The sequence below is a fragment of the Limimaricola soesokkakensis genome (genome assembly GCF_900172345.1).
Classification (GTDB): domain Bacteria; phylum Pseudomonadota; class Alphaproteobacteria; order Rhodobacterales; family Rhodobacteraceae; genus Limimaricola; species Limimaricola soesokkakensis.
The window spans coordinates 1-44,247 of record NZ_FWFY01000014.1 but is presented as its reverse complement, the minus strand read 5'-3'; the positions used below and the strand labels follow the sequence as shown (position 1 = coordinate 44,247).

General features: G+C 68.2%; 35 protein-coding genes, 1 pseudogene and 1 riboswitch. Of the genes and pseudogenes, 12 read left to right on the top strand and 24 right to left on the bottom strand.

The window, feature by feature from the left end:
• Window positions 1-227: pseudogene (locus LOS8367_RS16900) on the top strand (DUF1217 domain-containing protein); the annotation flags it as partial.
• Between the two features lie 73 nt (window positions 228-300).
• Here LOS8367_RS16900 and LOS8367_RS16895 read toward each other — a convergent pair.
• From LOS8367_RS16895 to fliF, 5 genes are read right to left on the bottom strand one after another with little or no spacing between them, the layout of a single operon-like run.
• Window positions 301-1,374, bottom strand: a complete 1,074-nt coding sequence (locus LOS8367_RS16895) for a flagellar motor switch protein FliG (RefSeq protein ID WP_242665631.1) — start codon at window positions 1,372-1,374, stop codon at window positions 301-303.
• Between the two features lie 11 nt (window positions 1,375-1,385).
• The gene (fliP, locus tag LOS8367_RS16890) at window positions 1,386-2,192 is read right to left on the bottom strand and encodes a flagellar type III secretion system pore protein FliP (protein WP_085897718.1); all 807 of its coding nucleotides are present in this window, start codon (window positions 2,190-2,192) and stop codon (window positions 1,386-1,388) included.
• An 8-nt stretch (window positions 2,193-2,200) separates the two neighbouring features.
• A complete protein-coding gene (locus LOS8367_RS16885; protein WP_106535126.1) occupies window positions 2,201-2,560 on the bottom strand; it encodes a FliM/FliN family flagellar motor switch protein in 360 nt (119 codons plus the stop codon).
• Window positions 2,557-3,207, bottom strand: a complete 651-nt coding sequence (locus LOS8367_RS16880) for a FliH/SctL family protein (protein ID WP_085897717.1) — start codon at window positions 3,205-3,207, stop codon at window positions 2,557-2,559. Before LOS8367_RS16880 ends, LOS8367_RS16885 begins: the two co-directional genes overlap by 4 nt.
• A gap of 1 nt (window position 3,208) precedes the next feature.
• Complete coding sequence (fliF, locus tag LOS8367_RS16875; protein WP_085897716.1) at window positions 3,209-4,927, bottom strand: flagellar basal-body MS-ring/collar protein FliF; 1,719 nt, start codon at window positions 4,925-4,927, stop codon at window positions 3,209-3,211.
• Window positions 4,928-5,068: 141 nt separating this feature from the next.
• Here fliF and LOS8367_RS16870 point away from each other — a divergent pair, with 141 nt between their 5' ends.
• From LOS8367_RS16870 to LOS8367_RS16855, 4 genes are read left to right on the top strand one after another with little or no spacing between them, the layout of a single operon-like run.
• Complete coding sequence (locus LOS8367_RS16870; protein ID WP_085897715.1) at window positions 5,069-5,632, top strand: flagellar basal body-associated FliL family protein; 564 nt, start codon at window positions 5,069-5,071, stop codon at window positions 5,630-5,632.
• 13 nt (window positions 5,633-5,645) lie between these two features.
• Entirely contained in the window at window positions 5,646-6,599 is a 954-nt protein-coding gene (locus tag LOS8367_RS16865; protein ID WP_085897714.1) for a flagellar motor switch protein FliM, read from the top strand.
• On the top strand, window positions 6,583-6,966 hold the full coding sequence (locus tag LOS8367_RS16860; RefSeq protein ID WP_085897713.1) for a hypothetical protein: 384 nt from the start codon (window positions 6,583-6,585) through the stop codon (window positions 6,964-6,966). The genes LOS8367_RS16865 and LOS8367_RS16860 overlap by 17 nt, the downstream gene beginning before the upstream one ends.
• A complete protein-coding gene (locus tag LOS8367_RS16855; RefSeq protein ID WP_085897712.1) occupies window positions 6,963-7,631 on the top strand; it encodes a MotE family protein in 669 nt (222 codons plus the stop codon). Before LOS8367_RS16860 ends, LOS8367_RS16855 begins: the two co-directional genes overlap by 4 nt.
• A gap of 29 nt (window positions 7,632-7,660) precedes the next feature.
• Here LOS8367_RS16855 and flhB read toward each other — a convergent pair whose 3' ends face one another.
• The 8 genes from flhB to flgB are packed head-to-tail and all read right to left on the bottom strand — an operon-like array spanning window position 7,661 to window position 13,946.
• Window positions 7,661-8,782 carry a flagellar biosynthesis protein FlhB gene (flhB, locus tag LOS8367_RS16850; RefSeq protein WP_085897711.1) on the bottom strand — a complete coding sequence of 374 codons (1,122 nt, stop codon included), beginning with the start codon at window positions 8,780-8,782 and terminating at the stop codon, window positions 7,661-7,663.
• Between the two features lie 10 nt (window positions 8,783-8,792).
• Window positions 8,793-9,548 carry a flagellar biosynthetic protein FliR gene (locus LOS8367_RS16845; protein WP_085897710.1) on the bottom strand — a complete coding sequence of 252 codons (756 nt, stop codon included), beginning with the start codon at window positions 9,546-9,548 and terminating at the stop codon, window positions 8,793-8,795.
• Between the two features lie 3 nt (window positions 9,549-9,551).
• A complete protein-coding gene (gene flhA / locus LOS8367_RS16840) occupies window positions 9,552-11,651 on the bottom strand; it encodes a flagellar biosynthesis protein FlhA (RefSeq protein ID WP_085897709.1) in 2,100 nt (699 codons plus the stop codon).
• A 7-nt stretch (window positions 11,652-11,658) separates the two neighbouring features.
• Window positions 11,659-12,486 (bottom strand): lytic transglycosylase domain-containing protein, encoded by an 828-nt coding sequence (locus LOS8367_RS16835; protein WP_242665630.1) that lies wholly within the window; start codon window positions 12,484-12,486, stop codon window positions 11,659-11,661.
• Complete coding sequence (locus LOS8367_RS16830; protein ID WP_085897708.1) at window positions 12,483-12,752, bottom strand: flagellar biosynthetic protein FliQ; 270 nt, start codon at window positions 12,750-12,752, stop codon at window positions 12,483-12,485. Before LOS8367_RS16830 ends, LOS8367_RS16835 begins: the two co-directional genes overlap by 4 nt.
• Before the next feature lie 40 nt (window positions 12,753-12,792).
• Complete coding sequence (gene fliE / locus LOS8367_RS16825; RefSeq protein ID WP_085897707.1) at window positions 12,793-13,116, bottom strand: flagellar hook-basal body complex protein FliE; 324 nt, start codon at window positions 13,114-13,116, stop codon at window positions 12,793-12,795.
• A gap of 9 nt (window positions 13,117-13,125) precedes the next feature.
• The gene (flgC, locus tag LOS8367_RS16820) at window positions 13,126-13,536 is read right to left on the bottom strand and encodes a flagellar basal body rod protein FlgC (RefSeq protein WP_085897706.1); all 411 of its coding nucleotides are present in this window, start codon (window positions 13,534-13,536) and stop codon (window positions 13,126-13,128) included.
• Between the two features lie 17 nt (window positions 13,537-13,553).
• The gene (flgB, locus tag LOS8367_RS16815) at window positions 13,554-13,946 is read right to left on the bottom strand and encodes a flagellar basal body rod protein FlgB (protein ID WP_085897705.1); all 393 of its coding nucleotides are present in this window, start codon (window positions 13,944-13,946) and stop codon (window positions 13,554-13,556) included.
• Between the two features lie 67 nt (window positions 13,947-14,013).
• Between flgB and fliI the strand changes: the two genes are divergently transcribed.
• On the top strand, window positions 14,014-15,408 hold the full coding sequence (gene fliI / locus LOS8367_RS16810; protein WP_085897722.1) for a flagellar protein export ATPase FliI: 1,395 nt from the start codon (window positions 14,014-14,016) through the stop codon (window positions 15,406-15,408).
• A gap of 91 nt (window positions 15,409-15,499) precedes the next feature.
• Window positions 15,500-16,753, top strand: a complete 1,254-nt coding sequence (locus LOS8367_RS16805) for an Hsp70 family protein (protein ID WP_085897704.1) — start codon at window positions 15,500-15,502, stop codon at window positions 16,751-16,753.
• A 102-nt stretch (window positions 16,754-16,855) separates the two neighbouring features.
• On the opposite strand, the gene LOS8367_RS16800 is transcribed toward LOS8367_RS16805, so the two are convergent.
• From LOS8367_RS16800 to LOS8367_RS16780, 5 genes are all read right to left on the bottom strand, one after another.
• Window positions 16,856-17,836, bottom strand: coding sequence for a branched-chain amino acid ABC transporter permease (locus LOS8367_RS16800; protein WP_106535125.1), 981 nt, complete (start codon window positions 17,834-17,836; stop codon window positions 16,856-16,858).
• Window positions 17,836-18,723: a branched-chain amino acid ABC transporter permease gene (locus LOS8367_RS16795; RefSeq protein WP_085897703.1), complete on the bottom strand. Its 888-nt coding sequence runs from the start codon at window positions 18,721-18,723 to the stop codon at window positions 17,836-17,838. The genes LOS8367_RS16800 and LOS8367_RS16795 overlap by 1 nt, the downstream gene beginning before the upstream one ends.
• 75 nt (window positions 18,724-18,798) lie before the next feature.
• Entirely contained in the window at window positions 18,799-20,001 is a 1,203-nt protein-coding gene (locus tag LOS8367_RS16790; RefSeq protein WP_085897702.1) for an ABC transporter substrate-binding protein, read from the bottom strand.
• Window positions 20,002-20,047: 46 nt separating this feature from the next.
• Window positions 20,048-20,791, bottom strand: coding sequence for an ABC transporter ATP-binding protein (locus tag LOS8367_RS16785; RefSeq protein WP_085897701.1), 744 nt, complete (start codon window positions 20,789-20,791; stop codon window positions 20,048-20,050).
• The gene (locus LOS8367_RS16780; RefSeq protein ID WP_085897700.1) at window positions 20,784-21,533 is read right to left on the bottom strand and encodes an ABC transporter ATP-binding protein; all 750 of its coding nucleotides are present in this window, start codon (window positions 21,531-21,533) and stop codon (window positions 20,784-20,786) included. Before LOS8367_RS16780 ends, LOS8367_RS16785 begins: the two co-directional genes overlap by 8 nt.
• Window positions 21,534-21,843: 310 nt before the next feature.
• On the opposite strand from LOS8367_RS16780, the gene LOS8367_RS16775 reads away from it, so the two are divergent.
• A complete protein-coding gene (locus LOS8367_RS16775; protein ID WP_085897699.1) occupies window positions 21,844-22,416 on the top strand; it encodes a TRAP transporter small permease subunit in 573 nt (190 codons plus the stop codon).
• A gap of 1 nt (window position 22,417) precedes the next feature.
• Window positions 22,418-23,803, top strand: a complete 1,386-nt coding sequence (locus tag LOS8367_RS16770) for a TRAP transporter large permease (protein WP_085897698.1) — start codon at window positions 22,418-22,420, stop codon at window positions 23,801-23,803.
• An 80-nt stretch (window positions 23,804-23,883) separates the two neighbouring features.
• Here LOS8367_RS16770 and LOS8367_RS16765 read toward each other — a convergent pair whose 3' ends face one another.
• Complete coding sequence (locus LOS8367_RS16765; protein ID WP_085897697.1) at window positions 23,884-24,969, bottom strand: TRAP transporter substrate-binding protein; 1,086 nt, start codon at window positions 24,967-24,969, stop codon at window positions 23,884-23,886.
• Between the two features lie 196 nt (window positions 24,970-25,165).
• Here LOS8367_RS16765 and proA point away from each other — a divergent pair, with 196 nt between their 5' ends.
• Window positions 25,166-30,316 carry an anti-phage protein ProA gene (gene proA / locus LOS8367_RS16760; RefSeq protein ID WP_085897696.1) on the top strand — a complete coding sequence of 1,717 codons (5,151 nt, stop codon included), beginning with the start codon at window positions 25,166-25,168 and terminating at the stop codon, window positions 30,314-30,316.
• 179 nt (window positions 30,317-30,495) lie between these two features.
• Entirely contained in the window at window positions 30,496-31,470 is a 975-nt protein-coding gene (locus LOS8367_RS16755) for a DMT family transporter (protein ID WP_085897720.1), read from the top strand.
• A gap of 111 nt (window positions 31,471-31,581) precedes the next feature.
• Here LOS8367_RS16755 and thiC read toward each other — a convergent pair whose 3' ends face one another.
• From thiC to LOS8367_RS16730, 5 genes are all read right to left on the bottom strand, one after another.
• Window positions 31,582-33,393 (bottom strand): phosphomethylpyrimidine synthase ThiC, encoded by a 1,812-nt coding sequence (gene thiC / locus LOS8367_RS16750; protein WP_085897695.1) that lies wholly within the window; start codon window positions 33,391-33,393, stop codon window positions 31,582-31,584.
• Between the two features lie 81 nt (window positions 33,394-33,474).
• Window positions 33,475-33,612: riboswitch (TPP riboswitch) on the bottom strand.
• A 29-nt stretch (window positions 33,613-33,641) separates the two neighbouring features.
• Window positions 33,642-35,456 carry a 4-alpha-glucanotransferase gene (gene malQ / locus LOS8367_RS16745; RefSeq protein ID WP_085897694.1) on the bottom strand — a complete coding sequence of 605 codons (1,815 nt, stop codon included), beginning with the start codon at window positions 35,454-35,456 and terminating at the stop codon, window positions 33,642-33,644.
• Between the two features lie 71 nt (window positions 35,457-35,527).
• On the bottom strand, window positions 35,528-37,750 hold the full coding sequence (glgB, locus tag LOS8367_RS16740; protein ID WP_085897693.1) for a 1,4-alpha-glucan branching protein GlgB: 2,223 nt from the start codon (window positions 37,748-37,750) through the stop codon (window positions 35,528-35,530).
• Window positions 37,747-41,028 carry a maltose alpha-D-glucosyltransferase gene (gene treS / locus LOS8367_RS16735; protein WP_085897692.1) on the bottom strand — a complete coding sequence of 1,094 codons (3,282 nt, stop codon included), beginning with the start codon at window positions 41,026-41,028 and terminating at the stop codon, window positions 37,747-37,749. Before treS ends, glgB begins: the two co-directional genes overlap by 4 nt.
• Window positions 41,028-42,998: an alpha-1,4-glucan--maltose-1-phosphate maltosyltransferase gene (locus LOS8367_RS16730; RefSeq protein WP_242665632.1), complete on the bottom strand. Its 1,971-nt coding sequence runs from the start codon at window positions 42,996-42,998 to the stop codon at window positions 41,028-41,030. Before LOS8367_RS16730 ends, treS begins: the two co-directional genes overlap by 1 nt.
• A 400-nt stretch (window positions 42,999-43,398) precedes the next feature.
• Between LOS8367_RS16730 and LOS8367_RS16725 the strand changes: the two genes are divergently transcribed.
• Entirely contained in the window at window positions 43,399-43,974 is a 576-nt protein-coding gene (locus LOS8367_RS16725; RefSeq protein WP_085897690.1) for a L,D-transpeptidase, read from the top strand.
• Window positions 43,975-44,247: the final 273 nt, after the last annotated feature.

Sequence of the window (44,247 nt, the reverse complement as noted above, 5' to 3'; positions counted from 1 at the left end):
TGTTCAAGGCGAAGTTCGACCTCACCAAGCTCAAGGACCCGGACGAGCTTGCGAAGCTCGAGCGGACCTATGTCGCGATCTCTGACACGAAGTCCGGCGTCAACAGCTCGACCAACGCGGCGCTTGCCCTGATGAACGCCGCCGTCAGCGCCGGGGCGGGGGGGCAGTTCACGCCGATCACCCTCGACATCTCGATCATCACTTCGATGCCGCGCTCGACCTACTAGGCCGGGCGCGCCGGGGCACGGCCTTCGGATAGGAACCAGCAGGGCCGGAGCGATCGGCTCCGGCCCTGTGTCGTCATTCGAGGATGTCCTCTTCCTCGTCGGCTGCGCTCGGCAGCTCGATCGTGCCTTCTTCGGCAAGCTGACGGGTGTAGTCGACGATCATCGTCTGCGCCGCGCGGGCGTCGCGGCCGCGAACCGGTCCCATCGTGTTCATCTCGTCGAGCAGCATGTCGCGCGCCCGCGCGGTCAGCGCGTCGAGGAAATGCTCGCGCATCTCCTTGGAGGCGCCGCGCAGCGCGAGCGGCAGCGTGTTACCGGTCAGGCCGCGCATCACCCGCGCGAGGCTCTGCGCGTCGAGCCGGATGAGGTCTTCGAAGGTGAACATCTTGGCCATGATGCCGTCGAGCGCGCCGGGCTTGCGGGCGTCGATCGCCTGCTGCAGCCCCTCGAACACGTCGCGGTCGAGCTTGTTGAACAGATCCGCCATGCGCTGTTCCATCTCGACGCCGCTCGACTGGCCGCCGGCCGAGAGCATATCGGTCTGCAGCGTTTCTTCGATCTGCGCCATCATCTTGGGCGGCACCGCCTCCATGCGGATCATCCGCTCGACCACCTCGCGCATCATCTCCTCGCCCAGAAGCGGCAGCACCTTGGCGGCGACCTCGGTGTCGACGTTGGACAGGATCGCCGCGGCGGTCTGCTCGTGCTCGCCGCGCAAATAGGTGGCGATGACGCTCTCGTTCATCGCCGAGAAGCGGGTCCAGAGGTCGCGCTCCTTCATCGGGCCGCGGATGTCGCGCAGGATCGCCTCGACCTGTTCCTCGGGCAGGAAGGCGCGCAGCATCGCCTCGGCGGTGGCCAGCGAGCCGACCACGCCGCCGCCGGTATCGACGCCTTCGGAGAACTCGGTCAGCACCCGCTCGACCAGCTCGGCCTGCACCACGCCGAGCCGCGCCACCGCGCGGGTGATCTTGGCGATGTCCTCTGGCGCCAGCTTGCGCATCAACTCCGAGCCGCGCTCCTCGCCGAGGCAGAGAAACAGGATCGCCGCCTTCTCCGCACCGCGCAGACGGCGCAGCGGCGGGGTGGGGGGCGTCGCCGCGGCGCGGACCGGGCTGGGCTCGTTGCGCGCGGGCGCGGGGGTCATCGCGTTCATCCTCATCCTCCGGCCAGTGGCACGTAGCTTTCCATCAGGCTGCCCGCCAGCATGTACCAGCCGTCGATCAGCACGAAGAAGATCACCTTGAACGGCAAGGAGATCAACACGGGCGGCAGCATCATCATGCCCGCGCTCATCAGCACCGAGGCGACGATCAGGTCGATCGCCACGAAGGGCAGGTAGATCAGGAACCCGATCGAGAAGGCGCGGCGCAGCTCCGAGATCATGAAGGCCGGGATCAGCGAGCGCCAGGACGTCGCCTCGGCGGTCTCGGGCAGCGGCTCGGGCTCGGCGCCGTCGGCTCGCGCCGCCAGCCCCTGGAACAGCTCGATGTCACGCGGCCGGGTGTTGGCGAACATGAAGGCGCGGAACGGGTCGCCGATCCGCGCGATCGCCTGCTCCTCGGTGATCGCGTTGTTCATCAGCGGCTGCAGCCCGCCCTCCCAGGCATCCTCGAACACCGGCTGCATGACGAAGAAGGTCATGAACAGCGCCATCGAGGACAGCACCATGTTGGGCGGCGTCTGGTTCAGCCCCAAGGCCGAGCGCAGGATCGAGAACACGATCACGAAGCGGGTGAAGCTCGTCATGATCATCAACAGCCCCGGCGCGATCGATAGCACCGTCATCAGCGCCACGAGCTGGATGATCCGTCCCGAGAGGGAGGCGCGCTCGTCAGAGCCCGGCGCCGCGTCCGAGAAAACGTCGCCCAGCGCGTCGAGCACGCCCGCCCCGTCCTGCGCCAGCGCGGGCCAGGCCGCGAGCGCAAGGGCGCCAGTGGCGAAAAGGAGGAGGCTGCGGTTCATGGCTGTGCTCAGTCGCCCGAGACGTAGTCCTTGACGATCTCGGTCAGCGAGACGCCGATCCGCGCATCGCCCAGCTTCACGAGGTCGCCACGCGCCACGAGGCGGTCGTTGATCACCACCTCGACCGGTTCGCCGATCCGCTTGTCGAGCTCGATCACCGAGCCGCGCCCGAATTTCAGAAGCTGCGCGATTGGCAGCCGGGCATGGCCCAGCACAATCTGTACGTCGAGACCGACATTGAGCATCGCCTCGATGTTGCGCCCGCCCTTCGGGGCCTGGGCCTCGGGGGCGTCGTCGAACAGGGCGGCGGCATCGTCCTCGATCTCGGGAAACTCGGCGCCGGTGGTCTTGCTAGGGGTCTCCGTCACGTGCGGTCCTCCGCTTGGGGGTGGGGGCGGGCGCTGGCCCGCAATGTGTTTAGGATCGCGTCGCAGATCTGCGCGAAGCTGTAGTCGAGATTGCCGCCCTCCCAGAAGACGCGGGCGTCGCCGGGAACGAGTTCGGGATCAATGGTGACGTGGGAGCGCGCGCCGAGGTTCCGATCGGCGATCAGCGCCTCGACCTCGCGTTGCAAGTCTTGCGAGCCCGGGGGCAGGGTGATGTCCAGCCGCGCCGCGCCGAGCCCGAGCCTGAGACCGCGCCGGATCTGCGCCAGGGCGCGGCGATGGGCATGGGCCTCGAGGATCTCGGGCAGGACGGTCGCGGCAGTGGTGGCCGCGTAGTCGAGCAGTTGCGCCTCGAGCGCGGCGCGGTGCCGCGCCTCCTGCGCCATGATCTCGCCCAGCCGCCCGGCGATCCGTTCCAGCGCCACAGAGCGGGCCACGTCTTCAGCGGCGCGCGCCTCGGCCTCGGCCTCGGCGCGGCCCTCGGCGCGGCCTTGCGCCAGCGCCTCGTCGCGGGCGGCGGCAACGGCGGCGAGTAGCTCGTCATCGGTATGGCGCGCTTGCGCCTCGCGTCGCGCCAGCTGGCGTTCCTGCGCGATTTCATGGTCGAAATCCCGTTCGAAGATCGACATCTCAGGCCTCCTCGGCCAGCCAGCCCTGAACCACCTTCAGGGAGGCCTCGGGCTCGTTCTCGACCATTTCGCCGACCGAGATGAGGCGACGCTTGCCGATCTTGCCCTCGACCGAGGCGAGCGACACCATCTCGTCGCCCTCCCAGGTCGCGATCTGCTGCTCGTAGGGCAGCACGGCCTGTTGTCCCGGTCCCGTCGCGCCGATCATCCCAGGCTGGCCAAGTTCCGAGCCGGGTGCCGCCGCGGTGCCGGGCAGGCGCGGGGCCCCGGCCCCGGCCGGGCCGCCCTCGTAGCCAAGCTGGCCCGCGCCTTCGGCCCCGGCGAGCGCCAGGCCCGGCGCCATCTCGGGCAGCACGCGGCGCAGCATCGGTCGCAGCCCGAAGGCCAGCACCGCCGCGACCAGCGCCAAGGCGAAGGTGCCGCGCAGGATTGCGCCGAAATTCTGGGCGATGGTCTGGCCCAACGTCAGCCCGATGGGTGCGCCGACATCCATCGAGTAATCCATGAAGCGCAGGCTATCGACCGAGACCAGATCGCCGCGCGCCTCGTCATAGCCCACCGCCGAGCGCACCAGCGCCGCGAGCCGCTCCAGCTCCTCGGGGCTGCGCTCCTCGTAGACCGTCTCGCCATTCGCGGCGACGTTGTAGATGCCGTTGACCAGCACCGCGACCGAGATCCGCTCCACCGAACCAGGCTCGCGTACCGTCTCGCTCTGGGTCGAGCCGATCTCGTAATTGACGATCTCGTCGGTGCGGGTCGAGGTCGAGGCGGACTGCTCGCCATTCACGTCGCCGCCCAGTTCGGGGGGCAGGTTGTTGCCGACGCCGACTTCCTGCTGTGTGCCTTCGCGGTCCTGGTTTTCCTCTTGGCGGGTCTCGGTCGAGCGCACCACCTGCTGATCGGGGTTGAAGCTCTGTTCGCGGATCACCTGACGCTCGGTCGAGAGGTCGACATTGACCTGCACCCGGGCGTTGCCGGCGCCGACGCGGGCGGTCAGCATCTCGGTGATCGAGCGCTGCAGCCGCTCTTGCATCGAGGCTCCCGCCGCCTGCACGCCGGCGTCGCCCTCGGTCTCTTCCGACAGGATCGTCTCGCCGCTGGCCGAGAGCACGGTGACGCGCGAGGCGGCGAGATCGGGCACCGCCGAGGCCACCAGCGCTCGGATCGCGAGACCCTGACGGCGCGAGATCGAGGAGGTGGCACGGCCGCGCACGATCACCGAGGCCGAAGGCTCGGGCCGGGTGCGCGAGAAAGCCTCGCGCTCGGGCAGCACGAGGTGCACGCGGGCCGCGTCGATGCCGTCGATGGTCTGGATCGAACGGGCAAGTTCCCCTTCGAGCGCGCGCAGCCGGCTCACCTGCTGCATGAAGCTGTTCATGCCGAGACCGGAGGATTGGTCGAAGATCTCCCAGCCGGCGCCGCCCTCGCCGGGCAGACCGTCCTCGGCCAGCGCCATGCGCGCCCGCGCCACGTCGTCCTGCGGTACCGACACGATGGTGCCGCCGCCCGACAACTCCACGTCGAAGCCGTCCTGCTCCAGCGCCGAGACCACCCGACCGGCCGTGGCGAGTGAGAGATCCGAGTAGAGCGGCGCGAAGTTCGGGGCCAGCACGAGGTTCAACCCGACCAGCAGCGCCAGCACGAGACCGATGCCGGTTGCGCCCAAGGCGATGAGCCGAGGCCGTCCGAGGGCCGCGAGGTTGTCGATGATGGATTGCACGCAAAGCCTCGCCGATACGGGTCTTTGTGTCGAAACTATCCTCAAAACATTCCATGGAACAAGTATAGTCATGGATAAGTTCTTGCCTGTTGGGTCCGAAAACCACATATTGTCCATGTTCCGACAATGGCGGGAACCAACATGTCCGAAGCGAATGCCAAGTTGGCCGGCAAGGCAAGCGGCGCGCGGCCCGGTCGGCTGCGCCTGATATTGCTCGTGTTTCTCTCCGTGCTCGCCTTGGGCGGCGGATTGATCGCGGCGGTCGGCCCGGCACGAATCCTCGAACTGGCCGGATTGGGCGGCGATGCGGCCGAGACCGAGACGATCTCGGATCCGGCGGAGCCCGCGGCCGAGGAGGTGCGCGCGGCGCTGGCGGCCGATCCGGCGCATATGGCGCTGCCCTTCGAGGAGATCATCGTCAACATTACCGCCACCACCGCCTCGGGCCGCCAGACCAGCCGTTTCCTCAAGCTCGACCTCGCGCTGATCTACGATTCGACCGCGCCGGACGCGGCGCGGCTGCCGGAGCGGCAGATTTATATGCGCGACAGTTTTCAGGACTACCTGCGCACGCTGGACGAGCGCGACCTGCGCGGCAGCCTTGGCCTGTCGGAGCTGAAGTCCGAACTGCTGCGCCGTGCCCGCGCGGTCTCGGGTGGCGAGGCGCCGCGCGAGATCCTCGTCTCGGACATGATCGTCCAGTGAAAGGGGAGATCGCATGAGCCAGCGCACGCTGCGTGAACCCGAGGGCGGCCTGAAAGAGGGCACCATCGAGGAGCAGATCATCCAGATGGCGTCGCTCAGCTACGAGCGGCTGCCATTGCTGGAGGCGATCTTCGAGCGCTACGCCCTCGGCTTGGGCGGGGCCTTCAAGAGCTTTGCGGCGATGCCTGCCGAGGTGACGCTGCTCTCCTTCGAATACATGCCCTGCGCCGATGCGCTCGACGGGATCGCCGCGCCGGCCCTAACCGCGGTGGCGCGGGCCGAGCCTTGGGACGGGCGGCTGGCGGTCGCGTTGTCGCCGGAGTTGTTGTTCTCGACCCTCGAGATCATGCTGGGTGGCCGCAGCGGCGACGGGCGGCCGTGGACGCCGCGCAGCTTCACCGCCATCGAAAAGCGATTCGGCCAGAAGCTGGCCGAGCTGGTGCTGGCGGATCTTGAGGCCGCCTTCGAGCCGGTGGGCCCGGTGAAGTTCAGGCACGACCACCTCGAAAGCCGCCCCTCGAACGCGGTGCTGGCGCCGCCGATCGCCCCGGCGGTGCGGATCGCGTTGCAGGTCAGCCTCGAGGGGCGCGGCGGCGTCTTTCACATCGTCATTCCCGACACGACGCTGCAGACGGTACGGCCATTGCTGTCGCAGAGTTTTCCGGGCGGCGACCTCGGCGTCGAAAGCGGCTGGCGCGAGGCGCTGAGCCGCTCGATCGAGGGCTCCGAGGCGCGGCTGACGGCGACGCTGCACGAGGTGCGGCTCGGCCTGCGCGAGGTTCTGGACTGGAAACCGGGCGACATCATTGACCTCGGCATCGACATGGATCACGAGGCCACCGTATCGTGCAACGGTCTGGCGCTGTTCCGCGCCGCGATGGGCCGGCGCAAGAACGGCTCGGTGGCGCTGCGCGTCACCCAGGAGCTTGCGGACGAGAAGGAGCGCGACGATGGCGATGCTGATTGACGCTGTGATCCTGCTGATGCTGGCTGGCGTGCTGTGCTATGCGATCATGGTGGATCGCCGGGTGCGCCTGCTGATGGAGACGCTGCGCGAACTGCAGCCGATGATCACTGCCTATTCGGCGGCGGTCGACCGCTCCGAGGAAACGGTGCGCGACCTCGCGGGGGCCGCGCGCGATCTGGGTGAGGCCGAGGCCCGCCCGGCCAAGGCGCCGCTTTCCGCAAGCCGCGAGAAGATCCCGGCGCGGTCCGGCGACAAGGCGGCGCGGGCCGCGCGCGCCCGCGCGCAGGCGGCGGGCGTCACCCGCGTGACCGGCAAGACCGAGCTGGTGCAGGGCTTCTTCGACAGCGTGCGCGAGCGCGATCAATGATCACACCGCGCCCGTTCCAGATGGTGGTCGGCGCGCTGGCGCTGGCCGGTGTCGCCAAGGCGTCGCTGCTGATCGGTGGCGTCGGTATGCATGCCGGGCCCGACGCGGCGCCGCAGCCATCGCGGCCCGGCCTCTTCGTCAGCGCGGCCAACGCCGCCGCCGGCGATCCGGCCCCAGAGCCCGCGCCGGAACCGGCGCCGGCCCCGGCCGAGACCGTGATCCCGCAAAGCTGCGCCGCCCCCGAAGAGGTGCTCTCGGCCATCGCCACCGAGCGCGGCCTGCTCGACGAGCAGCGCGCGGCGCTGAACGACCGCGCTTCCGAGATCGCGCTGGCCGAGGAGACGCTGGCGATTGAGACGGCGCGGCTCGAGGAGTTGCGCGGCGAGCTGGAAGGGCTGCTGACCAAGATCGACGAGGCGCGGCAGGCCGATGTGGAGCGTCTCGTGGCGCTCTACGTGAACATGAAGCCGCGCGAGGCGGCGACGATCATGAACGATCTCGACATCGAGGTGGCGGTGACCGTGCTCGGCGCGATGCCCGAGCGCGACGCCGCGCCGGTCCTGGCCGCGATGAACGTGGTGCGTGCGCAGGCGATCTCGATGATCATCCTCGAACGATCCAAGCTGCCCGGCGATCAGCGGCTGAACGGTATCCGGCTGCAATAGTCCGGGGGCGGCGCGCGGGGTTTCTTGCTTCAGTCCTCTTCGCGCAGCCGCGACCCTTCCGGCGGGGCGCGGCGGATCTTGCGGCGCAGATCCATGATGTAGCCGATGATCTCGGCCACCGCCTGCCAGTGCTCGGTCGGGATCGCCTCGTCCACTTCGACCACTTCGTGCAGCGCCCGGGCGAGGGGGCGGTTCTCGACAACGGTCACGTCGTTCTCGCGCGCGATCCGGCGGATCTGCGCCGCGATCAGGTCCGTGCCCTTGGCGACGCAGACCGGCGCCGGATCGACCCCGGGCGTGTAGCGCAACGCCACCGCGTAATGGGTCGGGTTGGTCAGCACCACGGTCGCCTTTGGCACGGCGATGGCGATGCGCTGCTGCGCCCGCTTGCGGCGGATCTGGGCGCGCTTGCCCTTGATGTGCGGATCGCCCTCGCTGTCCTTGTGCTCGTCGCGGATCTCCTTGAGGCTCATCCGCTGCTTGCGGATGTAGTCCATCCGCTTCCAGATGATGTCGATCAGCGCCACCACGGCCAGAAAGGCGGTCGCGCCCACCAGCATCCGCACGATCGCGCCGCGCGCATGCGGCAGCAGCGTTTCGGGGGCGAAGCCCGGCGCCTCCCAGATGCCCATCACGGAGTTCTTGACCGCGAACCCCGCGATGATCGTCACCACCGCGACCTTGAGGATGTTCTTGCCGAACTCGACGAAGGCGTCGGCAGAGAACAGCCGCTTGAAGCCCGACAGCGGGTTGAGCTTCGACAGCTTGGGCTTGATCCGCTCCAGCGCCACCACGGTCTGGCCCTGGATCAGCACGCCGAACAACGCCGCCAGCACCATGACGAGCACCACCGGCGCCAGCGTGCCCGCCACCGCGCCCACGAGGTGCTGCGCCACGCCGCTGACGTCGCGCAGCCCGGCCGAGCCGACGCCGACCTCCATGCCGCCGGCCGAGGCCAGAAGCCCCGACAGATCCCCCGCGAGACGCGGCAGCAGCTCCGGCAGCACGTAGAGCGACAGGACGAGCAGGGAGAAGGCGCTCATCATGTTGCCGGTTTCCTTGGAGGAGGGGACGTCGCCCTTCTGCCGCGCCTTGCGCAGCTTCTGCTCCGTTGGCTCCTCGGTCTTGCTGCTCTTGTCTTCCTCCGACATCGCGCCCCCTTTAGAAGCTGAAGCCCGTGAGCCAGTCGGCGAGGGCCTGCATCATCGCCGATAGCATGGGGGGACCGGCGAAGACGAGGCCCGCGAGCCCGCCCGCGATCAGCAGCGGCGCCGCCACGAAGAACACCGGCAGGCTCGGCATCACCCGGTTGGCGAGGCCCATGCCGAGATTGAGCACCAGCGACAGCACGTAGAACGGCGCCGCGAGCGACACGCCGAGATAGAAGCTGCGCGCCACCGCGCGCACCGTCTGCTGCGCCAGGTCGCCCAGCATCAGCCGCCCCGGCGGGAACAGCACGTAGCTGTCGATCAGTGCGGTGATCATGACGTGGTGCAACTCGGTGACGAAGATCAGCACCACGCCGGCCATCAGCAGCAGCCCCGACAATAGGGTCGAGCCCTCGAAGCTGCCCTGGCTTGGCGCGAAGGCGTTCGACAGTCCCGCCACCATGCCGAGCTGGTAGCCCGCGAATGAAAGCGCCGAGAACAGGATCCGCGCGGTGGTGCCGATCCACAGGCCGATCGTGATCTCGGTGGCAAAGATCGCCAGAAGCGCCACGGGAGCGGCCTGTGCCGCCCCTTCGATCGGCGCCAGCGGCGACAGCGACACGCTCAGCGCGAGGGCAAAGAGCAGCCGGTGCCGAGCCGGGATCGACTGCTCGCCGAAGCCCGGCAGGAACATCAGCGCCGTGCCCAGCCGGGCAAAGACCAGACCGGCGGCGAGGGCCTGCGCGACGAGGAGTTCGCCGAGATCCAAGCCTCAGCCGCCGATGGTGGCGACGGTGCGCAGCGCCGCCTTGCGATGCACCTCGTTATGCGAGATCACCTGGGTCATCGGGCTCACCCGCTCCAGCATCGAGCGCACGAAGCCGCGCACTTCGGGGCTGACCATCAGCGCCGGCCATTCGTCGGCCTGCGCGAAGCGCTGGATCTCCTTGCGCGCCTCGAGCACGAATTCCTGCACCCGCTGCGGCGACATCAGGAAATTGCGCTCCTCGCCGTTCATCCGCACCGCGCCGTTGAACTCGGTCTCCCAAGCCGAGGACATGGTGATCACCGGCACGAAGCCCTGCGCGTCGGTCAGCGCGTGGCAGATCTGGTTCGACAGGCGCCGGCGCACATGCTCGGTGATCAGCGTCACCGAGGAGGTGGTGCGTCCGGCCTCGGCGATCGCCTCGACGATCAGCGGCAGGTTGCGGATCGAGATCCGCTCCAGCAGCAGCGCCTGCAGCACGTGCTGCACGAGGATCGTCGGGCTGGTGCCTGAAATCTCGCCGGCGAGTTTCTGGTAGGGACGGGGCAGCCCCTCGATCAGCTGCTGCACCGCGCCATAGGTCAGCAGCTCGGGCATGTGCTGCTTGATCACCTCGGTCAGATGCGTGGTGATGACGCTTTCGGGGTCCACCACGGTGCAGCCCGCCGCCTCGGCCTGATCGGCCAGGGCCTGGTCGACCCATACCACCTCGAGCCCGAAGGTCGGGTCCTTGGTGCGCGGACCCGGCAGCTCGATCGCGGCTTCGGCGGGGTTGATCACCATCATCCCGGTGGCGCGGATCTGCGCGGTGGCGGCGGCCACGCCCTGCACGGTGATCGCGTAGCTGTCCGAGGCCAGCGCCGGGTCGTCCTTGATCCGCACCGACGGCAGCACGAAGCCGAACTCGCGCGCGAAGAGATGGCGCAGGCTCTTGATCTTGCCGGGCAGGGCGGCGTCGGGCCGGTTGATCAGCGGCACCAGTGCGCCGCCCAGATCGAGCCGCAGATCGTCGAGCTTCAGCGTCTCCTGCACGTCGTCCTCGGGGGTCTTGGCCTCGGCCTGTTCGCCCTCGATCGCCTGGGCCGCCTCGCGCAGCACCCGCGCCTTGGCCTCGCGGTCCATGACGTAGCCCAGCCCCGCCATCATCGACGCCAGGATCACGAAGACCGGTAGCGGAAAGCCCGGCAGCAGGCCGATGCCGCACAAGAGCCCCGCGGCCATGTAGAGCGCCTTGGGAAACTTGCCGAGCTGGCCCAGCACCGCCTCGTTGGCCGCGCCTTCGGTGCCGCCCTTGGTGACGATGAGACCGGCGGCGAGCGAGACGATGAGCGCGGGGATCTGGCTCACCAACCCGTCGCCGATGGTCAGGGTGGTATAGACATTGGCGGCCTCGCCGATCGGCAGCCCGTGCTGGACCACCCCGATGAGGATGCCGCCGACGATGTTGATCATGGTGATGATCAGGCCCGCCACCGCGTCGCCGCGCACGAATTTCGAGGCGCCGTCCATCGCCCCGAAAAAGCCGCTCTCGTCCTCGAGCTCCTTGCGCCTCGTCTTGGCCTGCGCTTCGTCGATCAGCCCCGCGCCCAGATCGGCGTCGATCGCCATCTGCTTGCCCGGCATCGCGTCGAGCGAGAAGCGCGCCGCGACCTCGGCAATCCGGGTGGAGCCCTTGGAGATGACGATGAAGTTGATCACGACGAGGATCGCGAAGATCACGATGCCGATCACGAAGCTGCCCGCGACGATGAAGCGCGAAAAGCCCTCGATCACCCCGCCAGCGGCGCCCGGCCCGGTATGGCCCTGACTCAGGATCAGCCGAGTCGAGGCGACGTTGAGCGACAGCCGCAGCATGGTGACCACCAGCAGAAGCGTCGGGAAGCTGTTGAACTCTAACGGCTTGGGAATCCACAGCGCGACCATGAGGATCAGTGCCGAGAGCGCCAGCGAGATCGCGAGCCCCAGATCGAGCAGCACCGAGGGCAGCGGCACGAACAGCACCGCCAGCACCGCCGTGACGCCGAGCGCGAAGCCCACGTCGCGGTTGGCGAGGCCGAGGGCCAGCATGCGGGAGGGCGGCTTGGCGCCGGTGGGTTTGCTGCTCATGCGCGCCTCACGAGGATGGCCGGTCTTGGCCGATCATCGGCCGCAGCGGTGCGTTGCTGTAGATCCCGAAGCGGGCGCCATCACCGGCGCCGCCGGCAATGCTGCCCGCAGACCAGCCGCGTCGGCCCGGCTGCGCGATGGCGCCGGCGCTTTGCGGGGTGGGGGTCGGGCGGGCGGCGGCGCCGCCGCGTCCCTGACCCGGGGCGGCGAGATCGCGGAAGCCGGAGATACGTTCGTTGGCGACCTCGATATTGCGGCGCAGCGACGCGAGATAGATCTGCTGCGCCTCGGGCGTGCGCGAGTGATAGGCCCCGGCGGCGGCAGTCCAGTCGCCGAACTCCTCGTAGAGCCCGCGCAGGAAACGCGCCGCGTATTCGACGTTGCGCGCCGGATCGAAGCCCTCGGCGACGCCGTCGAAGGCCTTCGGGTGCCAGCGCAGGTTGATCTGCATGCAGCCGACATCGATGCTCTCAACGCCGGCGGCGCGGCGCGCGGAGATCCAGCCCAGCGCCGCCTCGCGATTGTCGAACAGGCGGCCTTCGCCTGCGGCGTTCACCGCCCATGGCCAGATCGTCAGCTGGCCGCCACGGGTCACCCCGGCCTCCTGGATGCCGATGGCTAGCAGCAGGTTGCCGGGGATCCGGTGGCGCAGCTGCGCGCGCAGGATCTCGGCGACGCAGACGCCGTGTTCGAGCGGCGCGCCGCGCGGCGCGGCCCCCGCGGTCGAGCCGTCGCGCAGCGCGTCGCTGCCGCGGTAGAAATCGCCCCAGCCGGCGAGACCGGGCCGCGGCATCAGGGCCGCGACGAGCGCGAGGGCGAGCCCGAGACGCCTCACGCGCCACCGCTCGCGATCAGGTCGAAGACCCGGTCCGACAGCTTGGTCAGCGTCGTGTAGATGAAGGGGGTGGCGGCGAGGAGGCCGAGGAAGATCGCCGCGATCTTCGGCACGAAGGTCAGCGTCATTTCCTGGATCTGGGTCAGCGCCTGGAAGAAGGCGATGGCGAGGCCGACCCCCAGCGCCAATGCCAGGATCGGCCCCGAGCCGATCAGCACCGCGAGGATCGTCTCCGACAGGATGTCGTATGTATCGCTCTCGGTCATCGCCGGTGCCCCCGCGCGCGTGGTCTGTCCGGTGCCGCTTTTAGATCGGCATCCGTAGCACTTCCTGATAGGCCTCGACCACCTTGTCGCGCATCGAGATCATGACCTTGACGGTGCTCTCGAGCTCGAGCGTCGCCTCGACCACGCGCTGCGCGCCGACCTCGCCGGTCAGGCCCTTCTGCGCCACGGCCTCGGATTCCCGCACGTTCTTCACCGCCTTCGAGGCCGCTTCGCTCAGGACGTCGGCAAAACTCTCGCCCTTGGCCGGCGCCTCGGCGGCAGCCGGGCTTGAAGTCAGCTCCTGCGAGGAGCGGTAGGCGCCGCGAATATTCGTGGTGGAAAGGATCGAGGAGAATTCGGTCATCGGTCAGCCCTATCGCAGGAGGTCGATCATCTGGTTGCGCATGTCGCGCCCGGCTTCGAACATGTTCATGTTCGCCTCGTAGCTACGCGACGCCTCGCGCATGTTGCTCATTTCGAGGATCGGGTTGACGTTGGGCATCTTGACCATGCCCTTGTCGTCGGCGGCCGGATGCGCGGGATCGTGCACCAGCGAGAAGGGGCTGTCGTCGCGGCCGATCTGCTCGACCTTGACCATCGAGGCGCCGATCGCGCGGTCGACCAGCTCTTCGAAGGCCAGGGTCTTGCGGCGATACGGGTCGGCGCCGGGCGTGCTGCCGGTCGAATCCGCGTTGGCGACGTTCTCGGCGACGACCTTGAGCCGTTCGCCCTGCGCCCGCATGCCGCTGGCGGCGATGGCGCTGATCGAGGAAAGCGGGTCCATGACGGTCTCCTAAAGGGTCAGCGCAGGCCGGTGGCGGACATGGTGAGCAATTCGTGGCCCTTGCGATAGAGCTGGGTGGCGAGGCGGTAGCTCTCGCTGATCTCCGAGGCCTTTACCGTCTGCTGCTCCAGCACCACCGAGTTGCCATCGATCGAACGTTCCCACGCGACCGGGTCGTCGATGACCCGGGTCGTCTCGTGGCGGCCGCCCGAAGAGGTGATGTGGCGCGGATCGGTGGTGGCGATACCCGCCTGCCGGCCGGCCAGCAGCGCCTCGAAACCCGACACTTCCTTGGCCCGAAAGCCCGGGGTGTTGGCGTTGGCGATGTTCTCGGAAACCACCTTTTGCCGCGCCGCGAGCCAGTCGAGGCGCTTCGAGGCAAGAGCAAAGAAGGACATTCCGTCGAGCATTTGCGTTTCCTTTCCGGTCGATCATGGATAGCATGTATAAATCGGCATGACTACCGGAGTGATTTTCATGCAGACCGCATTTTCGGAACTGACGTCGCAACTGCGCAACGCTCCGGAGGCGCGCATCACCGGCGAGGTGCGCGCGGTGCTGGGCCTGTCGCTCACGGTGAGCGGGCTGGAACGCGCGGTCGGGATCGGCGGGCGCTGCACGGTGCATGGCGCCCGCGGCCCGGTGCTGGGCGAGGTCGTCGGCATCGACGCCCGCGGCACGCATCTGCTGCCCTTCGGCTCATGGGCCGGCGTCGTGGTGGGCGACCGGGTGGAACACAGCCCGCGCGGCGACCTGCTGCGGCCCGATACCTCGTGGATCGGCCGTGTGGTCAATGCGCTGGGCGAACCGCTGGACGGGCGCGGCCCGCTGATGGAGGGCGAGGCGGCGCGGCAGGTGCGGGCCGGCCCTCCGGCGGCATTCGCGCGGCGCCGCGTCGGGGCGCGGCTCGACACCGGCATCAAGACACTCGATGTCTTCGTGCCGCTGTGCCGAGGCCAGCGCATGGGGGTCTTCGCGGGTTCGGGCGTCGGCAAATCGACCCTGATGGCGATGCTGGCGCGCGGCGCGCAGGCCGACGTGATCGTCGTGGGTCTCGTCGGCGAGCGCGGCCGCGAGGTGCAGGATTTCATCCAGGAGGATCTCGGCCCCGAGGGCATGGCGCGTTCCGTCATGGTGGTCTCAACCGGCGACGAGCCGCCCCTGATGCGCCGCCAGGCGGCCTGGACCGCAACGGCGGTGGCCGAGCATTTCCGCGACCAGGGGTTGCAGGTGCTGCTGCTCTTGGACAGCGTCACCCGCTTCGCCATGGCGCAGCGCGAGATCGGACTGGCGGCGGGCGAGCCGCCGACCGCCAAGGGCTACCCGCCCACGGTCTTCGCCGAGTTGCCGCAGCTCTTGGAGCGTTCGGGTCCCGGTGCGGAGGGGCAGGGCGACATCACCGGGCTCTACACCGTGCTGGTCGATGGCGACGACATGAACGAGCCGGTTGCCGACGCCGTGCGCGGTGTGCTCGACGGCCATGTCGTGCTCGACCGGTCCATCGCCGAGCAGGGGCGGTTCCCCGCCGTGAACATCCAGAAGAGCATTTCCCGAATGCTGCCGGGCTGCCATTCGGCTGCGGAATACGCGGTGCTGCAGGCGGCGCGGCGCAGCCTCGCGCGGCATGCCGATATGGAGGAGCTGATCCGGATCGGCGCCTACAAGCAGGGCTCCGACGAGGAGGTCGACGCCGCGATCCGCTTTGCCGGCCCGGCCGACGGCTTCCTGAGCCAGCGCAAGGGTGAGGCGATGGTGGCCGATGAGAGCTTTGCCGAGATCTACCGCATGTTGAGCGAGGCCGGGATCAACGTGGCGCTGCCGAAGGCGCCGCAACCGCCGGCGCCATTGCGCCGGGTCGGACAGGCGGGCTGAGCCGCCTCGGGGCTTTCGCCGCGCCCGTCTTGCCGCTAGACGGGTCCGCTCGACAACGGCCCGGCGGGCCGATCAAGGCGGAGACATTCTCATGACCCCCGTGGCCTGCGGCATCGATTTCGGCACCTCCAACTCCACCATGGGGCTCGGCGCTGCGCGCGGGGCGCGGCTGATCGCGCTCGAGGGTGACGAGGTGACGCTGCCCAGCGCCGTGTTCTGGGAGGTGGACGACCCGGCGCCGATCTTCGGCCGCGCCGCGATCTCGGCCTATGTGACGGGCGAGGAGGGGCGTCTGCTGCGCGGTCTCAAGAGCACGCTGGGCTCCTCGCTCATCACCGAGCGCACCGCGATCGGCCGTCGCTCGGTGAGCTTCGTCGAGATCCTCGGCCGGTACTTCGGCCACCTGCGCGCTCGGCTCGACGCGGTCGCGCCGGGGGTGGAGCGCGCGGTGCTGGGCCGGCCCGTGCATTTCGTCGATGACGACGCGGCGGGCGACCGCGCGGCGCAGGACGCGCTGGAGGAGATCGCGCGCGGCGCGGGCTTCTCCGAGGTCGGCTTTCAATACGAGCCGATCGCGGCGGCGCTGGATTACGAAAGCGGCACCGCGCAGGAGGAACTGGTCCTCATCGTCGACATCGGCGGCGGCACCTCGGATTTCTCGGTGGTGCGCGTCGGCCCCGACCGGATGGAACGGCCGGATCGCGCGGATGACATCCTCGCCAATGACGGCATCCGCGTCGGCGGCACCGATCTCGACCGGCTGCTGAGCCTCGCGAGCGCGATGCCGTATCTCGGCCTCGGCAGCCCGATCCGCGGCGGCAAGGGAGACATGCCGCGTCACTACTACGTGGATTTCGCCACGTGGCATCGCATCAATCGGCTCTACGCGGCGCGGGCCCTGTCGGATCTCAAGGCGCTGTCCCGGGAGGCGGATGCCTCCGAACTCGTGGACCGGATGGTCCGCGCGGTCGAGGATCGGCGCGGCCATGCGCTCGCCATGGCGGTCGAGGGGGTGAAGCTCGACCTGTCGGAGGCCGAGGCCGCGCGGCTGGAGTTGAAGCCGCTCGTGGGCGGTCCGAACCCGGTGGTGACGCGCACGGGTTTCGAGGAGGCGATCGCCATGCCGCTGCGCCGGATCGGCGAGCGGATCGGCGCGGTACTGTCACAGGCCGGCGTCGGACCGCAGGCGATCGGAACGGTGTTCATGACCGGCGGTTCCTCGCGGCTGCCAGTACTGCGGTCGCTAGTGGCCGCGCATCTGCCCGAGGCGCGGATCGCCACGGGGGACATGCTGGGCTCGGTCGGCACCGGTCTTGCATTGGAGGCCGGTCGCCGCTTCGCCTGAGGCAACTTTGTTCCTAAAATACGCATGAACGACCTGTCCACCGACGCCACGAAAAAGGCCCGAGCGATCCGCCCGGGCCTTTGTCTTTTCAGTGGCGGTCCCTCAGAGCGGCCGCTTGAGCCATTTCGACAGCACGCCGATGATGCCTTCGCGGAACAGAAGCACGCCGAGCACGAAGATCACGCCCTGGATCACCGTGACCCATGCCCCCATCGAGGCGAGGTAGTTCTGCATCGTCACCACGATGGTTGCGCCGAGGATCGGCCCGAACACCGTGCCGACGCCGCCCAGCAGCGTCATCAGCACCACCTCGCCCGACATCGACCAATGCACGTCGGTGAGCGAGGCAAGTTGGAACACCTGGCTCTTGGTCGCGCCCGCGAGCCCGGCAAAGCTGGCCGAGAGCACGAAGACCATGAGCTTGTAGCGGTTGACCCGGTAGCCCAGCGAGATCGCGCGCGGTTCGTTCTCGCGGATCGCCTTGAGCACCTGCCCAAAGGGCGAATGCACGATGCGGTAGAGAAACAGGATGCCGCCGAAGGTGATGGCGAGCACGAGGTAGTAGAGCGCCTCGTTGCTGTTGACCGAGAACAGGCCGAACAACTCGCCGCGCGGCACCGACTGGATCCCGTCCTCGCCGCCGGTGAAATCGGCCTGCAGCGCGAAGAAATAGACCATCTGCGCGAAGGCCAGCGTCACCATGGCGAAGTAGATGCCCTGCCGGCGGATCGCCAGCGCGCCGATCGCGAGGCCCAGCAGGCCCGCCGCCAGCGTGCCGACAAGGATCGACGCCTCGGGCGTCCAGCCCCAGACCTTGGAGGCATGCGCCGCCACGTAGGAAGCACCGCCGAAATAGGCGGCATGGCCGAAGGACAAAAGCCCGCCGAAGCCCAGGAGCAGGTTGAAGGCCGCCGCGAAGAGCGCGAAGCACATCACCTTCATCGCGAAGACCGGGTAGACCAGCATCGGCAGGATGGCGAGCAGCACGAAGAGCACCGCGAATATCGCCTTGTGCAGCATCGGCATGCCGGCGGTGGCGGGGCGGCGCTCGTTCACCGGGGCCTGGATATCGCTCACGCTCATCAGTTGTTCCTCCCGAACAGGCCCTCGGGCTTGATCATCAGCACGATGGCCATGATCACGAAGATCACCACGGCGGAGCCCGCCGGGTAGAACACCTTGGTGAGACCCTCGACGATGCCGAGGCCGAAGCCGGTGACGATGGCGCCCATGATCGAGCCCATGCCGCCGATCACCACGACCGCGAAGACGACGATGATCAGGTCGGCGCCCATGTTCGGGTTGACCGAGTAGATCGGCGCCGCGAGCACGCCGGCGAAGCCCGCCAGCGCCACGCCGAAGCCGTAGGTCAGCATGATCATCAGGGGCACGTTGATGCCGAAGGCGCCGACGAGGGTCGGGTTCTCGGTCGCGGCGCGCAGATAGGCGCCGAGCCGGGTCTTCTCGATCACGAACCAGGTGCCGAAGCAGACCACGACCGAGGCCACCACGACCCAGCCACGGTAGTTGGGCAGGAACATGAAGCCGAGATTCTGGCCGCCGGAGAGCTGCGACGGGATCTGGTAGGGCAGGCCGGAGATGCCGTAGTAGTTGCGAAACAGCCCCTGAATGATCAGCGCGACGCCGAAGGTCAGCAGCAGGCCGTAGAGATGGTCGAGGTGGTAGAGCCGCCGGAGCGCCAGCTTCTCCAGCACGATGCCGGTCGCGCCGACGATCACCGGGGCGAGGAGCAGCGCCCACCAGTAATTGATGCCGAGATATTCGAGCAGCATCCATGCGACGAAGGCGCCGAGCATGTACTGTGCGCCATGGCTGAAATTGATGATGTTGAGGAGGCCGAAGATCACCGCGAGGCCGAGCGACAGGACCGCGTAGAACGACCCGTTGATCAGCCCGAGCAGGAGCTGCCCCATCAGAACCTGCGGCGGTATGCCTAGGAGTTCGAACATGCCTGTCCCGTTGTTTTGAGTGGCCCCTTGGGGCGGAGGTGGGCGCGCCGCGTCACGCGGCGCGCCCGGTCAGGATCAGCTTTCGTTGGCAAAGGCGCAGCCCGAGCCTTCCATCGGCAGGAAGGCTTCCTCGCCGGGGATGGTCGAGACGTGCTTGTAGAGGTCCCACTCGCCGGTCGATTCATCCGGCGTCTTCACCTCGTAGAGGTGCATGTCGTGGATCACGCGGCCGTCCTTGCGCACGTAGCCCTCGCCGAAGAGCGGATCGTCGAACTCGTTGGCCTTCATCCACTCGGCCACCACGTCGCCATCGGTCGAACCGGTGGCCTCGACGGCGCGCAGGTAGTGCATGGTGCCCGAATAGACGCCGGCATGGACCATGGTCGGCTTCGAGCCGAACTTCTCTTCGAAGCGGGCAGACCACTCGCGGGTCTCGTCGTCATGATCCCAGTAGAACGCCTCGGTGAGCACCAGCCCCTGTGCGGTCTGCGCGCCGAGCGCATGCACGTCGGTGATGAACATCAGCAGCGCCGCGAGCGACTGCCCGGACTGGGTGATGCCGAACTCGGAGGCCTGCTTGATCGCGTTGACGGTGTCGCCGCCGGCATTGGCGAGGCCGATCACGTCCGCGCCAGAGGCCTGGGCCTGCAGCAGGAAGGACGAGAAGTCGGTGGCCGGGAAGGGATGGCGGACCGAGCCCACGATCTCCCCGCCGGATTCCTCGACGATCTTCATCGTCTCTTCCTCGAGCGAATGGCCGAAGGCGTAGTCGGCAGTGAGGAAGAACCACTTCTTGTCGCCCGCCTCGGTCACGGCGCCACCGGTGCCCTTGGCCAGCGCCGCGGTGTCATAGGTCCAGTGGATCGTGGTCGGCTGGCACTGCTCGCCGGTGAGCTGGGTCGAGCCGGCGCCGCTGTCGATCAGGATCTTGTTGGCCTGGGCGGTGATGTCGGCCACCGCGAGCGCGGTCGAGGAGGTCGGCACGTCGAGGATCGCGTCGACGCCGTCCTGGTCGTACCACTGGCGCGCGATGTTCGAGGCGATGTCCGGCTTGTTCTGGTGATCGGCCGAGATCACCTCGACGTCGAGCCCCTTCGAGGCGGCGTCGAAATCCTCGACCGCCATGCGCGCCGCGACGACCGAGCCTTCGCCCGAAAGGTCGGCATAGACGCCGGAGCGGTCGTTCAGCACGCCCAGCGTCACCTCGATGTTGTCCTGCGCCATGGCGGGCAGGCCGAAGGACGCGACGGTCAGCGCTCCGAGAATGGTTTTCTTCATGTTTTCCTCCCAGTGGACGGCGCTTTTCATGCGCCTTGTGAAGCCATCAGACGCCCAGATAGGCGTGCAGCTTGTCGATGTTGGCGTCGAGTTCGGCGTTGGGGATCATGTCCACCACCCGGCCCTGATCGACGACATAGTGGCGGTCCGCGACCGAGGCCGCGAAGCGGAAGTTCTGCTCGACCAGCACGATGGTGAAGCCCTCCTTCTTCAGCTCGCGGATCGTCGCGCCGATCTGCTGGACGATCACCGGGGCGAGCCCCTCGGTCGGCTCGTCGAGCAGCAGCAGCTTGGCGCCGGTGCGCAGGATCCGGGCGATGGCGAGCATCTGCTGCTCGCCCCCCGACAGCTTGGTGCCCTGGCTGCGCTTGCGCTCCAGAAGGTTCGGGAACAGCTGGTAGATCCGCTCGACCGAGAGACCGCCCTCGGCGATCTTCGGCGGCAGCATCAGGTTCTCCTCGACATTGAGCGACGAGAAGATGCCGCGCTCTTCGGGGCACAGCGCGATGCCGAGCTTGGCGATGTGGCGCGGCTCGAGCCCGATCGTCTCGGTGCCGCGCATCGTCACCGAGCCGGTGCGCTTCGACAGGATCCCCATGATCGCCTTGAGCGTCGAGGTCTTGCCGGCGCCGTTGCGGCCCAGAAGCGTCACCACCTCGCCTTCGCGCACCTCGAAATCGATGCCGTGCAGCACGTGGCTTTCGCCGTACCAGCCCTGCAGCCCTTCGACCTTCAGGAGCGCGTCGCCGGTGGCGGCGGGGCGGTGGGTCATCGTGGCGGCCTCAGTCATGTCCGGCTCCGATATAAGCGTCGATCACGTCGGGCGATTTCGACACGGTGGCGTAATCGCCCTCGGCAAGGATTTCACCGCGCGCCAAAACCGTAATCTTGTCAGACAGATCCGCGACGACCTTAAGGTTGTGCTCGACCATCAGGATGGTGCGGTTCGCGGCGATGCGCTTGATCAGCGCCGAGGTGCGTTCCACGTCTTCCTGGCCCATGCCGGCCATCGGTTCGTCCAGGAGCAGCATCGCGGGATCGAGCGCCAACGTCGTCGCGATCTCCAGCGCACGCTTGCGGCCATAGGACAGCTCGCCCGCGCGGGTATCGGTGAACTCCGACAGCCCGACCGCATCGATATGTTCGCGCGCCTCGTCGTCGAACTGGGTCAGCCCACGCTCCGAGCGCCAGAAGTCATAGCTGTCGCCGCGCTTGCGCTGCAGAGCCACGCGCACGTTCTGCAGGACGCTGAGATCCGGGAACACGGCCGAGATCTGGAAGCTGCGCACCATGCCGAGCCGGGCGATGTCGGCGGGGGCCATCTTGGTGATGTCGCGCCCGTCATAGGTGATCGTGCCGCGCGTCGGCTGCAGGAACTTGGTCAGCAGGTTGAAGCAGGTCGTCTTGCCCGCCCCGTTGGGACCGATCAGCGCGTGGATCGAGCCTCGCTCGACGGCCAGATCGACCTTGTTGACGGCGATGAAGCCCTTGAATTCCTTGGTGAGCCCTTCGGCCTTCAGAACAGCGTCCATCAGCAACCGCCCCGCGATTGCGGCCCGGCGAGCGTGATCAGCATCACGGCCTTCCTCCCCTTTTTCTTCCGCCTCAATGTCCTCCGGGCGGTTTGACTGGAGGCTAGGCAGCGGGTGGCAGAGCTGTCAACTGGGGGCCGCGCCATTTCGCTGCATACGCAAGGTTAATTCGCCGCCATGCAGAAAATTGCTGCCCGATGCCAAGCGAGTGGGCGTTTTTTCTGATGCCGCGCCGCATCCGAGCGTTGCTTGAAGCGGTCCCGACATGCCATGAGAACGCGGATTGACATGTCCCATGAGGGAGGGAGAGATGCGCGCGCTCGCGGCGGTGGTTACCGCCATATCGGCCTTGAACCGGATCATCGGTCAGGTCTTCTCCTGGCTGGCGCTGGGGATCGTGGTGGTCTGCTTCACCGTAGTGGTGCAGCGCTACGTCTTCGCGATCAGCTACGTCTGGATGCAGGACCTCTATATCTGGCTCAACGGAGCGATGTTCACCGCCGTGGCCGGTTTCGCGCTCTTGCGCGACGACCATGTCCGGGTCGACATCTTCTACAGGCCCGCGCCGATCCCGCGAAAGGCGCTGATCGACCTGATCGGCGTGGCGGTGTTCCTGCTGCCCTTCTGCGTGGTCGTTTTGGTCTACGGCATGCCCTTCGTGCAGCGCAGCTGGAGCTATTACGAGGCCTCGGCCAATGTCGGCGGCATGCCGGGGCTGTTCATCCTCAAGAGCTTCATCATCGGCTTCGCGGTGCTCGTTGGCCTTCAGGGCCTCGCCTTGGCGGGCCGCGCGATCCTGACGCTCGCGGGGCGCGACGGGCTGCTGCCCGAGCGCTTGCGCTATTCCCTCAAGACCGACCACCTGACCGAGGCCGCCGAATAACATGGATCTAGTGCTCATCGGAGAGATCCTCTCGGGTCTCATGTTCTTCGGCATCATCGGCTTTTTGATGCTGGGCTTTCCCGTCGCCTTCACGCTCGCAGGCGTATCGCTGATGTTCGGCCTCGTCGGCTGGGCGATCGGCGTGTTCGACCCCTCGAACTTCGGCAGCCTGCCGAGCCGCTATATCGGCTTCATGACCAGCGAGGTGCTGGTCGCGGTGCCGCTGTTCATCTTCATGGGGGTGATGCTGGAGCGGTCGCGCATCGCCGAGCAGCTGCTGCTCACCATGTCGAAGCTGTTCGGCAATCTGCGCGGCGGTCTCGGCCTGTCGGTGGTGATCGTCGGCGCGATGCTCGCGGCCTCGACCGGCGTGGTCGGCGCCACTGTGGTCACCATGGGTCTGATCTCGCTGCCAGCGATGCTGCGCGCGGGCTACGACCCCAAGCTCGCCACGGGGGTGATCTGCTCCTCGGGGACGCTGGGCCAGATCATCCCGCCCTCGACGGTGCTGATCTTCATGGGCGACATGCTCTCGGGCATTAACTCCCAGGTCCAGATGGAGAAGGGCAACTTCGCGCCCACCCCGGTCTCGGTCGGGGATCTCTTCGCGGGCGCGCTGCTGCCGGGGGTGCTGCTGGTCGGGCTCTATTCGCTGTGGATCATCTTCAAGGCGATCACCGATCCCGAAAGCTGTCCCGCGACGCCGGTGCCGGCCGAGGAAAAGCGCGGCCTGTTCAAGGAGGTGCTGGTCGCGCTGCTGCCGCCGCTCCTGTTGATCATGGCGGTGCTGGGCTCGATCCTGGGCGGCGTGGCCACACCCACCGAGGCGGCCTCGGTCGGCGCGGTCGGTGCGATCATCCTCGCGGCGCTGCGCTGGCGGCTGAGCCCGCGCATCTTGCACGAGACGGTGGTGGCGACGGCGACGATCACCTCGATGGTGTTCATCATCCTGTTCGGTGCCTCGGTCTTCTCGATCGTGTTCCGGCTGATGGGCGGCGACAATCTCGTGCACGAGTTCCTGTCGAACCTGCCCGGCGGCGCCGTGGCGGCTGTGATCGTGGTGATGGCGATCATGTTCGTGCTGGGCTTCATCCTCGACACCTTCGAGATCATCTTCATCGTGATCCCGATCACCGCGCCGATCCTGCTGGCGCTCGACATCGACCCGATCTGGCTCGGCGTGCTGGTGGGGATGAACCTGCAGACCTCGTTCCTGACGCCGCCCTTCGGCTTTGCGCTGTTCTACTTGCGTGGCGTGGCGCCCGACAGCCTGCCGACCTCGGCGATCTATCGCGGCATCATCCCCTTCGTGCTGCTTCAGGTGATCGGGATCGCGCTGCTCTTCGCCTTCCCGCAGATCGTGACTTGGCTGCCGACCGTGTTGTAACAACTGCGGATCGCGCCAAACGGAACGAAAAAGCCCGGATCTTTCGATCCGGGCTTTCTCGTTCTGCGAGGAGGTCGAGATCACATCTCGAAATACTGCTCGCGGGCGCGGATGAAGTTGGCGTCCGCGGTCTGCGCCTTGGTGCGCAGGAGCTTGAGCGACTCGATGAAGCTCTCGGTGGTGCGCTTGGTCAGGTCGTCGCCGCTGTCGCGCAGCTCGCCCAGAACCTCCTTGGCGGCGCCGGCCGCGGCCTCGAGCACTTCCTCGGGGAACTGCTTCACCTGGACGCCATGCTCGTTCATCAGCGTGTTGAGCGCGCGCGGGTCGTTGGCCGCGAAATCCGAGGCCACCATGTCGTACTCGGCCTGCGACACGTCACGGATGATCGCCTGCAGGTCCTCGGGCAGCTCGGAGTACTTCGCCTTGTCGACCACCAGCTCGGTGGCGAGGCCCGGCTCCACGAAGGAGGGGAAGTAGTAGTTCTTGGCGACCTGATGGAAGCCCAGCGCGAGGTCGTTGTAGGGGCCCACGAACTCGGCCGCGTCGAGGGCACCCGACTGCAGCGCCTGGAAGATCTCGCCCGCGGCCATGTTGGTCGCGGTGACGCCCAGCTTTTCCCAGACACGGCCACCGAGGCCCGGGGTGCGGAAGCGCAGACCCTTGAGGCTGTCGAGACCGGTGACCTCGTCGCGGAACCAGCCGCCGGCCTGGGTGCCGGTGTTGCCCGACAGGAAGCCCTTCACGCCGAACTGGTCATAGACCTCGTCCCACAACTCCTGACCGCCCATGTGACGCATCCAGCCGGCAAGCTCGGTCGAGGTCATGCCGTAGGGCACGCCGGTGAAGAAGTTCAGCGCCGAGGACTTGTTCTGCCAGTAATAGGCGGCCGAATGCGACATCTCGGCGGTGCCGTCGATCACCGCGTCGAGCGATTGCAGCGGCGGCACCAGCTCGCCGGCCGAGTAGACCTGGATCGTCAGCCGGCCGCCCGAGGCGGCGGTGATCCGGTCCGCGAGGCGCTGGGCGCCGACGCCGAGGCCCGGAAAGTTCTTGGGCCAGGTGGTGACCATGCGCCAGGTGATGTTGCCCTGCGCCACGGCGGGTGCGGCCAGTGCGGCGGCGCCGGCACCCAGACCGGCCTTGGTGATGAACGAACGACGATCCACGCGTCTCTCCCTGCTGTCTCTCACGTCCCGCGCCCCTCCCGGATGCGGGCCCTCGCGCGAGATAAATCGATGCGTGGGGTCCTTGTCCAGCCTTTCGCTTCCCCGATGCATCGGCGGTGCGCTGCCGGATCGGGGCGAGGCTGTTGACGGCAAAGGGCAAATGGATTCATGTCCGCCGAAGCGCAGGAGAGAACGGATGACGAACCCCAAGATGCAGCTTCCGACCGTTTCGCCGCGCCTCACGATCGAGATCGACGCGGTGGCGCGGCTGGGTTTCGTCGCCGCGCAGGCCCGCTCGGCGGTAATCAGGAGCTTGGCGCTGCGCCATGACGGCGACGCGGCGATCAAGGGGGCGCAGCTGCATCTGTGGTCCGACCCGGCGGTGCTGCGACCACGTCAATGGCGTCTCGACCGGATCGCCCCCGGGGACCGCCTCGCGATCGGTGATCTGGCAGTGACGCTCGACGCGATGCCGCTCGCGACGCTGGAGGCGGCGGAGCCGGCGCTGCTGCGGCTGGAGCTGCGGCAGGGGGGACAGGTGCTGGCCCGCGCCGAACGCCGGGTGACGCTTCTGGCGCGCGACGAATGGGGCGGCTTGGGCGAAATGGCGCATCTGCTGCCTGCCTTCGCGCGGCCAGACGCGGCGGTCGCGGCGGGGCTGGTCGAGGGGGCGCAGGCGCTTCTGGCGCAGGCCGGGCAGGGCGATCCCGACGGCTACCGCTCCGGCGATCCGGGCCGGGCCTGGATGCAGGCGGCGGCGATCTGGTCCGCGCTTCAGGGCTGGGGCGTGCGCGGCGCGGTGGCGGGCGGCGACGTGGCCAGTCGCGGCCAGAAGCTGCGATCGGCGTCGCGGATCCGTGCCGAGCGTCTGGCGACGCCGCTGGAGGCATCGCTGCTTTTGGCGGCGGGGATGGAGGCGCTGGGGCTGAACCCGGTGCTGTCCTTCGCGCAGGGGCGGGTCTGGTGCGGCGTCTGGCTGGTCGACCGCGATTTCGGTCGTGTGGTCGAGCCCGACGCCGTGGCGCTGCGCAAGGCGATCGCCGCGCGCGAGCTGCTGATGCTCGACCCGGAGCTTTCGGGCCGTGGCATGGGCTTCGAAGCGGCGGTGGCCGGGGGGCGGGCGCTGGGCGACGAAGCGCAGGAGACGGGCTTCATCGCCGCGATCGATGTTGCGGCGGCGCGGGCGAACGGGATCATGCCGATGGCCGAGACCGGGCTCGAGCCCGCTCCGGAGACGGGGGAGGTGACGAGGCCGCCCTTGCCGCGCGCACCCGCAGCGGCCGATCTGCCGGTGGCCGAAATCGAGGAAAGTCCCGTCACCCCCGAGGGGCGGATCGAGCGCTGGCAGCGCAAGCTTCTGGACCTGTCGCTGCGCAATCGCTTGCTCAATTTCCGCGACGGGCGCGGCGCGGTGCCGTTCCTGTGCGCCGACATGGCGGCGCTGGAGGATCGTCTGGCGGGCGGCGCCACTGCCATCCCGGTGCCGATGGAAGAGGCTGAGAGCCTGTCGCCGGACGAAATAGCGCGCCGCGCGGCGCAGGCGCAGGAGCGCGGACGCCTCGCCGCGCCGCTGACGACGGCCGAGCTGCAATCGCGGCTCGTGGCGCTGCACCGGCGCGCCAAGAGCGACCTGCAGGAGGGTGGCACCAACACGCTGTTCCTTGCCGCGGGCTTCCTACGCTGGCGCCGCGAGGGCGAGGAGCGGGCCTACCGCGCGCCGTTGCTGTTGATCCCGGCGCGGCTCGACCGACGTTCGGCCAAGTCCGAGTTCCGTCTGGGCCATCTCGAGGACGAGGTGCGCGTCAACGCGACGCTGCTCGAATTCCTGCGCCGCGATTTCGCGCTGTCGGTGCCCGGTCTCGACGGCGAGCTGCCGCGCGACGACAGCGGCATCGACCTCGCGCGGATCTTCGATCTGGTGCGCCTCGCGGTGCGCGACATGCCCGGTTTCGAGGTGATCGAGGAACTGGCGCTCTCGACCTTTTCCTTCGCCAAGTTCCTGATGTGGGAGGATCTGGTCGCGCGCGAGGCGGAGCTGCGCGACAGCCCGCTGGTGCGGCACCTGCTCGACGGGCCCGAAACGGCCTATCCGCAGCCCGACCTGCCGGTGATTGCGCCGCGCGATCTCGACCGGGTGCTGGCCCCGGCCGATCTGGTGACGCCGCTGCCCGCCGACAGCAGCCAGCTCGCCGCCGTGGCGGCGGCGGCACAGGGCCGCGACTTCGTGCTCATCGGCCCGCCCGGTACCGGCAAGAGCCAGACCATCGCCAACATCATCGCGCAGGTGCTGTCGCAGGGGCGGACCGTGCTCTTCGTGGCCGAGAAGGCCGCCGCGCTCGACGTGGTGCATCGCCGTCTCGCGGGATGCGGTCTGGGCGACGCCTGCCTCGAGCTGCATTCGAGCAAGACCGACCGTGCCTCGGTGCTGGCGCAGCTTGGGCGGGGCTGGGACCGCGCGGCGGCGGGGGACGAGGCCGACTGGATCGAGGTGACCGAGGATCTGCGGCTCACCCGCGACCGACTCAACGCCTATGTCGCGGCGCTGCATCGCAAGGGACGGCAGGGCTTTTCGGTGTTCGAGGCGATCGGCCGCGTCGCGGCGGGCGTGCCGCCGCTGCGCCTCGGCTTCGCTGGGGTGGACGCGCATGACGCCGAAAGCTACGCGCGGCTGCGCGATCTCGCCGGTGATCTGGAGCGTCTCGCGCAAGTGGCCGGGCAGGGCGCGCCGCACGATCTTCTGGGCGATGTCGAATGGTCCTTCGACTGGCAGGCGCGGTTCCTCGATGCGGTGGCCGCGCTGGGCCGCGCCGCACGGGGCCTCGACCGCGCGCTGGGTGGACTGTGCGACCGGCTGGGCCTTGCCCCCGAGGCGGCGCGCATGGCGGCGCGGCGGGCGCTTTTCGCCGAGCTGACGCTGCTCGCGGACCCGCAGGCGCCGGACCTCTCCGCGCTGCCCGAGCTGCCGCTCGCCGAGCTGGAGCGCGCGGCACGGGAGCGCGCCGAGGCCGAAACGGCGATGGCGGCGGCGCGCGGACGGCTCGCGGCGGAATATCCGGAGGATGCCGACAGCCGCATCGACCTCGCGGCGCTCGATGCCGAATGGCGCGCGGCGCAGGGCGGGATCTGGCCGCTCTCGGCGCTGGCGCGGCGGCGGGTGCGCGCCGTGCTGCAAAGCCATGCGCGGGCGGGTGAGGTCGATCCCGGCCCCGATCTCGAGGCGCTGCACCGGCTTGGCCGGGCCCGCGCGGCGCGCGATGCCTCGCCGCTGGCGCATCTGCCTGCCGAGCGGATCGAACGGCTCATCGAGGCCCGGCGCAGGCTCGAGACGGCCGTGGGGGCCCTTGCGAGCGAGGGTGCCGATCCCGCGCGGCTCGGTGCGATGCGGGCCGAGCTGACCCGGCCCGGCAGCGGGCCGATCCGCGCGGCGCTGGCTGCGCTGGAGACGGCCGAAGCCGAGGTTCGGGCGGCCCGCGATGCCTATGTGGATCTCGGCGGGCTGGTGCCCGAAACCATGGCACCCGCCGAACTGGTCCAGGCGCTGGAAACGCTGGAGCGTCAGGCGGCGCGGCTGGCCGACTGGACCCGCTGGATCGCGCTGCACGGCCGGGCCGAGGCGGCGGGGCTGGGCCCGCTGGTCGAGGCGATCGAGGCGGGGCGGCTCGACCGGCCCGCGCGCGAAGCCTTCGAGGCCGCCTATGCCGATTGGTGGCTGCCGCGCGCCATGGATGCAGAACCGCTGCTGCGCGATTTCGCCCACTGGGCCCATGACGATCTCGTGGCGCGGTTCCGCATGCTCGACGACCGCGCCGCCGCACTTGCCCCCGCCGAGGCGCTGCGCCGGATCGGTGGCGACCTGCCGGCGCGCGACGCGGTGCCGCGCGCCTCGGAACTGGGCGTGCTGCGCCACCAGCTGGGGCTGAAGCGGCCATCGATGCCGATCCGGCAGCTTCTGGGGCAGATGCCCGAGAGCCTGCCGCACCTCGCGCCTTGCGTGTTGATGTCACCCTTGTCGGTGGCGCAATACCTGCCCGCCGGACAACCCGCCTTCGACGTGGTGATCTTTGACGAGGCGAGCCAGATCACCACGTGGGACGCGATCGGCGCCATCGCGCGCGGGCGGCAGGCGATCGTGGTGGGCGACCCCAAGCAGCTGCCGCCGACCAACTTCTTCGGCCGCTCCGAGGAAGAGGAGGACGAGGACGAAGACGTCTTCGCGCTGCGGGACATGCCGTCGATCCTCGACGAGGTGGCGGCCTCGGGCGTGCCGGTGCGGCGGCTCGACTGGCACTACCGCTCACGCGACGAGGCGCTGATCGCGTTTTCGAACCACTTCTACTACGATGGCGGTCTCGTCACCTTCCCGTCGCCGGGCACGGGGCGCGAGGCGATCACCCTGCACCGGGTCGACGGGCGCTATGGGCGCGGCCGGGGCCGCACCAACATCGAGGAGGCGCGCGCCGTGGTGGCGCTTATCCGTGAGCGGCTCGTGGCGGCGCTGGCGCAGCCGGAGGCGCAGCGCCACAGCATCGGCGTCATCACCTTCAACGGCGATCAGCAGGGCCTCATCCTCGACCAGCTCGACGCGATGCGCCGCGAGATGCCCGAGCTGGAATGGTTCTTTGACGAGGCGCGAGACGAGCCGCTCATCGTCAAGAACCTCGAGAACATCCAGGGCGACGAGCGCGACGTGATGCTGTTCTCGGTCACCTTCGGGCCGGATCTCGCGGGCAAGCTCTCGATGAATTTCGGCGCGCTCAACGCCGAGGGCGGGGAGCGGCGGCTCAACGTGGCGATCACCCGGGCGCGGCGCGAGCTACATGTCTTCGCCTCGCTCGGGGCCGAGCAGATCGATCTGGGCCGCAGCCGCGCCCGCGGCGTCGCCGATCTCAAGGCGTTCCTCGACTACGCCGATCGCGGCGCGATGGCGTTGCCCGCGCGCGAGACGGGCAGTCTCGGCCCGGCCGAGAACCCGTTCGAGGCGGCGGTGGCGCGCGCGCTCGAGGCTAGGGGCTGGGAGGTGCGCACGCAGATCGGGGTGTCGGGCTACCGCATCGATCTCGCGGTGGTGCATCCGGACCGGGGCGGAGCATATCTCGCGGGCGTCGAATGCGACGGGGCAAGCTATCACTCGGCGGCCACCGCACGCGACCGCGACCGGGTGCGGCAGGCGGTGCTGGAGGGCCTCGGATGGCGCATCGAGCGGGTCTGGTCGACCGACTGGTTCCGCGCGCCGGGCCACGTGGCCGAGCGTCTGGATACCCGGCTGCGCGAGGCGCTGGCCGAGGATCGGGCGCGGCGCGAGGCCGCGCGTCCGCGCCGCCTGTCTCTGCCCGCCCCGGGAGAGTGATGCGCGCCGAAGCCCTGAGGCTTGACCGGCCGGCGCGGGGTCACTAGCCCTGTGGCATGGCCGGTCACGGGGCCGACGATGGCGTCGTTCGGGCCCCCGGCCATCTCATCATTCTCGTCCCGGACGCCCGGACGGTCGCGCCCCGCCGCGAGGCGGCGCGCGCATGTTGGGAGACGCCCATGATCAGACCCCGCACAAAGAGCCCGGTCGCCCCCGCCCGCCGCACCGATCACGGGCCCGTCGGCACCGGCATCGCGTTGATGGTGGTCGCCATGGCGCTGCTGCCGGTGGGCGACACGCTGGCCAAGCTGCTCACCGGGGCAATGCCGCCCGCCGAGGTGGTGCTGTGGCGCTTCTGCTTTCAGGGCGCGACGCTGGCGGCGCTGGCGCTGCTGATGCGGGACAGGTTACGGGGCGCGATGTTCTCGCCGGTGCTGATCCTGTCGGGGCTGTGCTCGGTCGTCACCATGACCGGTCTCGTCGGCGCCTTCGCGGTGATGCCGATCGCCACCGCCATCGCGATCTTCTTCGTGGAGCCGCTGATCCTCGTGCTGCTGGCCGCGCCGCTTTTGGGCGAGAAGGTCGGGCCCCGCCGCTACGCCGCCGTCGCGGTGGGGTTCGTGGGCGCGCTGGTGGTGATCCGCCCGGGCTTCGAAGGCTTCACCCCGGCGGCGCTCCTGCCGCTGATGGCGGCGACCGGCTACGCGCTCAACGCGGTGATCCTTCGCAGTGCCTCGGCTTCGCGCTCGGCGCTCACCATCCAGACCGGGGCCACGCTCTACGCGGCGCTGATCGCGCTCGCGCTGTTCGGGATGATGACGCTGGCGGGCGGGCCGGGCTTCACCGCGCCCGCCGCACCCGGCTGGGTCTGGAAGGTGCTGCCACTGGCCGGGCTGATCTCGGCAGCGACCTTCCTGCTGATCGCCGAGGCGTTTCGCCGCTCCGAGGCGGGGCTTCTGGCGCCGTTCCAGTATCTCGAGATCGTCGGTGCGGTGCTGCTCGGCTATCTGGTGTTCGGCGACCTGCCGGATATCGCCACTGCGGTCGGCACCGCGATCATCCTCGGCTCCGGCGGCTATGTGGTGCATCGCGAGAGGGCCGCCGCCCGAGGGGACCGGACCCGTGCCGAAGGGCTCGTCGCGCCGCAGGGCTGAGCATGAACGGCGGGCCCGGGGCCATGCCCCCGCCCGCCGTTCACTTCACTGGCCAACCGATCAATCGGAAAACGCGTCAGCGACGCTGATCCGCGCCGGTCCCGCGTGCCTTCAGGCTTCGGTCTCGGGTAGGTAGAGCGCGCCGCCCTCGCGGAACTTCTCGGCCATCTTCGCCATGCCCTCTTTCTGGGCCTCGGACCGGATGTCGTGGCTGATCCGCATGGAACAGAACTTGGGCCCGCACATCGAGCAGAAATGTGCCGTTTTGTGGGCTTCCTTGGGGAGCGTCTCGTCATGCATGGAGCGCGCCGTGTCGGGGTCGAGCGCGAGGTTGAACTGGTCTTCCCAGCGGAACTCGAAGCGGGCACGGCTCAGCGCGTCGTCGCGGACCTGCGCGCCCGGATGCCCCTTGGCGAGATCGGCGGCGTGCGCCGCGATCTTGTAGGTGATGACGCCGGTCTTCACGTCGTCGCGGTCGGGCAGGCCCAGATGCTCCTTGGGCGTGACGTAGCACAGCATCGCGCAGCCGAACCAGCCGATCATCGCCGCGCCGATGCCGCTCGTGATGTGGTCGTAGCCCGGCGCGATGTCGGTGGTGAGGGGCCCCAGCGTGTAGAAGGGCGCCTCGTCGCAGCAGGCCAGCTGCTTGTCCATGTTCTCCTTGATCTTGTGCATGGCGACGTGGCCGGGGCCCTCGATCATCACCTGGCAGTCATGTTTCCACGCGATCTGCGTCAACTCGCCCAGCGTCTCCAGCTCTGCGAACTGCGCCGCGTCGTTGGCGTCGGCGATCGAGCCCGGGCGCAGCCCGTCGCCCAGCGAGAACGACACGTCGTAGCGGCGGCAGATCTCGCAGATCTCCTCGAAATGCTCGTAGAGAAAGCTTTCGCGGTGATGGTGCAGGCACCACTTGGCCATGATCGAGCCGCCCCGGCTGACGATGCCGGTGACCCGGTCAATGGTGAGCGGCACGTGATGCAGGCGCAGGCCCGCATGGATGGTGAAGTAGTCCACCCCCTGTTCGGCCTGCTCGATCAGCGTGTCGCGGAACACCTCCCATGTCAGGTCCTCGGCGATGCCGCCGACCTTCTCCAGCGCCTGATAGAGCGGCACCGTGCCGATCGGCACCGGGGAATTGCGCAGGATCCAGTCGCGGATGTCGTGGATGTCCCGGCCCGTCGAGAGGTCCATCACCGTGTCGGCGCCCCAGCGCGTGGCCCAGACCATCTTCTCGACTTCCTCATCCATCGAGGAGGTGACCGCCGAATTGCCGATATTGGCGTTGATCTTCACGAGGAAGTTGCGGCCGATGATCATCGGCTCAAGCTCGGGATGGTTGACGTTGGCGGGGATGATGGCGCGGCCCCGCGCGATCTCCTCGCGCACGAATTCGGGCGTCACGTGATCGGGGATCGCGGCGCCGAAGCTCTCCCCGTCGCGCGGCCGGGCCAGCGCCGCGTCGCGGCCCATGTTCTCGCGGATCGCGACGAATTCCATCTCGGGCGTGACGATGCCCGCGCGGGCATAGGCGAGCTGGGTGACGGCGCGGTCGCCCGTCGCGCGGCGCGGCGCATGGGCGCGCGGGAAGGGGCGCAGCTTGCCGCTGGCCTCGTCTCGTCCGTTGTCCTCGGGGCGGGTTGCGCGGCCCAAGTAGGTTTCGGTATCGCCGCGCGCGGCGATCCACGCCTCGCGGTGACGGGGCAGGCCCGCGGCGGTGTCAATCGCGGCCTCGGGATCGGTATAGGGGCCCGAGCTGTCATAGACCCGGACATCCGGCTCGCCGGCGCTGGGGTGCAGGGCGATCTCGCGCATCGGCACGCGGATCTCGGGGTGCAGGGTTCCGGCCTTCCAGACCTTGCGCGAGGCGGGCAGCGCGCCGGTGGTGACCTTGGGCAATTCGGGCGGGGTGGTGTTGATCGTCATGCGGCGTCCTTGCGTCGGCGGTGACGATCCAGAACGACAGCGGGGGTGGAAGGGCGGCGATGGAGCGGGAATCCCCCCGAAGCCAGCGGCCGCGCACCGTCCCTACGCCAGTATGAACTGGATCAGGTTCGAAGGGTCTGCGCGCGCGTGGGCCACCTCTCATGGCGACCTCGCCCAGCGATATCTCAGCCCCTTGCCGGGGCCCCCCTGGTGAAGTGCGGCCACCCTGCCGCCGGGTCAGTCGGCTGTCAAGCGTCGCGCCGACGCTCGCGCCGCATCATCGAGGTCACGGCACGAAAGTCGGGATGGGTAGCGATCCGCGACAGGTCGATCGGCGCGCGTGGGCGCCAGTTCGGATAGTCGTCCACCGTGCCGGGCATGTTGGTCGGCGCCTGCGGTCCGACCATGTCGGCCAGCCGAACACCGACCAGCGCGGCGCGGCTGCGCGCGAGGTAGCGATAGGCCGCGACCAGCACCTCGCGCGGCATCTCCTTCTGGCGCGGCAGCCGCCCGCGCAACGCGCCGGCGCGGCGCATCGCGTCGAGCAGGGCGCGGCGTTCGCGGGCGCGCCCCTTCTCATGCGCGTCGCTGTCCTCTTCGCCGACGAGGCCGAGCTTGCGGCGCAGCGCGATGTCCTCACCGGCCCACCAGCGCTCCAGCACTGGCAGGTCGTGGGTCGAAAGGCAGGCCAGCGCGGTGGGGCTGTACTCCTGCGGCGCCCGGAAGCGGTCGTCCTCCTTTTCGAAATAGAGGATCGAATAGGACAGGATGTTGGCCGCCTGCATCGCCTCGCGAAAGCCGGGCGGCACGAAGCCCAGATCCTCGCCGATCACCACGGCGTTCTGGGCGCGGCTTTGCTGCGCCAGCACCCGCAGCAGGTCGGAGAAGGGGTATCGCAGATGCGCCCCGGCGCTGGCGGGCTCGCCCTCGGGGATCAGGAAAAGCTGCCACAGCGCCATCGCGTGGTCGATCCTGAGCGCGCCGGCATGGGCAAGCTGCGCGCCGATCATGTCGCGGAACGGCGCGAAATCGAGCTTGCGCAGCGTGCCCGGGTTGAAGGCGGACAGGCCCCAATACTGGCCCTCGGCGGCAAAGACGTCCGGCGGCGCACCGACCGCGAGACCGGTCATCTGCACCTCGCCGCCGCTCCAGCTGGCCGAGCCGTCGGGCGCCTCGCCCACCGCGAGATCGAGATAGAGCCCGATGCGCATGCCCGCTTCGAGCGCGCAGGCCTGCGCTTCGTCGAGCTGGCGCGTCGCGCGCCATTGCAGCCATAGATGGAAGCGGATCTCCTCCGCATTCCTGTCGGCGAAAGCCGCGACCTCGGGGCTGTCCGCGTCCCTGAGCGCCTCGGGCCAGCCCTTCCAGCCCGAGCCGTGGCCCTCGGCCACCATCGCCAGCGACAGCGCCTCGAACAGCGCGTGACGGCGCAGCGGCTCGGCGCCCCGTTTCACGAAATCCTCGAAATCCGCCTCGTCGTCATCGAAGGGCTGCCGGTCGAAGGCCGCGCGCAGCGCTTTCAGCTTGGCGGGCACCACCGCGTCGTAATCCACCAGATCGCCCGCGCGCAGCGCCTCGCCGTCGAGATCCCCCGCCTCGTGCCCCGGCAGGTCGTCGAGCGCGATATAGACCGGGTTGAGGAAGCTGCGGGTCGAGGGGAAGAAGGGGCTGCGGCGGTCGGGATCGCCGAGGAACAGCGCATGCAGCGGGTTCACCCCGAGGAAATCCGCCCCGGCGCGCCCGGCGATCCGCGCCATCTCCGCAAGATCGCGGAAATCGCCGATGCCGTGATTGCGGGCCGAGCGCAGCTCGTAGAGCTGGCAGAATATGCCCCAGCTCGGGGCGCGGTCGAGCCAGTCGGGAAAATGACAGATACCGTCCTCGGGCACCTGCATCTCCTGCGGCGCGGCGGGTCCCTCAGGCGCGCCGTCGGGATCGACGCCGATCTTGCGCAGGATCAGCCGCAGCGTCGCCTCGGGAACGGGGCGGCTGCCCTCGCCATGCGGGTCGTCATATTCGGTGGTGATCCCGTGATGGCGGCACAGATCGGCGAGGTCGGTCATGCGGGCTCCATGATGGGGCCGGGCAGGTGCGCCCGGCCCGTGAGGGAAAGCGGGCCCATGGGCCCGTCGTGTCAGCGGTCGGGAACGAGGATGATTGTCGCCAGTGGCGGCAGGGTCAGCGCCAGCGACACCGAACGGCCATGGCACTCCTCCTGTCGGCAGGCGATCCTGCCCGAATTGCCGACGCCGGAACCACCGTAGATTTCGGCATCCGTGTTCAGAAGCTCGGTCCAGTCGCCGCCCTCGGGCACGCCGATCCGGTAATCCTCGCGCACAACTGGGGTCATGTTGGAGATGATCAGCGCCGGGCGTGTGCCGCTATCAGCCTTGCGCAGGAAGGCGAATATCGAGCGTTCATTGTCGCCACCATCGACCCATTCGAAGCCCGCCGGGTCGCAATCGAGCGCATGCAGCGCCGGCTCGTCGCGATAGAGGCGGTTGAGATCGCGCACGAGGTTCTGCGCGCCCTTGTGCTTCTCGTCCTCGAGCAGGTGCCAGTCGAGCGATACGTCGTGGTTCCACTCGCGCTCCTGCCCGAATTCGCAGCCCATGAACAAAAGCTTCTTGCCCGGATGGGTCCACATGAAGCCCAGGTAAGCGCGCAGGTTCGCGAATTTCTGCCAGCGGTCGCCGGGCATCTTGTTCAGCAGAGAGCCCTTGCCATGCACCACCTCGTCATGGCTGATCGGCAGCACGAAATTCTCGGACCACGCATAGTGGATCGAGAAGGTCATCTGGTGGTGGTTGTACTTGCGGTAGACCGGGTCGTTCTGGATGTAGCTCAGGCTGTCATGCATCCAGCCCATGTTCCACTTGAAGTCGAAGCCCAAGCCCCCCTGGTCGACCGGACGGCTGACGCCCGGAAAGGCGGTGCTTTCCTCGGCGATGGTGGCGGCGCCGGGGGTTCGGAGCTGAACCTGGTGGTTGGTGCCCTTGAGGAACTCGATCGCGTCGAGGTTCTCGCGCCCGCCATACTGGTTCGGGATCCATTCGCCATCATTGCGCGAGTAGTCGAGGTAGAGCATCGAGGCCACCGCATCCACGCGCAGCGCGTCGATGTGGTACTTGTCGAGCCAGAAGGTGCCCGAGCAGCGCAGGAAGTTCGCCACCTCGTTGCGCCCGAAATTGTAGATCAGCGTGTTCCAGTCCTGATGGAAGCCCTGCCGCGGATCGGCATGCTCGTAGAGCGCGGTGCCGTCGAAATTGGCGAGGCCATGCGCGTCGGTCGGAAAATGCGCGGGCACCCAGTCGACGATGACGCCGATCCCGGCCTGGTGCAGCCGGTCGACCATCGCCGCGAACTGCTCGGGCGTGCCGTAGCGCGAGGTCGGCGCGAACAGGCCCACCGGCTGGTAACCCCACGAGCCGGTAAAGGGATGCTCGGAGACCGGCATGAACTCCACATGGGTGAAGTTCATGTCCTGCAGGTAATCGACCAGCAGCCCGCCGATCGTGTCGTAATCGAGGATCTCGCCCTCGGCGCCGCGGCGCCACGAGCCGAGATGCACCTCGTAGATCGAAACCGGCTTATCATGCAGCGTACCCTTGGAACGGCTCTCCATCCACGCGGCGTCCTGCCACTCGTGGCGGTGCATGCCATGGACGATCGAACCGGTGGAGGGCGGCTGCTCCTGCCGGAATGACATCGGGTCCGCCTTGAGCGGTTGCAGGTCGCCATGCGCGCCGACGATCTCGAACTTGTAGAGATCGCCCACCGCGAGGTTGGGCACGAACAGCTCCCACAGCCCGGCGCCGAAGCGGCGGCGCAGCGGATGGCGGCGGCCGTCCCAAGCGTTGAAATGGCCGACCACGCTGACCCGGCGGGCATTGGGCGCCCAGACCGCGAAGCTCACACCCTCGACGCCCTCATGGGTCACGGGATGCGCGCCGAGCCGTTTCCAGATCTCCTCGTGACGGCCCTCGGCGACGAGGTACTCGTCCATCTCGCCCAGCACCGGGGTAAAGCGGTAGGGGTCGTCGCGCTCCCATTCGTGGCTGCCAGCCTTCATGCGCAGCCGGTAGGGGGTGCCGAAGTCGAAGCCGCCGGGCATCTGGCCCCAGAACACGCCCTCGGGGTTGATCCGGCTCAGCGGCGCGATCTCCGACCCTTCGGGAGTGATCGCCACCACCTCGGCGGCGTCGGGCGCGAAGACGGTGAGCCCCATCACGCCCTCCTTGGTCTTGTGCGGCCCGAGGAGTTCGAAGGGATCTCCCATGCGGCCGCGGATGATGGCTTCGATCCGCGTGGCGTCGGGGGCCGATGCGGGCAGGGTGTCGCTCGCGTGGGTCGTCATTGGGTATCCTCTTCGTCGATCAGGTCGAGCAGGCCGCTCAGCGGAATGTCCACCCATGCCGGGCGACTGGCAAGCTCGTAGCCCACTTCGTAGACCGCTTTCTGGATCAGGAAGAGATCCAGAAGCGCGGCCGCGAAGCGTTCGTCGTCGGGATGCGCCGGGTTTTCGCTGGCCACCGCCTTGTACTCGGCCATGAAGTCGCGTCGCGCTTCATCATGCCAGTTCCGGATCAGCTCGTCGGCCTCGGCGCCGTCGGTACCAGAGCTTTCGGCCCAGCGCAGCGCAGATTGCGCGGCGTAGTCGAGCGAGCGCAGCATGCCGGCCACGTCGCGCAGCGCAAGGGACTTGGCGCGGCGCTCGTCCAGCGTCCGCCGGGGTTCGCCCTCGAAGTCGATGATCACCACGTCGTTCTGGGCCATCAGCACCTGGCCGAGATGGTAGTCGCCATGGATGCGGCTGCGCGCGCCCGAGGGCTGCATCCGCGACACCGCGTCGATCCTCGAAATCAGCACGTCGCGCCGATCGAGGATCTGGCGGGCATGGTCGGCTGCCCGCTCGGGCAGGTCGGACAGGCCCTTGAGCCGGTCGAGCATCGCCACGGTCTCGGCCCGGACCTCGTCGCAGAGCGCGGCGAGATCCGCGCTGGTGAGCGGCTCGATCGCGAAGGCCGGGTCATCGGTCGGATGCGCCAGCGCCCGGTGCATCTCGGCGGTGCGGCGGCCCAAAGTGCCGGCGATGCCGAGCACCGGCTGGTAGGGTGGTGCCTCGTCCTCGTTGCCCGTGGCCGCGTCCTGCACGTAGCGGTCGAGCGCGTTGGTGAGCGCGCCCCAAGCGTCGCCCTGGTTGGCGACATAGGCGAAGGCGGCACCCAGCGAGGTGGCCTCGCCCCCTTCGGGGCGCAGCGCGATCTCACCCAGGAAGGCCGGGGTGTGATCGAAGCCCGCGACATCGGTGAGGAAACGCGCCACCTCTATATCCGGCTGCAACCCGGCGCGAAGGCGACGGTAGACCTTGAGGATCACCTTGTCGCCGAAGGCCACGGTGGCGTTGGACTGCTCGACATTGAGCAGCCGCGGTTCGCCCGGGTCCTCGATCTCGGCCATCGCCGCGCTGGGCGAAAAGACCAGTCGGCCACGCGGCGTGTCGGTCTCATAGCCGTCGCGCAGCGCGACCAGCATCTCGCCCATCAGGGTTTCGTCCACCGTGCCGTCGATCAGCCCGCCGACGCGCGGGCCGCGACGCAGCTTGGCCATGGTGTAGCCCAACGTCGAGGAGCCGAAGGACACGCTGTCCTCGCCCCAGACCGCCGCGAGCGGCAGCAGGTAATGCTGCGTCTCGCCGCCCACCTCCACATCGATGAGACCCAGCGCGCCGTTGTGGCCGATCTCGGCCAGAGGCTCGATCGCGACGCGGGAAATGCGGGCGTCCTTGGCCGCGAACCAGCGCTGGAGCGGCAGGAACTTGGGCAGCACGTCGGTGCCCAGAAGCCGCCCGTCGCGTCCCGAGATCGCCGAGGACACACGTCCGTCGCGGGTGGTCAGCGTCACGAATTCCGGCAGGATCTGCTGCGGTGCCTGATGCCAGGACGGCGTCTGATCCTCGTCGGCGAGCAGGAACCAGTAGAAGCCGTAGGAGGGCAGGGTGATCAGATAGGGCAGGGCGCCGATCGGCGGAAAGGCCGAATGCCCGGTCAGCTCGATCGGCACGCGGCCCTGATAGCCCGACAGGTCGATCTCGACCGCCTGGGCGGCGCGGCCGAGATTGGCCACGCAAAGCACCGCCTCGCCCTCGTGCTCGCGGATATAGGCGAGCACCCGGCGATTGGATGGATAGAGCAGCTTCATCTCGCCACGACCGAAGACCGTGTGGTTCGAGCGCACCTGCACCATGCGGCGCATCCAGTTCAAAAGCGAGGAGGGGTCCTTGGACTGGCTTTCGACGTTGAGCGCCTGATAGCCGTAGATCGAATCCTGGATCGTCGGAAGATAGAGCCGCTGCGGATCGGCGCGGGAGAAGCCCGCATTGCGGTCGGGCGACCACTGCATCGGCGTGCGCACGCCGTCGCGGTCCCCGAGATAGATGTTGTCGCCCATGCCGATCTCGTCGCCGTAATAGAGGATCGGCGTGCCGGGCATCGACATCAGCAGCGAATTCAAGAGCTCGATCTTGCGCCGGTCGTTCTGCATCAGCGGCGCGAGACGGCGGCGGATGCCCATGTTGATCCGCGCGCGCTTGTCGCTGGCATAGGTGTTCCAGAGGTAATCCCGCTCCTTGTCGGTCACCATCTCGAGCGTCAGCTCGTCATGGTTGCGCAGGAAGATCGCCCATTGGCAGTCCTCCGGGATTTCCGGCGTCTGGCGAATGATGTCGGTGATCGGATGCCGGTCCTCCTGCGCCACCGCCATGTACATGCGCGGCATCAGTGGAAAATGGAATCCCATGTGGCATTCGTCGCCATCGCCGAAATAGGGGCGAGTGTCCTCGGGCCACTGGTTGGCCTCGGCCAGAAGCATCTTGTCCGGGTAATGCGCGTCGAGATCGGCGCGGATCGCCTTCAACACGTCATGCGTCTCGGGCAGGTTCTCGTTGTTGGTGCCGTCGCGCTCCACGAGGTAGGGGATCGCATCGAGCCTGAGCCCGTCGACGCCCATGTCGAGCCAGAAATGCATGACCCGCAGCACCTCTTTCAGAACTTCGGGATTGTCGAAGTTCAGGTCGGGCTGGTGGCTGAAGAAGCGGTGCCAGTAATACTGTCCCGCGACCGGGTCCCAGGTCCAGTTCGACGGCTCGGTGTCATTGAAGATGATCCGCGTCTCGGGCCATTTGCCGTCATCGTCGGACCAGACGTAGAAATCGCGCTCCGGGCTGCCGATGGGGGCGTTGCGCGCCCGCTGAAACCATTCGTGCTGGTCCGAGGTGTGGTTGATCACCAGCTCGGTAATCACCCGCAGTCCCCGGCGATGCGCCTCCTCCACGAAGGCGCGGAACTCGTCCATGTTGCCGTATTGCGGGTTGATCTCGGTGTATTCCTGGATGTCGTAGCCATCGTCGCGCAGCGGCGAGGGGTAGAAAGGCAGCAGCCAGATCGCCGTCGCGCCCAACTCCTGCACATGGTCGAGCCGGCTCATCAGGCCGGCGAAATCGCCCATGCCGTCGCCATTGCTGTCCTGGTAGGCCTTGACGTGAAGCTGGTAGATGACCGCGTCCTTGTACCAGTCGCGCTGGCTGTTATCGATCGCGTCCGCCTCGGCTGCGGGGGCCATGCTCTGGTCTTCCATCAATCTCTCGCTCCTCCCGGCGGGATCAGCCGCCAGATCGCATAGGGCCGGGTCTCGGGGTCGAGCGTCAGCCGGTGTTCCTTGCCGTGCCAGGTAAAGTGGTTGCCGTGGATCGCGTCCTGCACCTCGATCGAGGCCTCGTCTGGCAGGCCAAAGCGCCACAGCGGCAGGTCGAAGGAGAATTCCCGCCCCGCATGCGGGTCGAGCAGCACGTGGAACAGCAGGTAGTTCTCGGTCGCCGGGTCGAAGCGGCCGTAATAGAGCACCGCCCCGTCATGCGCGTCGAAAAACTCCAGATTGGTGAAGTCACGCATCGCGGCATGCTTGCGGCGGATGCCGTTCAGGAGCCGGATGTCGTCCTTGATGTGCCCCTCGCGGTCGAAATCCCAGTCGCGGATCTCGTACTTCTCGCTGTCGAGATACTCCTCCTTGCCGGGGATCGGCGTGGCCTCGCAGATCTCGTAGCCGCTGTAGACGCCGTAATTTCCGGCGAGCGTCGCGGCGAGAGCGAGGCGGATGCGATGCCCGGCGCGGCCCGATGTCTGCAGGAAATACGGGTTGATGTCGGGCGTGTTGACGAAGAAATTCGGCCGCATGTAGTGGCGGCACTCTTCGCTCGTCAGCTCGGTCAGATACTCGGTCAGCTCGGCCTTTGTGTTGCGCCAGGTGAAGTAGCTGTAGGACTGGTTGTAGCCCAGCTTGGCGAGGCGCTTCATCATCTTGGGCCGGGTGAAGGCCTCGGACAGGAACACCGCGCCGGGATGCTTGGCCCGCACCTCGTCGATCACCCATTCCCAGAACGGGAAGGGCTTGGTGTGCGGGTTGTCGACCCGGAAGCACAGCACGCCATGATCTGCCCAGTAGAGGAACATGTCGCGCACCGCCTCCCAGTAGGGGGCGTTGGGGCTGCCATCCTCGAGGTAATAGCGGAAGTTGACGATGTCCTCGTACTTCTTGGGCGGGTTCTCGGCATAGGCGATAGAGCCGTCGGGGCGCCATTCGAACCAGTCGGGATGCTCCTTGATCCACGGGTGATCGGGCGAGGCATTGAGGGCGATGTCCAGCGCGATCTCCAGCCCGTGGCCGCGCGCCGCCTCGACCAGCGCGTCGAAATCCTCGATCGTGCCGAGTTCGGGATGGATCGCGGTGTGGCCGCCCTCGTCCGAGCCGATCGCATAGGGGCTGCCGACATCATCGGGCCCCGGCGTCAGCGTGTTGTTGCGGCCCTTGCGGTTGGTGCGGCCGATCGGGTGGATCGGCGTGAAATAGAGCACATCGAAGCCCAGATCGCGCACATAGGGCAGCCGGTCGATCACGTCCCGGAACGTGCCGTGGCGCAGCCCCGGCGCGGCCGAACGCGGGAACAACTCGTACCAGGCCGAGAAGGCCGCGATCTCGCGGTCGGCGAAGACCGCCAGATCCCGGTCGAAACGGGTCAGGCAGTAGCGCCGCCCGGCCCGGGTCATCAGCGCCAGCGTGTCCTCGTTCATCAGGATGTCGAGGCGCTCCTCGGTGCTGCCGTGATTGGTGGCATGGACCACGCTTTCGAGCGCCGCGCGGCCTTCGCCCTCCGGCGCGTGATCGCGCGAGGCTGCGACAAGCCGATGACCGATCTCGGCCTCGACATCGACGTTCAATGCGGCCGCCACCTTCTTCGAGGTATCCTTGCGCCAGGTGAGGAAATCATCGCGCCAGGCGATCAGCGTATAACGGTAGAGCGCGTTCTCCGGCGGGGTAAAACTGCCTTCCCAGCGGTCGTTCTCGAGAAACCGCATCGGCGTCTCGTGGACCTCCTGCGCGCCCTGCCGCCACCACAAGAGCGCGGCCCGGACGCTGTCATGCCCCTCGCCGAAGATGTCGGCGCGCACGGTGAAGGGGCGGCCGGCCACGCATTTGGCGGCAAACCTTCCGCCATCGATCTCTGGATCGACACCCTCGATGCAAATGCGCGAGCTGGCCAGTATCTCCATCTCGCGGGCGCTGTCCCCGACAGCGCGGCCCGTATTGCCCGGGCGCAGCTCGTCGTCATACATGAACCAAGGTCCCTCCGCTTGGCTGTTTGTAGGAGCCCAACCGCGCCACGTCGCGCCGGTTCCGGTCTGTAAAGCCTCTAGGTGCATAATGACCTCCAGGAGGCGTTTTGCGGCCCCGCGATCCCGAATGGCTTGGTATCGCTCGCAGTTTGCTGCCGATCACCGCGCGGCACCGGCGCTGACGCGAGGGTGATGGCCGCGCGGTTGTCAACAGGGGGCGGCCCGTGCCAGATCAAGGTCAAACGCGGCGTTGTCGAAACGTCGCGATGCTCGAATTTTCACATGGTCGCAGGAACCTCCCTCATTCCTGCCGATTTTCTCTGCGGAGGCACTGAACATGATCGACAGACGATACTTTCTCGCGGCGGGCGCCGCGCTCGGCATCTTCGGCACTCGCGCCGTGGCGCATGAGGGCGACGCGGCGGCCCAACTTCCCGAGAAATACATGCCGCGCATGGTTCCCATCCCGGCAAGCATGAACCCGGGCGAGATCCACGTGGACCCGAACCGCTTCGCGCTCTACTGGACCCAGCCCGGCGGGCAGGCGATGCGCTATTCCGTTGGGGTGGGGCGCGAAGGTCTGTATGAGACCGGCGTGTTCCGCATCGGCGCCAAGAAGGAATGGCCGAGCTGGACGCCGACGCCAGACATGATCGAGCGCGAGCCCGAGAAGTACAAGCAGTACGAGGACGGCATGGAGGGCGGCCCGGACAACCCGCTCGGCGCCCGCGCGCTCTATCTCTTCGACGGCACGCGCGACACCTTCCTGCGGATTCACGGCACCAACGCGCCCTCGACCATCGGCACCGCCGTGTCGAACGGCTGCGCCCGCCTGGTCAATGACCACATCATCGCCCTCTACCCGGAGGTGCCGATGGAGACCAAGGTGTTCCTCTATCCCAAGCTCGCTTGAGCCCTGAGGCGACAGGAATGGACGTGATGCACGCCCCGGCCCCAAAGGCCGGGGCGTTCGCATGAGAGGGGGTAGGGGAGGGCGGACAAAAAAATCTCGAGAAGGCGAAAAAACCGCTTGCGGGTCTCCGTCCCTATCCGTAGAAGGCCCCTCACCGGCGGCGCAGAGATGCAGCGTCGGTGGGAAATTCCGAAGGGGACTGGGCGGCGCGCCGGAAGTTAGGGCGCGGTTGTTTGGTTTTCTTCTCGCTCTTTGACATCGCAGATATCTGAA

Bases quoted from the DNA above. Each gene is read 5' to 3' on its own strand.
- LOS8367_RS16895 (WP_242665631.1), bottom strand. From the start codon at position 1,374: ATGACCCCCGCGCCCGCGCGCAACGAGCCCAGCCCGGTCCGCGCCGCG.
- fliP (WP_085897718.1), bottom strand. From the start codon at position 2,192: ATGAACCGCAGCCTCCTCCTTTTCGCCACTGGCGCCCTTGCGCTCGCG.
- LOS8367_RS16880 (WP_085897717.1), bottom strand. From the start codon at position 3,207: ATGTCGATCTTCGAACGGGATTTCGACCATGAAATCGCGCAGGAACGC.
- LOS8367_RS16870 (WP_085897715.1), top strand. From the start codon at position 5,069: ATGTCCGAAGCGAATGCCAAGTTGGCCGGCAAGGCAAGCGGCGCGCGG.
- LOS8367_RS16865 (WP_085897714.1), top strand. From the start codon at position 5,646: ATGAGCCAGCGCACGCTGCGTGAACCCGAGGGCGGCCTGAAAGAGGGC.
- LOS8367_RS16860 (WP_085897713.1), top strand. From the start codon at position 6,583: ATGGCGATGCTGATTGACGCTGTGATCCTGCTGATGCTGGCTGGCGTG.
- LOS8367_RS16855 (WP_085897712.1), top strand. From the start codon at position 6,963: ATGATCACACCGCGCCCGTTCCAGATGGTGGTCGGCGCGCTGGCGCTG.
- flhB (WP_085897711.1), bottom strand. From the start codon at position 8,782: ATGTCGGAGGAAGACAAGAGCAGCAAGACCGAGGAGCCAACGGAGCAG.
- flhA (WP_085897709.1), bottom strand. From the start codon at position 11,651: ATGAGCAGCAAACCCACCGGCGCCAAGCCGCCCTCCCGCATGCTGGCC.
- LOS8367_RS16830 (WP_085897708.1), bottom strand. From the start codon at position 12,752: ATGACCGAGAGCGATACATACGACATCCTGTCGGAGACGATCCTCGCG.
- fliE (WP_085897707.1), bottom strand. From the start codon at position 13,116: ATGACCGAATTCTCCTCGATCCTTTCCACCACGAATATTCGCGGCGCC.
- flgC (WP_085897706.1), bottom strand. From the start codon at position 13,536: ATGGACCCGCTTTCCTCGATCAGCGCCATCGCCGCCAGCGGCATGCGG.
- flgB (WP_085897705.1), bottom strand. From the start codon at position 13,946: ATGCTCGACGGAATGTCCTTCTTTGCTCTTGCCTCGAAGCGCCTCGAC.
- fliI (WP_085897722.1), top strand. From the start codon at position 14,014: ATGCAGACCGCATTTTCGGAACTGACGTCGCAACTGCGCAACGCTCCG.
- LOS8367_RS16805 (WP_085897704.1), top strand. From the start codon at position 15,500: ATGACCCCCGTGGCCTGCGGCATCGATTTCGGCACCTCCAACTCCACC.
- LOS8367_RS16800 (WP_106535125.1), bottom strand. From the start codon at position 17,836: ATGAGCGTGAGCGATATCCAGGCCCCGGTGAACGAGCGCCGCCCCGCC.
- LOS8367_RS16795 (WP_085897703.1), bottom strand. From the start codon at position 18,723: ATGTTCGAACTCCTAGGCATACCGCCGCAGGTTCTGATGGGGCAGCTC.
- LOS8367_RS16790 (WP_085897702.1), bottom strand. From the start codon at position 20,001: ATGAAGAAAACCATTCTCGGAGCGCTGACCGTCGCGTCCTTCGGCCTG.
- LOS8367_RS16785 (WP_085897701.1), bottom strand. From the start codon at position 20,791: ATGACTGAGGCCGCCACGATGACCCACCGCCCCGCCGCCACCGGCGAC.
- LOS8367_RS16780 (WP_085897700.1), bottom strand. From the start codon at position 21,533: ATGGACGCTGTTCTGAAGGCCGAAGGGCTCACCAAGGAATTCAAGGGC.
- LOS8367_RS16775 (WP_085897699.1), top strand. From the start codon at position 21,844: ATGCGCGCGCTCGCGGCGGTGGTTACCGCCATATCGGCCTTGAACCGG.
- LOS8367_RS16770 (WP_085897698.1), top strand. From the start codon at position 22,418: ATGGATCTAGTGCTCATCGGAGAGATCCTCTCGGGTCTCATGTTCTTC.
- proA (WP_085897696.1), top strand. From the start codon at position 25,166: ATGACGAACCCCAAGATGCAGCTTCCGACCGTTTCGCCGCGCCTCACG.
- LOS8367_RS16755 (WP_085897720.1), top strand. From the start codon at position 30,496: ATGATCAGACCCCGCACAAAGAGCCCGGTCGCCCCCGCCCGCCGCACC.
- thiC (WP_085897695.1), bottom strand. From the start codon at position 33,393: ATGACGATCAACACCACCCCGCCCGAATTGCCCAAGGTCACCACCGGC.
- malQ (WP_085897694.1), bottom strand. From the start codon at position 35,456: ATGACCGACCTCGCCGATCTGTGCCGCCATCACGGGATCACCACCGAA.
- glgB (WP_085897693.1), bottom strand. From the start codon at position 37,750: ATGACGACCCACGCGAGCGACACCCTGCCCGCATCGGCCCCCGACGCC.
- treS (WP_085897692.1), bottom strand. From the start codon at position 41,028: ATGGAAGACCAGAGCATGGCCCCCGCAGCCGAGGCGGACGCGATCGAT.
- LOS8367_RS16730 (WP_242665632.1), bottom strand. From the start codon at position 42,998: ATGGAGATACTGGCCAGCTCGCGCATTTGCATCGAGGGTGTCGATCCA.
- LOS8367_RS16725 (WP_085897690.1), top strand. From the start codon at position 43,399: ATGATCGACAGACGATACTTTCTCGCGGCGGGCGCCGCGCTCGGCATC.